52 protein-coding genes, 4 tRNA genes and 1 riboswitch (1 of these 57 running past the window's edge) are annotated in these 56,753 nt (G+C 54.0%); of the genes, 25 read left to right on the top strand and 31 right to left on the bottom strand.

Annotation, left to right across the window (positions count from 1 at the left end; translation table 11 throughout):
• The 3 genes from ON072_RS08725 to ON072_RS08735 form a co-directional block, all read left to right on the top strand.
• A partial coding sequence (locus tag ON072_RS08725; protein ID WP_274626025.1) for a hypothetical protein occupies positions 1–574 on the top strand: 574 nt, incomplete at its 5' end.
• Between the two features lie 225 nt (positions 575–799).
• Positions 800–2,074, top strand: coding sequence for a serine hydrolase domain-containing protein (locus ON072_RS08730; protein ID WP_082052669.1), 1,275 nt, complete (start codon positions 800–802; stop codon positions 2,072–2,074).
• A gap of 225 nt (positions 2,075–2,299) precedes the next feature.
• Positions 2,300–2,755: a hypothetical protein gene (locus tag ON072_RS08735; protein ID WP_208136073.1), complete on the top strand. Its 456-nt coding sequence runs from the start codon at positions 2,300–2,302 to the stop codon at positions 2,753–2,755.
• A gap of 129 nt (positions 2,756–2,884) precedes the next feature.
• Here ON072_RS08735 and ON072_RS08740 read toward each other — a convergent pair whose 3' ends face one another.
• A complete protein-coding gene (locus tag ON072_RS08740) occupies positions 2,885–3,283 on the bottom strand; it encodes a (R)-mandelonitrile lyase (protein ID WP_044735080.1) in 399 nt (132 codons plus the stop codon).
• Positions 3,284–3,385: 102 nt separating this feature from the next.
• Here ON072_RS08740 and ON072_RS08745 point away from each other — a divergent pair, with 102 nt between their 5' ends.
• Positions 3,386–4,282 carry a LysR family transcriptional regulator gene (locus ON072_RS08745; protein WP_144379906.1) on the top strand — a complete coding sequence of 299 codons (897 nt, stop codon included), beginning with the start codon at positions 3,386–3,388 and terminating at the stop codon, positions 4,280–4,282.
• A 66-nt stretch (positions 4,283–4,348) separates the two neighbouring features.
• On the opposite strand, the gene ON072_RS08750 is transcribed toward ON072_RS08745, so the two are convergent.
• The gene (locus ON072_RS08750) at positions 4,349–5,284 is read right to left on the bottom strand and encodes a LysR family transcriptional regulator (protein ID WP_025009025.1); all 936 of its coding nucleotides are present in this window, start codon (positions 5,282–5,284) and stop codon (positions 4,349–4,351) included.
• Positions 5,285–5,456: 172 nt separating this feature from the next.
• Here ON072_RS08750 and ON072_RS08755 point away from each other — a divergent pair, with 172 nt between their 5' ends.
• On the top strand, positions 5,457–6,746 hold the full coding sequence (locus tag ON072_RS08755) for a DUF2254 domain-containing protein (RefSeq protein WP_144379907.1): 1,290 nt from the start codon (positions 5,457–5,459) through the stop codon (positions 6,744–6,746).
• A 60-nt stretch (positions 6,747–6,806) separates the two neighbouring features.
• The gene (locus ON072_RS08760) at positions 6,807–7,382 is read left to right on the top strand and encodes a hypothetical protein (RefSeq protein ID WP_144215803.1); all 576 of its coding nucleotides are present in this window, start codon (positions 6,807–6,809) and stop codon (positions 7,380–7,382) included.
• Between the two features lie 83 nt (positions 7,383–7,465).
• Here the strand turns inward: ON072_RS08760 and ON072_RS08765 are convergent, their stop codons facing one another.
• Together ON072_RS08765 and azu are read right to left on the bottom strand one after the other, a co-directional pair.
• Positions 7,466–7,702 carry a YdcH family protein gene (locus ON072_RS08765; protein WP_025009029.1) on the bottom strand — a complete coding sequence of 79 codons (237 nt, stop codon included), beginning with the start codon at positions 7,700–7,702 and terminating at the stop codon, positions 7,466–7,468.
• Between the two features lie 1,056 nt (positions 7,703–8,758).
• Positions 8,759–9,226, bottom strand: coding sequence for an azurin (gene azu, locus ON072_RS08770; RefSeq protein WP_101059385.1), 468 nt, complete (start codon positions 9,224–9,226; stop codon positions 8,759–8,761).
• A 208-nt stretch (positions 9,227–9,434) separates the two neighbouring features.
• Between azu and ON072_RS08775 the strand changes: the two genes are divergently transcribed.
• Positions 9,435–9,956, top strand: coding sequence for a DUF2059 domain-containing protein (locus ON072_RS08775; protein ID WP_274626026.1), 522 nt, complete (start codon positions 9,435–9,437; stop codon positions 9,954–9,956).
• 67 nt (positions 9,957–10,023) lie between these two features.
• Here ON072_RS08775 and rbsK read toward each other — a convergent pair whose 3' ends face one another.
• Both rbsK and rihA read right to left on the bottom strand, forming a co-directional pair.
• Positions 10,024–10,929: a ribokinase gene (rbsK, locus tag ON072_RS08780; protein ID WP_093982167.1), complete on the bottom strand. Its 906-nt coding sequence runs from the start codon at positions 10,927–10,929 to the stop codon at positions 10,024–10,026.
• A gap of 3 nt (positions 10,930–10,932) precedes the next feature.
• The gene (rihA, locus tag ON072_RS08785) at positions 10,933–11,871 is read right to left on the bottom strand and encodes a pyrimidine-specific ribonucleoside hydrolase RihA (protein WP_274626027.1); all 939 of its coding nucleotides are present in this window, start codon (positions 11,869–11,871) and stop codon (positions 10,933–10,935) included.
• Positions 11,872–12,018: 147 nt separating this feature from the next.
• On the opposite strand from rihA, the gene ON072_RS08790 reads away from it, so the two are divergent.
• The 5 genes from ON072_RS08790 to ON072_RS08810 all read left to right on the top strand — a co-directional run bounded on the left by ON072_RS08790 (position 12,019) and on the right by ON072_RS08810 (position 17,856).
• On the top strand, positions 12,019–13,275 hold the full coding sequence (locus ON072_RS08790) for a DUF3592 domain-containing protein (protein ID WP_274626028.1): 1,257 nt from the start codon (positions 12,019–12,021) through the stop codon (positions 13,273–13,275).
• 273 nt (positions 13,276–13,548) lie between these two features.
• Positions 13,549–13,896 carry a DUF805 domain-containing protein gene (locus ON072_RS08795; protein WP_144132826.1) on the top strand — a complete coding sequence of 116 codons (348 nt, stop codon included), beginning with the start codon at positions 13,549–13,551 and terminating at the stop codon, positions 13,894–13,896.
• Positions 13,897–14,036: 140 nt separating this feature from the next.
• Positions 14,037–14,229: riboswitch (cobalamin riboswitch) on the top strand.
• Between the two features lie 92 nt (positions 14,230–14,321).
• Entirely contained in the window at positions 14,322–16,271 is a 1,950-nt protein-coding gene (locus ON072_RS08800) for a TonB-dependent receptor (protein ID WP_144227250.1), read from the top strand.
• A gap of 97 nt (positions 16,272–16,368) precedes the next feature.
• Positions 16,369–16,989, top strand: coding sequence for a GDSL-type esterase/lipase family protein (locus ON072_RS08805; protein ID WP_037475231.1), 621 nt, complete (start codon positions 16,369–16,371; stop codon positions 16,987–16,989).
• A gap of 144 nt (positions 16,990–17,133) precedes the next feature.
• Positions 17,134–17,856: an HDOD domain-containing protein gene (locus tag ON072_RS08810; protein WP_025009036.1), complete on the top strand. Its 723-nt coding sequence runs from the start codon at positions 17,134–17,136 to the stop codon at positions 17,854–17,856.
• Between the two features lie 48 nt (positions 17,857–17,904).
• On the opposite strand, the gene ON072_RS08815 is transcribed toward ON072_RS08810, so the two are convergent.
• A complete protein-coding gene (locus tag ON072_RS08815) occupies positions 17,905–18,807 on the bottom strand; it encodes a LysR family transcriptional regulator (RefSeq protein ID WP_025009037.1) in 903 nt (300 codons plus the stop codon).
• 165 nt (positions 18,808–18,972) lie between these two features.
• On the opposite strand from ON072_RS08815, the gene metE reads away from it, so the two are divergent.
• Positions 18,973–21,243 carry a 5-methyltetrahydropteroyltriglutamate--homocysteine S-methyltransferase gene (gene metE / locus ON072_RS08820; protein WP_274626029.1) on the top strand — a complete coding sequence of 757 codons (2,271 nt, stop codon included), beginning with the start codon at positions 18,973–18,975 and terminating at the stop codon, positions 21,241–21,243.
• A gap of 74 nt (positions 21,244–21,317) precedes the next feature.
• Here metE and ON072_RS08825 read toward each other — a convergent pair whose 3' ends face one another.
• Positions 21,318–21,644, bottom strand: coding sequence for a hypothetical protein (locus tag ON072_RS08825; protein WP_025009039.1), 327 nt, complete (start codon positions 21,642–21,644; stop codon positions 21,318–21,320).
• A gap of 138 nt (positions 21,645–21,782) precedes the next feature.
• Between ON072_RS08825 and ON072_RS08830 the strand changes: the two genes are divergently transcribed.
• Positions 21,783–21,986, top strand: coding sequence for a dodecin (locus ON072_RS08830; protein WP_025009040.1), 204 nt, complete (start codon positions 21,783–21,785; stop codon positions 21,984–21,986).
• Positions 21,987–21,994: 8 nt separating this feature from the next.
• Here the strand turns inward: ON072_RS08830 and queG are convergent, their stop codons facing one another.
• Entirely contained in the window at positions 21,995–23,176 is a 1,182-nt protein-coding gene (gene queG / locus ON072_RS08835) for a tRNA epoxyqueuosine(34) reductase QueG (protein WP_144380035.1), read from the bottom strand.
• A 125-nt stretch (positions 23,177–23,301) separates the two neighbouring features.
• On the opposite strand from queG, the gene ON072_RS08840 reads away from it, so the two are divergent.
• Positions 23,302–24,123: a substrate-binding periplasmic protein gene (locus ON072_RS08840; RefSeq protein ID WP_274626030.1), complete on the top strand. Its 822-nt coding sequence runs from the start codon at positions 23,302–23,304 to the stop codon at positions 24,121–24,123.
• Between the two features lie 23 nt (positions 24,124–24,146).
• Here the strand turns inward: ON072_RS08840 and ON072_RS08845 are convergent, their stop codons facing one another.
• A complete protein-coding gene (locus tag ON072_RS08845) occupies positions 24,147–26,018 on the bottom strand; it encodes a tetratricopeptide repeat-containing diguanylate cyclase (protein WP_144380037.1) in 1,872 nt (623 codons plus the stop codon).
• A gap of 250 nt (positions 26,019–26,268) precedes the next feature.
• Here ON072_RS08845 and ON072_RS08850 point away from each other — a divergent pair, with 250 nt between their 5' ends.
• Positions 26,269–26,706, top strand: coding sequence for a DUF3069 domain-containing protein (locus ON072_RS08850; protein ID WP_025009044.1), 438 nt, complete (start codon positions 26,269–26,271; stop codon positions 26,704–26,706).
• A gap of 56 nt (positions 26,707–26,762) precedes the next feature.
• Here the strand turns inward: ON072_RS08850 and ON072_RS08855 are convergent, their stop codons facing one another.
• The 5 genes from ON072_RS08855 to ON072_RS08875 form a co-directional block, all read right to left on the bottom strand.
• The gene (locus ON072_RS08855) at positions 26,763–28,451 is read right to left on the bottom strand and encodes an NAD-dependent malic enzyme (RefSeq protein WP_123116842.1); all 1,689 of its coding nucleotides are present in this window, start codon (positions 28,449–28,451) and stop codon (positions 26,763–26,765) included.
• 225 nt (positions 28,452–28,676) lie between these two features.
• Complete coding sequence (locus ON072_RS08860) at positions 28,677–29,141, bottom strand: DUF1456 family protein (RefSeq protein ID WP_025009045.1); 465 nt, start codon at positions 29,139–29,141, stop codon at positions 28,677–28,679.
• A 104-nt stretch (positions 29,142–29,245) separates the two neighbouring features.
• A complete protein-coding gene (locus ON072_RS08865; RefSeq protein WP_144380039.1) occupies positions 29,246–30,409 on the bottom strand; it encodes a serine hydrolase domain-containing protein in 1,164 nt (387 codons plus the stop codon).
• Positions 30,410–30,418: 9 nt separating this feature from the next.
• A complete protein-coding gene (locus ON072_RS08870) occupies positions 30,419–31,687 on the bottom strand; it encodes an Nramp family divalent metal transporter (RefSeq protein WP_144380046.1) in 1,269 nt (422 codons plus the stop codon).
• Positions 31,688–31,695: 8 nt separating this feature from the next.
• Positions 31,696–32,241, bottom strand: coding sequence for a PH domain-containing protein (locus ON072_RS08875; RefSeq protein WP_096140922.1), 546 nt, complete (start codon positions 32,239–32,241; stop codon positions 31,696–31,698).
• Positions 32,242–32,407: 166 nt separating this feature from the next.
• Between ON072_RS08875 and ON072_RS08880 the strand changes: the two genes are divergently transcribed.
• Positions 32,408–34,990, top strand: a complete 2,583-nt coding sequence (locus tag ON072_RS08880; RefSeq protein ID WP_144380040.1) for a TonB-dependent receptor — start codon at positions 32,408–32,410, stop codon at positions 34,988–34,990.
• Between the two features lie 229 nt (positions 34,991–35,219).
• Positions 35,220–35,846: a glutathione S-transferase family protein gene (locus tag ON072_RS08885; protein ID WP_144221132.1), complete on the top strand. Its 627-nt coding sequence runs from the start codon at positions 35,220–35,222 to the stop codon at positions 35,844–35,846.
• 46 nt (positions 35,847–35,892) lie between these two features.
• On the opposite strand, the gene ON072_RS08890 is transcribed toward ON072_RS08885, so the two are convergent.
• The 5 genes from ON072_RS08890 to ON072_RS08910 all read right to left on the bottom strand — a co-directional run bounded on the left by ON072_RS08890 (position 35,893) and on the right by ON072_RS08910 (position 40,663).
• Positions 35,893–36,396 (bottom strand): DUF4447 family protein, encoded by a 504-nt coding sequence (locus ON072_RS08890; RefSeq protein ID WP_025888809.1) that lies wholly within the window; start codon positions 36,394–36,396, stop codon positions 35,893–35,895.
• Positions 36,397–36,456: 60 nt separating this feature from the next.
• The gene (locus tag ON072_RS08895; RefSeq protein WP_025888807.1) at positions 36,457–36,861 is read right to left on the bottom strand and encodes an SMI1/KNR4 family protein; all 405 of its coding nucleotides are present in this window, start codon (positions 36,859–36,861) and stop codon (positions 36,457–36,459) included.
• 68 nt (positions 36,862–36,929) lie between these two features.
• Positions 36,930–37,712: a RelA/SpoT domain-containing protein gene (locus tag ON072_RS08900; protein WP_144380041.1), complete on the bottom strand. Its 783-nt coding sequence runs from the start codon at positions 37,710–37,712 to the stop codon at positions 36,930–36,932.
• Positions 37,713–37,854: 142 nt separating this feature from the next.
• The gene (locus ON072_RS08905; protein ID WP_044735061.1) at positions 37,855–39,954 is read right to left on the bottom strand and encodes a M13 family metallopeptidase; all 2,100 of its coding nucleotides are present in this window, start codon (positions 39,952–39,954) and stop codon (positions 37,855–37,857) included.
• A gap of 190 nt (positions 39,955–40,144) precedes the next feature.
• Positions 40,145–40,663: a sugar O-acetyltransferase gene (locus ON072_RS08910; protein WP_054744569.1), complete on the bottom strand. Its 519-nt coding sequence runs from the start codon at positions 40,661–40,663 to the stop codon at positions 40,145–40,147.
• A 236-nt stretch (positions 40,664–40,899) separates the two neighbouring features.
• On the opposite strand from ON072_RS08910, the gene rsuA reads away from it, so the two are divergent.
• A complete protein-coding gene (gene rsuA / locus ON072_RS08915; RefSeq protein WP_025009053.1) occupies positions 40,900–41,592 on the top strand; it encodes a 16S rRNA pseudouridine(516) synthase RsuA in 693 nt (230 codons plus the stop codon).
• A gap of 47 nt (positions 41,593–41,639) precedes the next feature.
• Here rsuA and ON072_RS08920 read toward each other — a convergent pair whose 3' ends face one another.
• The 4 genes from ON072_RS08920 to ON072_RS08935 all read right to left on the bottom strand — a co-directional run bounded on the left by ON072_RS08920 (position 41,640) and on the right by ON072_RS08935 (position 44,844).
• Positions 41,640–42,578: a DUF4097 family beta strand repeat-containing protein gene (locus ON072_RS08920; protein WP_144380043.1), complete on the bottom strand. Its 939-nt coding sequence runs from the start codon at positions 42,576–42,578 to the stop codon at positions 41,640–41,642.
• The gene (locus ON072_RS08925; RefSeq protein WP_025009055.1) at positions 42,575–43,096 is read right to left on the bottom strand and encodes a hypothetical protein; all 522 of its coding nucleotides are present in this window, start codon (positions 43,094–43,096) and stop codon (positions 42,575–42,577) included. The genes ON072_RS08920 and ON072_RS08925 overlap by 4 nt, the downstream gene beginning before the upstream one ends.
• On the bottom strand, positions 43,093–43,650 hold the full coding sequence (locus ON072_RS08930) for an RNA polymerase sigma factor (RefSeq protein WP_371873330.1): 558 nt from the start codon (positions 43,648–43,650) through the stop codon (positions 43,093–43,095). The genes ON072_RS08925 and ON072_RS08930 overlap by 4 nt, the downstream gene beginning before the upstream one ends.
• A gap of 237 nt (positions 43,651–43,887) precedes the next feature.
• Positions 43,888–44,844 carry an ornithine cyclodeaminase family protein gene (locus ON072_RS08935; protein WP_144380044.1) on the bottom strand — a complete coding sequence of 319 codons (957 nt, stop codon included), beginning with the start codon at positions 44,842–44,844 and terminating at the stop codon, positions 43,888–43,890.
• A gap of 293 nt (positions 44,845–45,137) precedes the next feature.
• On the opposite strand from ON072_RS08935, the gene ON072_RS08940 reads away from it, so the two are divergent.
• The gene (locus ON072_RS08940; protein WP_274626031.1) at positions 45,138–47,000 is read left to right on the top strand and encodes a methyl-accepting chemotaxis protein; all 1,863 of its coding nucleotides are present in this window, start codon (positions 45,138–45,140) and stop codon (positions 46,998–47,000) included.
• 211 nt (positions 47,001–47,211) lie between these two features.
• Here ON072_RS08940 and ON072_RS08945 read toward each other — a convergent pair whose 3' ends face one another.
• The 6 genes from ON072_RS08945 to ON072_RS08970 all read right to left on the bottom strand — a co-directional run bounded on the left by ON072_RS08945 (position 47,212) and on the right by ON072_RS08970 (position 50,487).
• A complete protein-coding gene (locus ON072_RS08945) occupies positions 47,212–48,834 on the bottom strand; it encodes a methyl-accepting chemotaxis protein (protein ID WP_096140915.1) in 1,623 nt (540 codons plus the stop codon).
• A 165-nt stretch (positions 48,835–48,999) separates the two neighbouring features.
• A tRNA-Leu gene (locus ON072_RS08950) sits at positions 49,000–49,086 on the bottom strand.
• Positions 49,087–49,118: 32 nt separating this feature from the next.
• A tRNA-Leu gene (locus tag ON072_RS08955) sits at positions 49,119–49,205 on the bottom strand.
• A 40-nt stretch (positions 49,206–49,245) separates the two neighbouring features.
• Positions 49,246–49,332: transfer RNA gene (locus tag ON072_RS08960), tRNA-Leu, on the bottom strand.
• Positions 49,333–49,384: 52 nt separating this feature from the next.
• Positions 49,385–49,460: transfer RNA gene (locus ON072_RS08965), tRNA-Phe, on the bottom strand.
• A gap of 265 nt (positions 49,461–49,725) precedes the next feature.
• Entirely contained in the window at positions 49,726–50,487 is a 762-nt protein-coding gene (locus ON072_RS08970; RefSeq protein ID WP_025012059.1) for an outer membrane protein assembly factor BamD, read from the bottom strand.
• Positions 50,488–50,609: 122 nt separating this feature from the next.
• Here ON072_RS08970 and rluD point away from each other — a divergent pair, with 122 nt between their 5' ends.
• The 3 genes from rluD (at position 50,610) to clpB (ending at position 54,969) form a co-directional block, all read left to right on the top strand.
• Complete coding sequence (gene rluD, locus ON072_RS08975; RefSeq protein WP_025012060.1) at positions 50,610–51,584, top strand: 23S rRNA pseudouridine(1911/1915/1917) synthase RluD; 975 nt, start codon at positions 50,610–50,612, stop codon at positions 51,582–51,584.
• 1 nt (position 51,585) lies between these two features.
• The gene (gene pgeF, locus ON072_RS08980) at positions 51,586–52,299 is read left to right on the top strand and encodes a peptidoglycan editing factor PgeF (RefSeq protein ID WP_101059401.1); all 714 of its coding nucleotides are present in this window, start codon (positions 51,586–51,588) and stop codon (positions 52,297–52,299) included.
• A 96-nt stretch (positions 52,300–52,395) separates the two neighbouring features.
• Positions 52,396–54,969, top strand: a complete 2,574-nt coding sequence (gene clpB / locus ON072_RS08985; RefSeq protein ID WP_096140912.1) for an ATP-dependent chaperone ClpB — start codon at positions 52,396–52,398, stop codon at positions 54,967–54,969.
• A 115-nt stretch (positions 54,970–55,084) separates the two neighbouring features.
• Here clpB and ispB read toward each other — a convergent pair whose 3' ends face one another.
• Complete coding sequence (gene ispB / locus ON072_RS08990) at positions 55,085–56,056, bottom strand: octaprenyl diphosphate synthase (protein WP_025890099.1); 972 nt, start codon at positions 56,054–56,056, stop codon at positions 55,085–55,087.
• Positions 56,057–56,329: 273 nt separating this feature from the next.
• Here ispB and rplU point away from each other — a divergent pair, with 273 nt between their 5' ends.
• Together rplU and rpmA are read left to right on the top strand one after the other, a co-directional pair.
• Positions 56,330–56,641: a 50S ribosomal protein L21 gene (gene rplU, locus ON072_RS08995; protein ID WP_025012063.1), complete on the top strand. Its 312-nt coding sequence runs from the start codon at positions 56,330–56,332 to the stop codon at positions 56,639–56,641.
• 14 nt (positions 56,642–56,655) lie between these two features.
• A protein-coding gene (gene rpmA, locus ON072_RS09000) for a 50S ribosomal protein L27 (RefSeq protein WP_011760936.1) crosses the window boundary here: on the top strand, positions 56,656–56,753 show its start. 157 nt of this gene lie beyond the right edge of the window; the window shows 98 of its 255 coding nt (coding positions 1–98); its start codon is at positions 56,656–56,658; its stop codon lies off the right edge, out of view.

The raw sequence follows: 56,753 nt of genomic DNA on the forward strand, positions 1-56,753 counted from the left end.
TTCCTGGATGGCACATCGCATTGCAGAACTGATAAAAGAGGCCGAGAAGTGCGCTGAAGATTCGGAAGTCGCTGAGGCTTGTTCAACTGCAATTTTAAGTTTGTGGGAGCATCGTTCAGCATTACCGGAACACCTTCGCCCATTAGGTGACCTCAAACCCGTAATAAGGACATTAGTGGCACTTGATGTTGAGGGTAATGAGCATCATTTCTACCGCCCTGCTCTTCGAGAAGCGGCAACTGCCGATGTTGAAAGCGATGTAAAGGAGTGGCTCGATTTGGCCATTGGGCTCGACTACTCAGCACGTTTACTCATCAGATACGCCTTGAAAAATGCAGCAGAAAAATCAGTACTGAAAGCTGAACCATGGGTTCAACTGGCTCTGGAGGCTGGTGCTACTGAAGGCGCAGAGGCCCTACTCGTTAGATTTGTTCTCGATGAAGATGAGAATAAAGAGTCGGAGATAAGGAAGGCTAAGTTGGAAGAAAGGCTGTCAAAGCTTGGAGGTTTTGTTGCATTAGCCTCGGAAATGATTGGGAGCTTAGAGGCCGAACTGGAAGCGCTGAAGTCATAGCTTTTCGCATTACGAATACATGCCGAAAGGAGATAAAATTAGTCAGCTACAGCTGAGTTTGTTAAACAGCCTGGCAGCGGGACCTTTTGCTCCCGGCAATACTCGCCATATTTCTCTCACAACAACTTGAACCCACTGCCAAAGCCCACTAGGTTAGTGTGGTGCAATGGAAGGCGGGATAGTCTAGCTCGCCGGTATGCGATAACAGATAGGGAGAGGCTGTTTATGTTCAATCGAGTGTTGAGTCGGGAGTGCTTGGGAGCCAGGCCCTTTGGCAATAAGGTGGTCGTCAGCGCCAAGAGGTTTTGGGCTTATCTGCCTATCCATGCGTCTATCTTGGTCTCTGTGAGTTTGCTGAGCGCCTGCAATTCGGATTCACAAGAAGTGGTGCTCAATCCTGTCGACACGGCCAAGATGCAGAAGACGGTGGAACAACTGGCCAAGGAGATGCTGGTGCCCGGCGCCGTGGTGATTCTGCGAACGCCTAGGGGCGACTTTAAAACCGCCTATGGGGTAACCCGTTATGGCGGCAGTGAAGCGACTGACTTTGATCAGCATGTCAGGGTGGGCTCCAATACCAAGACCTGGGTCGGTACCGTGATTTTGCAGATGGCGCAGCAAGGGCGACTGCAACTGAGTGACACTGTCTCCATGTATCTCGACAATGTGCCAAACGGTGAGTCGATCACCATAGAACATTTGCTTACTATGCGCAGCGGCCTGTTCAATTACAGCACCACGCTCGAGTTGAATCAGACACTTGATGAGCAGCCAACCAAGGTGTGGACTCAGACTGAGCTGCTGGCAATGAGTTTTGCCCATAAGCCAGGTTTTGCCCCCGGCAGCGCATTTGAATACTCCAATACCAATACCGTCTTGCTGGGACTGATCGCCGAGCAAATCGATGGCAAGCCGCTGGCGGCTGTGATGCAGCAGAGGTTGTTTGCCCCCTTGGGTCTTGAGCGGACTCTGTTTCCCGATATCCATTCGAATACTCTTCCCACGCCCTTGGCGCGGGGTTATATGTATGGCACCAATGTGTTGACTATGGATCCGCCTTATATGCTGCCCGAAAAGATGCAGCGAGAAGCCAGAGAGGGCATTCTGGCACCCATAGATCAAACCGAGGCCAATCCTTCCTGGGGCTGGGCGGCCGGCGCCGGGATCTCCAGTGCCAATGAGTTGGCAACCTGGGTAGAGGCTTTGGTTGCCGGAGAATTGCTGGATGCCGATTGGCAGCGAAGGCGTCTGGATAGTGTCAGGCCGATAGATCCCGATAATCCCAACACTGCCTATTATGGCCTGGGGATCGCCAAGTTTGGCAGCCTCTATGGTCATACTGGTGAGCTGCCCGGCTATAACTCCTTTATGGGACATGATCCCGTCAACAAGGTGACTCTGGTGGTTTGGACCAACCTGGCACCGGCGGTGGATGGCAAAGATCCGGCTACCACCATAGCCGCGGCCCTAATTAACATGCTCTATATTCCATCCAGTTAGCGTTAAACCCGCGCCGGGGAAGGAGAGCCTTCCCGGCAAACCTCCGGATTAGCCTCTTCCAATTTGCGCCATAAAGCTATCGCCTAGCATGATTTTATGCCTTGCAGTTTTCTTGTGCTCCCTTGAGTTGCGGTGCTGCGCATTTTGGTAATGATTTGTTCTTAATACAAAATATCTCTATCATTGCCGCTCGGCTGTTGGTTGGAAACGTTTAGAAGGGAATCCATGAAAGAACTTGTCAGGGAAAACAAACGGCCGGACTTCAGGCTGTTGCAAAGCTTTGTTGTTCGTACTTTGGTGGGCGCTATGTTCGCCTACTATCTGGTGTATCTCGCCAATGAGCCTTTTGAGCATCAGTTGGCCTATATCGCCGTGTGCGTCCTGTTGTCGCTGCTGATGGACTATTTAACAGCCAGAAGCAAAGGCGCATTGGAGGTCAAACTGGTTGAAGGTAAGTTAGTCTTGCTTGGGGTCACCATAGAGATAGCCCGGATAGAACAGGTACTTTACTGCCAGAGCAAGCGCTTTGAACACCAACTGAGGTTTCGTTTCAAGGATCACACCTATCAGGACTTTGAGCTATCCGAGCCGTCACTGATAGCCGATTTGCAACTTTACTATTTTTTGCTGGATAACCAATTGCCGGTGAAAATGCTGGACAATGCCGAGCGCCTCAACTGAAGCGCCGGCACCTGCCTTGGCTGCACCCTATATCAAGCCTATTACCCGTGTGAAGGGTATTATTCAGGTGAGCGCCATTATCCGGATATCGCTTCAACCGGGTCGAAAACCGCTCCGGGCTGATCGGCATCAAGCCTGATATTCATCATCAGTGACTTTTTCCATCCAGATGGCCGCCGGTGCTGTCTCCGATGCTTCGGCTACGGCCACATGGCTCATGGCCCTGTCTTGGCTGGCCCCGTGCCAGTGTTTTTCGTTGGCTGCAATCCATACGGTATCACCGGCTTCAATCAGCTGTTTCGGCTCACCGGCTTTTTGGATCCAACCCTTTCCTTCCGTGACATACAAGAGTTGCCCGGCGCCGTGGGCATGCCAGGCGGTGCGGGCACCGGGCTCGAAGGTGACCAGTGCGGCACCGATACGCGATGGGCTGCCGGGTTCAAAGTGATTATCGATTCTTACCCGACCGGAGAAGGTGGCTTCCGGGCCCTGAAGGGATTGGCTGGCAGCATTTTTGATAATTTTCATGATCTGTTCCTGTGTAGATGAGGACTTGCATTCGATCTTAGCCGCGCAGATTATGTAAATTAAATGATATGTCAGTATTGGCTTTATATTTGAGATTCATATATGAGACGGGAAGAGCTGGGGGATTTATGGGTGTTTCAGGCGGTAGTTGAAGAGGGCAGCTTTACTCGCGCCGCGGCCAGGTTGGGGACATCACAATCCTCTGTCAGCCATACCATAAGGCGCCTGGAGCAGCGCCTCAATGTACAACTGTTGAATCGAACCACCCGCAGCGTGGCTGCCACTGAGGCTGGGCAGCAGTTGCTGCAGACCCTAAGGCCTGCCTTTGGTCAGATAGCCGAGCAGTTGGAGCGACTCAACAGTTTCAGGCAAGAGATCAGCGGCCACATTCGGCTTACCGCCACCAAGTTTGCCGCCGAGTCGATATTGCTGCCGGTGGTTAATCGCTTACTGGCGCAGCATCCACAGCTGCAAATCGAGGTTTCTGTAGATCAACAGCTGCTTGATTTGGCCGCTCAAGGTTTTGATGCCGGGGTACGATTGGGCGAGCAGGTGGCCAAAGACATGGTTGCCGTGCGTATCAGCCCGGATCTGCGTATGCTGGTGGCGGGCTCGCCGGATTACTTTTGCCGCCATGCAAAGCCGACCATCCCCCAGGACTTGACCGGGCATAACTGCATTAATCTGCGTCTTCCCACTTCGGGCGGCTTGTATGTGTGGGAGTTTGCCAAAGAGGGCCGCGAGCTGAATGTGCGGGTAAGCGGCCAGCTTATCTGCAATGAACCGGTGTTGGTGACTAAGGCGGCAATAGCCGGTGCCGGGCTCTGTTTTCAACCTGAGGATGCGTTGGCGCCGGCGATAGCGGCCGGTGAACTGCTCCCGGTGTTGGAAGATTGGTGCCCGCGGTTTGCCGGTTATCACCTCTATTTTCCGAGTGGGCGTCAGCACTCGGCCGCTTTTAGATTACTGATTGATGCGCTCAAGTATTCAGGCGCTTAATTGAACCGTTACTGTATTGACCTGTAAACCAGAGCTTTGTTTTATAAGGCGAATTCTGGCGACGCCTCATTGCTGATTGGCCGGGATTACTGTGTCGGCAATCATCTGCCTCAGCCATTTGTGGGCAGGGTCTTGATTGAAGTGCTTGTGCCACAACAACACGTACGCACCGGGCACCAGATCTATCGGCACTTCCAGCGTCGCCAACTCAACATGTTGCAGCGCCTGGGCCGCATATTTGGCTGGCGCGCAGAGGATTAACTCGCTGTGGCGACATAACTCCAGCGCAGTGGGAAAGTCGGTGATATTGGCGCGGATCCGCCGGGTCTTGTGCTTCAGCGCCAACACATCGTCCAGCAACCAATGTTCGATACCGCCAAAGGCCACCTGCAGATGCTCGAAGCTGAGAAAACGCTCCAGGTTCCAGTCACCCTCAAGCGCAGGATGATTCGGCGGCAGCAGGCAGATGGGCTTGTCGCGGGTCAGCTCCAGATACTCGAGTTCATCCGGCAGGCTGTTGATATGCATCAGCGAGCGCGGATCCCACTCGCGGCAGCCTATGGCAAAGTCCAGCTCGCAGCGCAGCAGCTGCTCCATGGTGCCCGGGTACCAGGTCTTGCAGTTGATATCCAGCCCGGGAGCCTGGCGCAGCAAGGAAGGCATAAAATGCGGCAGAGTGAGGGAGTAGGCGGTTTCCACCAAGTGCATACGAAACTGACGTTCACTGGCGGCAGGGTCAAACTCGTCCGGTAGCGTCAGCCGCTCGGCCAACCTGAGCCATTGCTGCAGCTCTGGCCCCAGAGCCAGCGCTCTGGGAGTGGGTTTGAGGCCGAAGGCGCTGCGTTCAAACAGCGGGTCATTGAACAACTCCCGCAGGCGATTAAGCTGCTTGCTGACGGCCGATTGACTCAGGTGCAACCGCCTGGCCGCGCCGGTAACGCTTTGTTCTTCCAGCAGGACTTCCAATACCGGAAGCAGGTTGAGATCGACTTTCATTATTATCCTGGCCGCAGGGTAGAAGCTTAAGGGAAGGTGCTAATAGGTCCTGGTGACGCTCTGGCTTGCACTATAGGACTTGTTTGCACCTTCCCAAGTCTAACAGCTTGATCTGCCTGCCCAAAGAACAAAAGGCTGCTATTCTGGCCAGGGAGAGAGTCATCAAAGGAGTGGGATTATGCTGAGTAAATGGGGCTGGCGGCTGTTGCAATTGAGCCGAAAACTCTGGATGCGCACTGTGCTGTTTGCGATTCTGGCGGTGGTTACCGCATTGCTGGCGATAGTGGTGCAGGGGGTTATTCCCCCTTCGCTGTCGGGCATAATAGGTGCAGATGCGGTGGACAAGCTGCTCAATATCCTCGCCTCCAGCATGTTGGCCGTGACCACCTTTTCCCTTAGTGTGATGATTTCCGCCTATGGCGCAGCCACCAGCAATATTTCCCCCAGAGCCACCAAGCTGTTGATGGAAGACTCCACTGCCCAGCAGGCGCTGGCTACCTTTGTCGGCTCCTTTGTTTTCAGCATAGTGGGCATTATCGCCCTCAGTACAGGTGTCTATGGCGAAGAGGGGCGGGTGGTACTGTTTCTGGTGACTGTGGCCGTGGTGGTATTGATAGTGGCCACCATTCTGGTGTGGATCAATCATTTGTCCAAGCTAGGCCGGGTAGGGGAAACCACAGACAGGATTGAAAAGGCGGCCGGAGCGGCTATCCAGCGGCGCTGTGAGCATCCCTGGCTGGACGGGCGGCGCCTGGCATCAGAGGAGGATATTCCCAAAGGGGCTTTAGCTCTCTATCCGGCCGACACAGGCTATGTGCAGCATGTGGATCTCGGCAGCATCAATCAATGGGCCGAAGATTACGGTGCCGAAGCCTATATCACGTCATTGCCAGGTGCCTTTGTCCATCAGGGACGGCCATTGCTGTGGCTGAGTTTTCAGGCCGAGGATGGCGGTGTCGATGACGCTCAGTTACAGCCACTGCACAAGGCTTTTACCGTGGCCAATGAACGTTCTTTCGATCAAGACCCTCGCTTTGGGTTGTCGGTATTGGCCGAAGTGGCATCGAGGGCCTTGTCGGCGGCGGTGAATGATCCTGGCACAGCGATAGATGTGATTGGTCGCGGAGTCAGATTAATAGCCAAATGGCAGGTGACCGATGAGCAGAATCTGCCGGCGCCTGAGGCTATTCCCTATCCCAGAGTTTGGATGCTGCCGATACGTCTTGAAGAACTGTTCGATGACTTCTTTATGCCGATAGCCCGGGATGGTGCGGCGCTGGTGGAAATTCACATTCGGCTGCAAAAAGCCTTTCAAGCCTTGTCCAACCGGGCGGAGTTTAGCGAGGTGTGTCGCAAACACTCCGAGCTGGCGCTGGCCAGAGCCGAACAGGTACTGACGTTTGAGCCAGATGTTACACTGCTTCGGAAGCTTGCCGCCGAGCTACAGCAAGAGCCAAGTAACGGATAGCTGGCGTAGAACTCAGCTTGCGGCTATGCTATTCGCGGACTTTTTTATCAGGGAAAGATAATGAAACCTTCAAATCTATTACTTGTTGCCTCATTGGCATTGGCAGCGCCGCTGCAGGCTGCCGAAGATCCTGCCGTAGCCGAAGCCATTGAGGCCGGGTTACAACATTACCGCAAGGGTGAATTGAGCCAGGCCAGTTCACAACTGGATTATGCCTCAACCCTTATCCGGCAGCAGCGGGCCGGAGAAGTCGTAGGGGTATTTCCCGAGCCATTGCCGGGTTGGCAAGCCGATGATCCTTCAAGTGATACAGGTGGCATGATGTTGGGCGGGGGCATAAATGCCAGCCGCCACTACTACAAAGAAGACAGTGCGCAACTGGAGATAGAGCTGGTGCTCGACTCCCCCCTATTGCAGTCTGTTATGGCCATGCTGACCAATCCATCTATGATAGCCATGAGCGGCGGCAAGCTGGTCAAGGTTCAGGGGCATAACGCCATGCTCAGTAATGAATCCGGTGAGGCAGAGCTGACTGTGATAGTCAATGGCAATGCCATGTTCACTCTCTCGGGGGAAGGGGTTAAAGCCAGTGAATTGCAGGAGTTTGCCAACGCCCTGCATCTGGATAGGCTTTAAGATCCGGCTCGGAATCGAGCTAATCAGGATTTGATCATGGGCCCCTGCGGTTTAAGCTGCAAGGGCCTCTGTATTTGGGGTTATCAGCGCAGTAACTGCTGATAGAGCCAGGACTTGAGTTCGGCGCGGCGCAGTTTCAACTGGTTGAAACGTTCTTCTGCCGTGGGGACACAGTTTTCTTCCAATCCACGGATCTCATGGTCGAGGTCGTGATACTCGGCTGCCAGCTCGCGAAAGTGAGGATCGTTTTCCTTGAGTTGATGGATTTTCTGTTTGTGCTCCGGAAACTCCAGGATCAGCGCATGGTTTTCGCCCAACATAAGCTCTCTCCTTCAAATAGTGCCTGGCCGAAACAGGCTCAAGCCTTGATTCCTACTCTACCCAGCGGCGCTTTGTCTGTCATCCGCAGAAAGTCGACAAGTAACCATAATCCTGTTTAGTGGCAAGTGACCGCAATTTGCAACAACGCCAGCGGCGGCTCCAAAGGGAGGGGAATTGCTGCAATTCTGCAAGCATATCGTTGTTTGACATTGCTTCTATGTCCACAGAAATACGCCCATTTTCCGGGCACAGGCGGAACTGTGACCGTCGAAAACAAGGATGTTTTCGACCGCATTTGTTCCAGACAAATGTCGGCATACACTCCATCCATGGAGATAAGAGATGTACTCGCAGCGAGTCACAGAATCGCCTGTGCATAAGCCTGCGGCAGGCAATGGGAGGCCGTCCGTCGCTGGAAGCCCTGCCAATACTAATTAGTAACTTTTAGTTAGAAGCCATGATAGCCGCTGTGCCAGCGGCCTAAAGTCGTGGTGTTCCACACCACACCGGACAAGGGGCTTTGCTTGTCCAAAGCCCCTTGCATCCCCAAGGACACCCCGACGTAGCCGAAATCCCCGCTGGCTTATGAAGCAAATTGGCTACACTCAGGACTCGCATCCCTGCTCGACCTTCGAGCCTCGACATCCCTGTCTCGACTACGCCAATTTGCAACAACGCCAGCGGCGGCTCCGAAGGGGATTGGTGCAATTCTGCAATCATAGCTTTGCTAGAAATTGCTTATATACCTGCAGACATACGCCTCATTTTCAGGCACAGGCGGAACTGTGACCGTCGAAAACAAGGATGTTTTCGTCGAGGCTACAGGGACGTATTAACGCCGTGTCACAGGATCGCCTGTGCAAGAGCTCACCGCAGGTGATAGGCCATGGCTGGAAACCAAGCCGATATTGATAGGTGATTTCATCCATAAGGCCAAGACAGGCAAGTTGTCACCGGGTTCCCTGACTCATTTGGCGAAAAGGCGGCTATTGGGTCTTGCGAAGGGGAAAGGAGATGTTTCTTTGGGCCCTCATTCGGGCCCAAAGCGTGCAGGCTTAGCCTTTGATGCTGAAGCTGCCTTGCATCACGGCCCAGTGGCCGGGGAAGGAGCAGAAGAAGTTGTAGCTTTCTTCCGGTGTCATGCCTTCAGTGCTGAAGCTGATGCTGACAGATTCGCCACCACCAACCAGAGGAGTGTGGGCAATCACCCGCTCGTCACCGTCTTTGACATAGGCGGCATCGGCGCCGGCTGCCATACCATCAGTAGCAATGCCCTGCATGTCGGCGCTCTTGCTCAGAACCCAGTTATGGCCCATGGCTGTCACTGGCAGGGTGCCGGAATGAGTCAATGTCAGTTCTACCGTCTTGCAACTGGCGGGAACGCTTAATTCCTTGGTATCAAATTGCATCGCATCGTTGGCTGTGATGGTCAGGCTGCATTCGTCGGCGCTGGCAGTGCTGCTGATAACGGCGCCGGCTCCCAACAGGGCAATACCCGCGAGTCTCTTGGTTAACTTATTCATTTTCAATTCCTTTTCTGGTTTTAGGGTCGATATTTCTCTCGACAGCACGAGAGCCCCGCAGGCTCCCGCCTGGGTCAATCATAACGGCATTTCCCTTAAATGAGAATTAATCTCAGAATTTTAACTGTCAGCCGAGGTTGGAGCAGCTGACAGTCGCTTGGGCTGTGATAGACTGACAGCCGAATCAATACTTGCCACGGAGGCACTCATGAAAGGTCCTGGTTTTTTGTCATCTCTGATCCTGGGCGGCATATTGCTCAGCAGCCCTTTGGCGTTGGCCGATGACAGCGCTCGCCGGGCTCAGGTGGAGCAGTTACTGCTGGAAATGCAGATGGACTCCATGATGGACACGGCTTATACCCAGATGGAAATGATGATTTTGGGCATGCAACAACAGTTCAATATCAAGGAGAGTGAAAAGCCTTTATTTGAAGAGTTTGCCCGCAAGAGTACGCAGATCTTCAAGCAGGAGCTGGGTTGGGACAAGCTGAAGCAACCGTTGACCGATATTTATGTCAAGCATTACAGCGACAAGGAAATTGCCGATATGCTGGCGTTTTATGCCAGTGATACTGGGCGCTCCATGGTCGCCAAGATGCCAGCCGTGATGCAGGAATCCATGATGGTGACTCAATCACTTAGCCAGGGGCTGCTGCCTAAGATGGAGCAGCTGCAGCAGGAGTTTGCCACCAAGCTTCAGGCCCACAGAGATGCCAATCCAGGCGAATAATTTGACTGGCAGCCAGCATAAAAAACGGGAGTCTATGACTCCCGTTTTTGTGGCGGTAAAGGCGTGATTACAGCTCGCGGCGGTAGGGAATTCCGCGCTGGGCGCCATGACGGGTCACGGCTATGGAAGCGGCCTTATTGGCAAAATCCACCGCTTGTTCCATGGCCAGCCCTTCACTTAAAGCCACCATCAGGGCACCGTTGAAGGTGTCTCCTGCGGCCACAGTATCAAGTACCTTGACCGGGTAGCTAGGCACCAAGCCCTCAAACTCGGGATGACGCACATAGGCGCCGCGGCTGCCGAGGGTGATCACCGCGGCGCCAACCCCTTTGGCTTGCAGAGCGGCTGCGGCTTTGGCTGCGCCGGCTTCATCTTCCACCTTGATACCGGTAAGGGCTTCTGCCTCAGTTTCGTTGGGAGTGATGATATCCACCAAGGCCAGCACATCGTCAGCCAGCGTGCTGGCGGGGGCCGGGTTGAGAATTGTCACTGTGTCTTGTTGCTTGGCCAGTTGCAGCGCGGCTTTGACCGATTCCAACGGCGTTTCCAGCTGTGCCAGCAGGTAACTGGCGCCTTCGAACAGCTCTTGATGACAGTGAACATCGGCTGGCTCCAGGCTGGCGTTGGCGCCGGCGGCCACCCCAATACAGTTTTCACCGCCATCGCCGATGAAAATCATTGCGCTGCCGGTTGCCATTTCCGGCACTTTCTTCAAGCCCTGAGGATGAATGCCATCGTCCAACCAACTCTTGATCATGGTATCGGCGATGGCGTCGTCCCCAAGATGGCAGATAAAGTCCACTCGGGTGCCAGGCTGCACCAGTCTGGCTACAGCAACTGCCTGATTGGCGCCTTTGCCACCGTGTTCCAAACGGTAGCTGCGGCTCATCAGTGTTTGCCCTGGCTCGGGCAAGTGACTGAACTCCATCACATGATCGGCATTGGCACTGCCGATTATCACTAGTCTACTCATGTATTAATCCTGATAGGCGTAGAGGCTTTCAACCAGCAGATCCACAAAGCCTTCACGATCCAGATGCATCAGCACCTTGGCGTTGGCGGGCTTGCCGGTTAAGTGATAGCGGTCGACAACCGTCATCCCTACAGTCAGCTCGCTCTGGGTTTCGATGGCCACATGGCAGTCCAAGCCGATGAACAACTCAGGCTTGAGCAGCCAGGCTATGGTGCAGGGGTCATGCAGCGGCGCGCCATCAAAGCCCCACTTGGGATCCTTGTGGTAGATAACAAAGAATTCCAGCAGATCGGCAACACACTTGGCAACCTTGTTGGGAATCGCGCGGAAACGGGCTACATCCTCTTCCATGATCTGCGCCTCATGGGTCACGTCCAGACCGGCCATGACGGTGGGGATCCCTGACTTGAACACCATGTCGGCCGCTTCAGGATCAACAAAAATGTTGAATTCGGCGGCAGGGGTCCAGTTACCGACACCGGCGGCGCCACCCATCAGCACTATCTGCTCGATACGGGACTTGAGTTCGGGATAGGCGCTCAGGAAAATAGCGATATTGGTCAAGGGGCCCGTGGGCACCAGAGTCACCGGCTGGCTGCTTTGGCGGATTTTCTCTGCCATCAGTTCCCAGGCCATCATTGGCTGAGGCTCAAAGGCGGGATCCGGCAGTTCTGGGCCATCGAGCCCGGATTCACCGTGAACACTGTCGGCAATGATCAGCTCCCTTGCCAAAGGCTTGGGGGCGCCGCTGGCCACAGGAATATCGGTTCTGCCCAGCAGAGTAAGCACTCGCATGGCGTTGTTGAGTGTTTTTTCCTGGGTTTGGTTACCGGCGCTGGTGGTCACGGCCAGCAGGTCCAGCTCAGGGTTGGCCAGGGCCAGGATCAAGGCGATGGCATCATCATGGCCGGGATCGCAGTCGAGAATGATAGGGCGTTTCATGCTGTTACTCCTTTAGCAATTTGCCCGAGCATAGCATGACTCTTTGGCGCGCGCAGAACCGGATGGCAAACTGTGAAGTGTTCCTCAACTGATTGCTGAAATCTGCTACAATCCGCGCCTTTAAAGGATTGAATCAAAGGAGGCCCGGTGGGAAAGATACGGGCAATCTGGGAAGATCTGATAATTATCGGCCTTTTTGCGCTTGCCGGCGGGCTGTTCTCGGCTCTAGGGCTCTATTTTGTCAAAGAGAGTGTCCAATCCTGGTATGAAGTGAATATCCTGCTCGAGCGAGGCGCCGAGACCCAAGGCTATATTGCCCGGCGTGAGCAACACTATGTGTCCCCTGGGCGCTGGGGTTTTGGCCGTTATGAGTGGGATTGCCAGGTGCATTATCAGTTGCCAAACGGCAGCGAGTATCAGATCTGGGATCCCCCAGGCCTGCTTTGCGATTCGAGAAGCGTCGGTGAAGCCGTGATCCTTTGGCATTTGCCTGAGGAGCCCGGCATAGTGCGCACCGATATCCAGTACTATCGAGAACAGCAAAATACCTGGCTCGAGCTGTGGGGGATTCTAATCGCGCTATTGCCGCTGGCCATTGGCGGAAAGTTTGTGGGTAAAACGGTCCAGTGTTTGCGCTTTCTTCGGGCTCGGGAGCGGTTGTCGCCAATAGTTGAGCAGTTACTGGAGGCCGATAACCCCGCCGAGTTACTGGCACGGCTTGAAGCCAACCGGGCCAGTCCGGCCAGTAGCTATTTGGGACGGCAGGCCCTTGGCTATATCGCCGCCAGGCCTGAATGGCAGGTGCGTTTTCTTGCCTGGTTTGTCCCTGTGTGCCTCAAGTGGGAGCCGCCAAGTAAAGGCGAGGGCGTCTCTGGCCTCGAACTTTCACTGCAATTGGCGCTCGGCCGCCGCTACCCTGAGTTTACCCTGGCACTGCTCGATGGCATTCGTAGCCTGTTTTTAGAGCATGAACTGGCGAAGATGGTCTTCTCCCTGCACCTGACCAAGCTGCAACGCAAACCTTGGAGCACGGAAATTCAGGGGCAATTCCATGCCTTGTTATTGAGGCGGCAAATGCCTTTGGGTAACAAAGGATTTGCCCACACCGAATTGAGCCGCTTGGTATGTCTTGGCTGGCTTTTGAATAACCTGGAATCGCTGCCCGATGTTTGGCGCGGCGCTACTGCAACCTTGCTCAAGGCGCTCGCAGCGCAGCCGCCACTGAATCCTTTGAGCCGTAAACAGCGTAAAAAACAAGCGCTGCATTGGCGCTATATTCTTGGCAACCTGGCATCCAAGTTTAACTCAGGTGCAATCGGTCGAAAGCGTCAGACACAACTGGCACAGATTGAAACCGATATCCAGGTGCTGGCCGCCAGCCGTGGTTTTACGCTGAGCAGATAAGATGAAAAAGCGCCGGCTGGCTGTTCATGGCTATTTATGGCTATGAATATGGCGATATTTGTAAACCAATGACGACTGACAGGGTGAGATATCTCTGATTTTGTGGCGGATGGAAGGTAAATCTCTTTTCTGTCACTTTGCAGTTCATTCAGGTATGTTAAAATTGTTCGCTGTTTCAGGGAGTAAGAAACTCTGATGAAACTTTGGTTGCCTTAAGCCATTCAATAATTGGTGCGGCGTTATCGGATCTTGGATCTGTTATTGGGAGAAAACATGGAACATTTCATCGGAGCCATCAAAAAATACGCCGACTTTACCGGTCGGGCCCGTCGGACAGAATACTGGATGTTCACTCTGTTCTATATCATTTTCAGCCTGGTTGTCAGTGCTATTGACTATGCGCTGGGTACCACAGTGCTGGGGCTGATTTATTCTTTGGGCCTGTTGTTGCCCTCTATTGCGGTTGCCGCGCGTCGTCTGCACGACACTGACCGCAGTGGTTGGTGGCAGTTGTTGGCATTAATCCCTATCATAGGTTGGATAGTGTTGCTGGTCTTCTACTGCCAGGACAGCGAAGTGGGTGACAACCGCTTTGGCAGTAACCCCAAAGAGCTGGGTTAAGATAATGGAAAGGGAGCCTCGGCTCCCTTTTTGTTTTCAGGGTAAATCTGCGGCGGTCAGTCGTCGTCAAAATTAGACATTCATCCATATAGACGTCTATAATGCCCGCTCTCGGCCAGGCCGGGAATGACAGCACAGTATTTCAGTCAACCTCTCGTGGTGCCCCGGAATGAAAGACCGGGGATAATCGGGAAGCCGGTGAGAATCCGGCACTGCCCCCGCAACGGTAAATGGTGAGAGACAGGCGCGCCCAAGTGGTGTCATAAAAGCCGGGTCTTGCGCGGTCAACCGCATAGCCAAAGTCCGGAGACCGGCCCTGGAGGTATTTCGATGATTTCGGTGGGCAGATCTCGAAATGCGGCAGCCAAGGGGCTCTCCCTGCCGTGGCACTCTTGCCCCGTTTCCCTTTCAGGAGTCAAAGGAAAATGGGTTTCAAACTAAATCATCTCGCGCTGCTCTGCGGTGCATTTACATCAGTTCCCGTCATGGCGAGTGCTACAACCCAGGCCGTGGATGAACAGCTGGTGGTCATTGGCCGTCAGGATGACACGCCGCTCAATATTGCCGCCAATGTGGTGGTCATAGATGCCGCCGATATTCAGCAAAGCGGTGCCAGTAATCTGAGCGAGTTGCTGCGTGGCCGCAGTGGCATTCAAATATCGGACAATAACTCAGGGCCTGTGCTGGCGATGCGCGGTTTCTCTTCCAGCCAAGCGGTGAATAACACCCTGATACTGATAGATGGTCGCCGACTCAACAATATCGATATTGCCGCCCCCAGCCTGAGTGCCATTGCGGTCAATCAGATTGAAAGGGTAGAGATCCTTTCCGGCAGCGCCGGGGTGCTCTATGGTGATCAGGCAGTCGGCGGAGTGATCAATATTATCACCAAGGCGCCCAGTGCCAGCGGTGGCAACCTGACCCTCTCCGGTGGCAGTTTTGACACCTACGAAGGCCGTGGGGATCTGTCCGGCGCCATCAATGACAACTGGCGTTACTATTTGGCTGCTGCTTACAACGAGAGCGACAACTACCGTAGAAACAATGCCAACGAAACCGGTTCTGTGCTGGGGCGTCTGCAATATGATTCAGAGTTGACCAACTTCTTTGTCGAAGGCAGTTACTACGATAACAAGCGCCAGACTCCAGGCTCACTGACCCTGGCTCAGTTTGAAGCCGACCCACGCCAGGCGACATCGACGCCGGGTGATTACAACCATGAGATGACTTCTGCCTGGCGTGCTCATCTCCAGCGCCAGGTGCACGCCAACTGGGCCCTGGCTGCGGACCTCAACTACAGTGATACTCTGGTGTCCAGTGTCAGCTATGGCAGCCCAGGTCGTAACGAGCGCTCGCTGTTGGAATTCAATCCCAAGGCGCTGGGGCGTTATCAGACCCGCAACGGTGAGCTGAGCATAGTCATAGGCGCCGATATTCAACGGGGTGAAACCGAGTTCGATCTCAGTTATATGCAGCGCAGCAATACCCAAACCATGACCAGCACCTATCTACAGGCCAATGTGCCGCTGACCAACAGCCTGAGCTATGTGGTGGGCGGGCGCTATGCCAAGGTCAAGGATGAACTCAAGGACGGTCAGATTTACCCCAATGGCATAGATTTGGATGAAGACGCTCACGCGCTCGAGTTGGGGCTCAACTATCGGCCGCTGGAAGGCCACAGATTCTATCTTCGCGGTGATGAGAGTTTCCGTTTCGCCAAGGTCGATGAGCAAGCTTATACGCCGCCAACAGTCGTCGGCCTCAAGCCGCAGACCGGCCGTTCCATTGAAGCCGGCTGGGATTGGACCTTGAGCAACCAGAGCCTGCGTCTGAACCTGTACCGACTGTCGCTGGAAGATGAAATTGTCTTTGACCCCAGTGCTGATATGCCTATCGGCGGTGCTTTTCCCGGCGCCAACGTCAACGCCGATGCTTCCCGCCGTTATGGCGCCAGCCTCGACTGGGACTGGCAGCTCAATGAAATGCTGCAGTTGGGACTTGAGTACAACTATATCGATGCCGAATTTACTGAAGGCGCCAACAAAGGCAAATCTCTCTCCTGGGTGGCCGAGCATTCCGGGCGTGTCTACACCAGTGTGGACTTTGGTCAGCACTGGCAGCTGTTTGTCGAGGGGCAGTATCTGGGTGATAGATATATGGAGGGTGACAATGGCAATCAGCACGATAAACTGGACAGCTATTGGCTGGGGAATATCGCCCTCAACTACAGCCGAGATGCCTGGCTTGCCAGCCTGAGGGTCGACAACCTGTTTGACAAGCAATACGCCAGCTCAGGTTATTTCAGTACTTGGGGCGATGGTTATTACTCGGGTAGCGGCCGTGCGCTGAGATTCAGCGTCAGCTATCGCTTCTGATAGCATAGAAAGCCGGGGGTTCCCGGCTTTTTTCTGCCCGTATTTCTATCTGTTTTAGTTGGAAAGTACTCACCGACAAGGAGGCAAGAGTCGAAATATGAAAGCTGATTTTAGATATGGTTTGAGAGGCGTGGCCATAGCCCTGTTGTCGCTGCTTTTGCTGGCTTGCTCCGAGCCCAAGCTGGCATATATCGGCAGCAATGGCAAACTGCTGGCCTTCGGTGACAGCCTGACCCAAGGCGTTGGTGCCAAGGCCGGGCAGGATTATCCCAGCCGTCTGGCCGAGTTGTGCCGTTGTGAGGTGATCAACGCCGGGATTTCCGGTGAGCAATCTGCTGCCGGGCTTGAGCGTTTGCCGGCACTGCTGGATGAAACCAAGCCGGATCTGCTTATTTTGCTCGAAGGCGGTAACGATATTCTCCGCGGTCGTAGCCAGGTGCAATTGGCGCAAAACATTGAGGCCATGTTACTTGAGGCCAAAGCCCGGCAAATTCCGGTAGTGCTGCTGGCTGTGCCGCAAAAGAGCCTGCTGCTGTCCCCCCTGCCTTTGTATGCCGAACTGGCCGACAAGCACGGCGCCATCTTGCTGGAACAGACTCTGTCCGAGCTGCTGCGTTCAAACGAGCTCAAGTCCGATACTGTGCATCTCAATCAACAGGGGTATTCGCGTTTGGCACAAGTCATCTTTACCAGGCTGCAGGAGGCGGGCGCTTTTTGATGCTACTTTTTGATTCTATTTGGCAAAAACCGGGCTAATTATCGATTCAACTTGACCCTGGTGGGCGTTTTATGGGTAAATTCTCTGCCATAATAAATGGCAATAGTGCCTCCATAATAAATAACAACAGGTTTAAAGAATCACATGACAGATCTTGAGCAGCAGGTTTTTACTCAAGTGCGTGCCATTATTGCCAACGAAGAGCAGGTGATAGGGCGCCGCGGCATCCTGATCCCGCTTAAGAAGGCCATTATTGCTGATGGCGATATTCGCAATGTGATCGATATTGTCGCGACCGATCCCGCTCTGGCAGCTCATCTGCTGTGGCGCAGCAATAACGCGCTCTCTCCTTCCGTTCAGCCAAACCGCAGCCTCAAGGATGCATTGGTGCGTCTGGGACAGGTCAATATCTACCGTTATGCCTTTAGCTTTTATCTCAAAGAGCGGCTCGATGAATTGCCGCAGCCATACCGTAAACTGGTACTTGGCTATTGGCGCCTGACTGAGTCTGTGGCGACCGAGTCGGTGGACAGCTTGCATCAGATGCAAGGGGTACAGATAGACGCGGATGAAGTGCAGACTCTGGCACTGTTCAGCGTCTTTGGTCAGATTATTGCCCTGACGGCGTTTGCCTATCTCAACGCCGAAGCCGAGCAGTGCTTCCCGCTGGGCATTATCAAGACCCTGATAGAGACCCAGCAGCAGACGCTGACGGTGGAAGCTTTTGAATCTCTGGGGTTGGATGATGAGCTGCAAAGCGAGTTTATGGTCGCCCATAACCTGAGACAGACCCGGGATCCCAATTCACCCGGACTGGTACTGAGAAGGGTATTGTCCCAGCGCGGTCTGCTGCTGAATCCTCTCTAGATGCTTTGTGACTGCCGCCGACTTTCAGGCGCGGTGGCAGCCGCTCAGTCAGTGTCTGTCTTGACGCTGTAATCCCTCTTTGGCAATCAATTCCAGCAGCCTTTGCAGCTGCACTCTATTGCTGCTGTCGCGGCGGTAGGCACCGAACAGCGGCCGTTTCAGGCCTTCCTGCCCCAGTTTCACCGAGGTCAGGCTCAAGCCCTGGGCTTCGGTCAGTGACCAGTTGGGCAAGGCCGCAACCCCTTCTTTACAGGCGATGCGTTGCAGCAACACATTGGTGAGATCACAGCGTTTTTGTGGGCCGGGCACCACTCCGGCCGGCTCGAGGAAGTGACGGAAAATATCCAGCCTTTCCAGCGGTACCGGATAACTGATAATAGGTTCCCTGGCCAGTTGTTGCGGCAAAATATAGCTGTTGCCTGCCAGAGGGTGATCTTTGGCCATCACCAGTCTCACTTCAAAATCAAACAGATGCTGATAGGCAAGGGCATGGCCGGGCACAGGATCTGAGGTCAGCACTATATCCAGCTCACCGGTTTCCAGCGCATTGAGAGAGTCGAACAGATGGCGGCTGGAGAGATCCAGATTGGCATCCGGATAAGACTGATGAAAGGCTTCCATTACAGGCATCAGCCAGCGAAAACAGCTGTGACACTCAATACCCACCTTCAAGGGACCGCTGCTTCCAGATAGACCGCGTTTGAGCACAAATTCGGTTTCCTGTACCCGGGGCAGTATCTCTTCTGCCAGGGTCAGCAGGCGACTGCCCTCAAGCGTGAAGGTCAGAGGTTTGCTTTTGCGAACAAATACCTGGGAGTTAATCCGGGTCTCCAACTCTTTAATCTGGTGTGACAGCGCCGACTGGGTGACAAAACGTTTCTTCGCCGCGCCGGCCAGACTGCCACTTTCTTTCAGTGCTATCAGAGTACGAAGGTGTCTCAGTTCTATCATTTCCTCTCCACATGAATGCCGCTCATGTTGCCCTTGAATTCAATTCGGTTGCCTGTGCTGAGACTAGCACAATAAACTTCTAGACGTCCAGACGCCCGGTTTGATTTGTTGTGTTTCGGCGTCGCCAGTCACTTGCTGCACAGTTTATAGAGGATGGTATACATTATGCAATTAAATAGTCTTGGCTTTCCCCGTATCGGACGTCGACGTGAACTCAAGTTTGCTTTGGAGAAATATTGGCGCGGTGAGTCCAGCGTGGCCGAATTAGAGAGTGTTGCCAGGGAGCTTAGGCGTACCCACTGGCAGTGGCAGGCCGACGCCGGGGTGGCGCAGCTGCCGGTCGGTGACTTTGCTTACTATGATCAGGTGTTGACCCTGAGTGCGACTCTGGGGGTCATCCCCGAGCGTCACCGTGACGGCGGCGCTGTCAATCTCGATACCCTGTTCCGGATTGCCCGTGGCCGAGCGCCCAGCGGCAAGCATGCGCCGGCGTCTGAAATGACCAAGTACTTCAACACCAACTACCATTATCTGGTGCCTGAGCTCAGCGAAGATCAACGCTTCGATATCGCCTGGGAACAGTTGTTTGAAGAGGTGACCGAGGCTCAGACGCTGGGCCACACTGCCAAGCCGGTACTCTTGGGGCCGGTCACTTTCCTGTATCTGTCCAAGACAGTGGGCTCAGAGTTCGACCGTTTGACACTGCTGCCGGCGCTGGTGGAATGTTATCAAGCCATTCTGGCCCGATTTGCCGCCCAGGGTGTTGAATGGGTGCAATTGGATGAACCTGCGCTGGCACTTGAGCTGGATGACAACTGGCAACAGGCCTTCAATCAGGCCTACGGCGTACTCAAGTCGGCGCCGCTCAAGCTGTTGCTGGCAACCTATTACGGCACTGTAGCCCACCATCAAAGTCTGTTGTCGGCACTGCCGGTGGCGGGTATTCACCTGGATCTGGTCACCGCGCCCGAGCAGTTGCAGGCCTTTGTCGGTGCATTGGCGCCCGAACAGGTGTTGTCGGTTGGGGTGATCAACGGCCGTAACGTCTGGGCCGCCGATCTGGATCTTGTGGCCGAGCAGTTGGCGCCACTGGCGCGGGATCTGGGAGACAGGCTCTGGCTCGCCACTTCCTGCTCCCTGTTGCATACCCCGGTGGATCTCGAGGTGGAGACTGCGCTGGCGCCCGAGCTTAAAAGCCTGCTGGCTTTCGCCAGGCAAAAACTTACCGAGTTGCAGGAGCTCAAGGCGCTTTTGGAGGCGCCTGAGACTGAAAATGCCAAAGCCGTGGTCGCCCGTTGCCGGGATCGGCGCGCGGCCAGGGCGCAGGGGCGTAATCAACAGCTCAGTGCCAGAATCGATGCCCTGAGCGCAACCGATTACGACCGAAACCATGAGTTTGAGGTGCGCAGACAAGCCCAGCAGGCCAGGTTCAAGCTGCCTTTGTTGCCGACGACTACCATAGGTTCATTCCCGCAGACGGCAGCCATTCGTAACCTGCGTAGCCGCTGGCGCAAGGGTGAGTTGGACGATGCTGTGTACACAGAGCAGCTGCAACAGGTGACCCGGGATACCATAGAACGTCAGCTCAAGCTGGGCATAGATGTGTTGGTACACGGTGAAGCCGAGCGCAACGACATGGTGGAATACTTTGGTGAACAGCTCGATGGCGTAGGTTTTACCAAACATGGCTGGGTGCAGAGCTATGGTTCCCGCTGCGTCAAGCCGCCGCTGATCTACGCCGATGTGACCCGTCCCAAGGCGATGACAGTCGACTGGGCCGAATATGCCCAGAGTCTCACCGACAGACCAGTGAAAGGCATGCTGACCGGGCCCGTGACCATATTGCATTGGTCCTTTGCCCGCGAGGATATCAGCCGCGAGCAGATAGCGACTCAGTTGGCCCTGGCGATACGTGATGAAGTGGTGGCATTGGAGCGGGCGGGCATAGGTATTATTCAGATTGATGAGCCGGCTTTTCGGGAAGGCTTGCCGCTCAAATGCAGCGATTGGGCCCATTATCTCGATTGGGCGGTGGCCGCCTTCAAGCTCAGCGCCGCCGGTGTCAGAGACGAGACCCAAATTCATACCCATATGTGCTACAGCGAATTCAACAACACTATTGCCGCCATTGCTGCCATGGATGCCGATGTGATCACCATAGAAACATCGCGCTCGCGGATGGAGTTGTTGAATGCCTTTGAGGACTTTGATTATCCCAATGAAATCGGCCCCGGGGTTTATGATATTCACTCCCCCAATATTCCAACAGTGGAGGCCATGGTGAGCCTGATTGAAAAGGCGGCGCAGAAAATTCCTGTGCACCAGCTCTGGGTCAACCCGGATTGCGGCTTGAAGACCCGTAACTGGGAGGAAGTCGAGCCGGCTTTGAAGAACATGGTCGATGCGACCAGGGAGTTGCGACGTCGACTCGGGTGATAAAATTCTGTGGTTAATAACAGTCAGGGGCGCACTGCGCCCCTGATGTTGATTGACTTTAACGCGGGAAAGATTCAGCCCATGCTCATGCCCAGCGCTATCAGGCCAACCGTACCCAGAATGATCAAGCCTGAAAAAGTGGTGCCCAAAATGGCGAAGATTTTCTGGCGGTCTTTTTGTACCAGGCCGCCAATGCCCAATCCCAAAGACACCAGGCAGACCAGCATCATAAAGATGATCATCAGGCCCACAAGAATGGCTTCCATCGAATTTTCATCCAGGCCGCCCGGTGTTGTTGCCTCCAGGGCTCCTGCAACAATAAAAGTGATAAACAGGGCTATCCCACTAAATATGCTGGTGGCAAACGAGGCGATCCCCAGACCTGAATGTTTTAATTGCATAGCAATCCCTTGATTTCTTCCTATGGTTATCCAACTGAGAAATATACAGAAACCAAGGGAAATATGCCATCGGCCATTTCTGTCTATACTCAGGTCACGAACCTGTGCTGGACACAGATAACTATCAGGAGAAGCCTTATGAGCCATGTGTACAAGATAATAGAACTGACAGGTTCATCCCCCATCAGCTCGGACGAAGCGGTCAAGAATGCCATCGCGGCGGCCAGTCAGTCGCTGCATAATTTGCGTTGGTTTGAAGTGATAGATACTCGCGGACATCTGGAGGCCGGTGTTATCGCTCATTGGCAGGTCACCATCAAGGTGGGTTTTACCCTGGATTAGGCTTGAATTCAGGCGTCTCTTGGCAAACCCTTTTCCACTATCCGGATCAGGCGCCCCGTCTTGCGGGCGGGAATAGGCGCTGTGTCGTTGGCGCTGAGTTTTTCTGCCTGCTGCGCCAGTGCCCACTCTATGTGTTCTGCGACCAGTTCTGAGGCATCTGTCAGTCGCTCCTGCAAGGCGGCAACTATGGTTTCACTGCCGGGCGCATTGCCCAGTGCCACCGCAATATTGCGCAGCCAGCGTTCATGGCCTATGCGACGAATGGCGCTGCCTTCGGTGTTTTTCAAAAACTCGGCCTCGCTCCAGGCAAACAGCTCCAGCAGTTTGGGTTGCTTCAGTTGTGGCCTTAGATGAAAGTCAGTCTCTGCGGTCAAAGGCGCGGCGCGGTTGATGGGGCATACCAGCTGGCAGTCATCACAGCCGTAGATGCGATTGCCGAGCAGTGGCCGAAACTCCAGTGGAATGCTGCCGGCCAGTTCTATGGTGAGGTAGGAGATACAGCGGCGCCCATCGACCACATAAGGCTCGACTATGGCGCCGGTTGGGCAACTTGTGATGCAGGCAACGCAGGTGTTGCAGCCTTCGGCTATGGCGACATCCATGGGCAGCGGCAGGTTCACCAGCAGCTCTCCGAGGAAAAACCAACTGCCGGCCTCATGGTTGAGGATCAGTGAGTGTTTACCTGTCCAGCCGATCCCGGCCTTTTCTGCCAGCGGCCGTTCCAGAATGGGAGCCGAGTCGACGAAGGGTCGAAAGCCACAGCCTTCAAGTTGCAGGGCTTTGAGCGCTTCATCTATGCGCTCGCCCAACTTTTTCAAGCGATTACGCATCAGCTTGTGATAGTCGCGGCCGCCGGCATAACGGGAGATATAGCCAAGGTTAGGGTCTTTGAGATTGAGGGCAAACCCGGCTTGTGGCGGTAAGTAGTCCATCCGTACTGAGATAACTCGCAAAGTGCCGGGATGCAACTCGGCCGGGCGGGCCCGCATCATACCGTGGCTGGCCATATAGCCCATCTCACCGTGATAGCCCTTATCGAGCCAGGCCTGTAGCCTGGGCTCTTCGCGGCTGAGATCTGTATCCGTTATTCCCACTTGAGCAAAACCCAGCTCTTTGCCCCAGGCTTTTATGTTGCGGGCAAGCTTGCCAAGCATACCGGGATCAAATTGTGGTGGTTGAGAAGCTGACATGAACAGAGGCTGACCGGGGAAAAGCCATGATTATATCAGTAAAGCAGAATTGCTCACAGTTGCCGTAAACGGCGATTTCGACTGTTGTCGGTGCTATGCTTGAAGAAATTGAGGGGGGAGAGTATATGCCGGGAATCGAAACCTTGCTCAGGGGCTGCGTGATAGTGTTCTGTTGTAGCTTTGCCAACTTGGCTTTGGCCGGTAACGAGCCTACTGAGGCCGAGTCGCCCGCACTCAGGCTGCTGACCGAAACCTGGCCTCCCATGAGCTATGAGCGCCATGGTCGTGTCGATGGTTATGCGGTGGCCCTGGTGAGGACCTTGCACCATCAGGTGGCTACCTCTGACAAAGAGCCTGTGATAGAAGTGTTGCCTTGGGCCAGGGCAATGAATATCGCAAACCAGGAGCCCAACGTCTTGCTGTTTGCCACTTCCATTAATGAACAGCGGCGGCAGGAATTTGATTTTGTTGGCCCGATTGCCGAAACCCGCATTCAGCTCTATGCCCGCATGGATGATGATTTTACCCCGGCAGACCTGTCACAGGCGGTAGCGGCGGGTAATATTGCCCTATACCGCAACTCCCCGGCGCAGATCTTGTTGAAGTCCGTTCCGGATGAGCAGTTACTGATCTCAGGTTTTCCTCAGTATTCGGCCAGGCAGTTGTTGCATAAGCGGGTGCGTTATTGGTGTCAGGCGGATATCGCGGTTCAGGGCGTCTTGCGGCAATTGGGCCAAACACAGGCGGCGGTGCGCCCCGTATTGGAACTAGCGCACTTGCGCCTCTATTTGGCGTTCTCCGGCGGTACGGCTCCTGAACGGGTCGAAGCCTGGCACAAGGCGCTATTGGCATTGCAGAAAACGGGCGAATTTGACGCGCTCTATCAGAAGTGGTTTGGTGCCGAGCCCTCTTTACGTCAGGCGGAAGTGCTCTGGCGCGTTCAGTGATTTGCAATAACCACTGTGCTCATTCAGGCGGTTTCGACCCGGTTGCGACCTCGATTCTTGGCGCAATAGAGGGCGTCATCGGCCTGTTTCAACAGCTCGGAGAACTGCAGTTCCTCACCCAGAGTCGCTACCCCGGCACTTATCGTCACTCTGGGCTCACCGACTAGCCCTTCCGGGCGTGATTCGGCTATGGTTTGGCGCAGACGCTCGGCGATTTTCAGGCACTCTTCATGGGCTGTTTCCGGCAACAACAACAGAAACTCTTCACCGCCAATCCGCCCCAGCAGATCTTGTTCGCGGATAAGGGTTTGGCTCAGGCTTGCCAGATGTTGTAAGACCTTATCGCCACCATCGTGACCAAACTGATCATTGATATCCTTGAAGTTATCGGCATCAAATAACACAAGGGAAAAAGGCGTGCCGCTATCTCGCGCCTGATTGAACATAGCTTCACCCTTGTGATAGGTATAACGCCGGTTCGCCAATTGGGTGAGGTGATCCGTATGGGCTATCTTCTGGAATTTGCGTGATTTACTGGTCTGCTTAAAGGCCATCACCGCAGTGATTATGATAATGATGCTGGCCAGAACCAGCACAGCCAACTGCAACAGACGGTTTTGCTGCAGTATTTGCACCTCTTGCTCTTTCAGGCGTTCGCTTTCCAGCAGGCGTTGGTTTTCTTTTGCCATGCGATCGGCATTGAAGCGAGTACGCATCTCTGTGGTGCGGTAAGATTGCAGTTTGTTATCCAGTTCGTGGTGCAGGGCGATATACAGCCTGAGCACTTTGAGCGATTCCTGCCATAGCCCCTGGGCGGCAAATACTTCGCTCTTGAGCAGGTAGAGTTCGGCCAAGCCGCGATCATTGTTGATATTCCTGAAACTTTTTTCGGCCTTGATCAAGGGCGCCATTGCCTGTTCAGGCTGGCCTTGGCGCAACAGCACATCGGCGCTGTAGAGTTGCATAAAGCTGTAGAAGCCACCCATCTGCTCAGTCACAAATGGCCTGGCGCGCTCCAGTGCCTGTTTGGCGTCTTCGACTCTGCTCAGCTTCAACAGGGAGCCGGCCATATTGACCGAAACTCCTGCGGCTTCCACCGTGACTCCTTGCTGCTTGAGATAGTCGTATGACTGTTGGAACTTGGCCACGGCGCCTTCAAAATCACCCAGTTCTTCGAGGGCGATGGCCATTTCGCCATTGATAATATAGGCCTGCTCTTCGTGACCACTTTGGCGATAGGCCTGCTCCAGTTGGCGGTAATAGTTGAGTGCACTTTGTGGATCGCCGAAACGGCGGAAACTGGTGGCGAGGTCGGCCAGGTTATACAGACCCCAATAATCCAGCTTGAGCTTTTCATAAAGTTGTTGAGCGGTCAGCAGATCTTCCAGCGCCATGGCAAAGTTGCCCTGAAAGGAATACATGGCTCCGCGCAGACTGCGGGCATCGGCGATCAGGCGATGATCTTCGAGTTGATAGGCCTGCTGCAGGGCTTGGTCATAGTCGGCTTTGGCCTGTTCCATATTGCCTTTGAGTTGAGAGTACCAGCCATGGCAAAGGCGAAAGTCGGTTAGGGCTTCTGGGTAGGCTTGGTTTTCCGCCGTTTGTGCCTGATTGACGGCATACTCTATGGCTGCATCTATGTTGGCGTTGTCGTTGGCATCAAAGCTCCAGCAGCGGGCGCGCCTGAGCCTGGCCTGCCTGTCCAGATCGTCCTTTGCCAGCAATTGGGCTATCTGATCCAGAGTTTGTTCTACTTCGGCAACATTGTTGACCTGCCCATCTTCCAGCTGTTTGAACAGCTGATCAGCCTTGGGATTATCCAGTGCCAAGGCGTGGGGAACCATGCTGGCCAGAAGCAGCACTGTGATGGCTGATTTCAGAAAGTATGACTTCACGCTGACCGATAGACAGATGTTTAGATAATGTTATTAAGCATACGCACCAGGGCTCAGGCTGACCAGTAATAAATCGTTAAATTTGCAGGTAAGTAGAGCTGCATCAATCGCTTGCCGGTAAGGGATGAATTCGGTTACCGACTTGTTTTCGCCGTATTTGCTCCTCGGTTCCTTGATACCAACTTCAGATGGATTGCCCTTTATTGCCGGTGCTATACTCGCCGCCAATCGCTTTTAGACGGAAAAAAACATGACTCAAGTTGATGCTCAATACCGGCAGCAGGCGCGAAGCGCCGCCATCAATATCTGCTCTCAGGTACTGCCTATGGATAAGTTGCCCACGGCGCTGAAAGAAGCCTATGACAATCTGTTTGAAGAATTGCTGGATGATAAGCAGTCCGAGTTCAAACAGGCTTGGGACAAGTTGCCGCCAAGTGCCGCCAAGTTGCTGCCGAGAGCCGATTTTCACGGCTTTTTTATCGCGTCGGCCTGGTTGCAACTGAGTTTGATGGCCCAGGATATCGCCCAGTTGGCGGATACCGACGAGGCCATTGCCGAGAAGGAATACGGTGGCATGTTTGAGCGTATTTCACAGTCGGCGCTTAAGGAGAGTGTACGCAAGTTGAAAAAGGCCCGTACTGACAGGCGCTTGCTCAACAGTATCCGAGATGTGATAGCCAATGGCTGAATAAAAAACCGGCATTATCTTCTTAATATGCCGGTTTTTTATGGGGGCGGACGTTCTTAGAAGGAAGTACGCTTGTAGCGGCGATACTCAGGCTGCCAGAAATTGCTTTCTATGGCCTGCAACAGCAGCTCATCGGAAGTCGGCAATGCATGACCCTGTTCGATGGCGACCTTGCCGACGGCAAAGGCGATGTGCTTGCTGACCTTCTGGATCTCTTCCAGCTTAGGCAGCAGAGAACCACTGCCGTTGAGTGCCAGCGGCGAGCATTCCGCCAGAGCGCGGCTGGAGGCCATCAGCATCTCATCGGAGACCCGGTTGGCACCACTGGCCAATACTCCAAGGCCTATGCCGGGGAAGATATAGCTGTTGTTGCACTGGGCGATTTCATAGGTCTGATTGTCTATGACCACAGGCTCAAAGGGACTGCCGGTGGCAACCAGTGCCTGGCCATTGGTCCAATGCAAAATATCCTTGGGCGTGGCTTCAACCCGGCTGGTGGGGTTGGACAGCGGGAACACTATCGGTCTTGGGCAGTGGCTGTGCATGGCGCGGATGATCTCCTCGCTGAACAGCCCTGGGGCGCCGGAAACCCCGATAAGCACAGTCGGCTTGCCGTTGTTGACCACATCCAGCAATGAGATGTTGTCACCGAAATTGCTCCATTGCTGCAGCTCTTCGCTCTTTTGCGCCAGTTTCTGTTGGAATGGCAACAGGTTGGGCATATTGTCCTGCAACAGTCCCCAGCGATCGACCATAAACACCTGGCGCCTGGCCTGCTCATCACTGATCCCTTCGGAAACCATCTGCGCAATAATCGCTTCGGCGATGCCACAGCCTGCGCTGCCGGCGCCGAGGAAGGCAACTCTTTGCTGGCTCAACTGAGTGCCGGCGGCCTTACAGGCGGCGAGCAGTGAGCCAACTGTGATGGCGGCGGTTCCCTGAATGTCATCATTGAAACAGCAGTATTTATCCTTGTAACGCTCCAGCAGCGGCATGGCGTTTTTCTGGGCGAAGTCTTCAAACTGGATCAAGGCCTCGGGCCAGCGGCGATGAACCGCCTGCATAAAGGCTTCAATAAATTCCAGATATTCTTCACCGCCTATGCGCTGGTGGCGCCAACCCATATACATGGGATCTTCCAGCAGATGCGGGTTATCTGTTCCCACATCCAGGGTAATGGGCAGAGTGTAAGCCGGGCTGATGCCGCCGCAACTGGTGTAGAGCGACAGCTTTCCAATCGGGATCCCCATGCCGCCGATCCCCTGATCGCCAAGCCCCAATATACGCTCACCGTCGGTAACCACTATCACCTTCACCTTGTGACGGGTGGAGTTGTTGAGGATGTCGTCGATGCGATCTTTGTTCGGATAGGAGATAAACAGGCCGCGGTTACGGCGGTAGTCTTTGGAGAAACGTTCACAGGCCAACCCGACGGTTGGGGTGTAGATGATAGGCATCATCTCTGTGATGTGGTTCTGAACCAGACGATAGAAGAGGGTCTCGTTGGTGTCCTGGATGTTGCGCAGATAGATATGCTTGTCCAGATCATTGCTGAAGTTCTTGAACTGATCGTAGGCACGTGAGGCCTGCTCTTCGATCGTTTCAATCACGTAGGGCACCAGGCCTTCGAGGTTGAAGAAAATACGCTCTTCCTCGGTAAATGCACTACCTTTGTTGATCAACGGCGCTTCGAGAATAGCCGGACCGGCAAAAGGCAGATATAAGGGGCGTTTATTATCGTCCATGGCTAACCTTTTATGTTCTTTGCTTGTGGATGACGGGCTGTGATCTAAATCCGCATAGGTTACCACGAAATGTGATCTTTGTTGCCTGTAGGCGAGGGCTTGAGCAAAAATTTTGTTTAAAACGCGGCAAACCGGGGTGGTCTGAGCCTAAAGGGGGCACAACACAAAACAAAGAACCAGGCGGATGCCTGGTTCCAAAGGAGATATCAGCTGTTGCTTGTTGGCTTACTTACCGCGGTATTTAAGTGACAAGCCCTTGATAAAGTTACGCATCAACTGATCACCACAGTAGCGGTAATGCTTGTGCTCAGGATTGCGGAACAGAGCGCTCAGCTCAGCCTTGCCGATGCGGAAGTTGGCCAGTTCAAGAATGGCAATAATATCTTCTTCTTTCAGTTCCAAGGCGATTCTGAGTTTCTTGAAGATGATGTTGTTGTTCAGGCTGGGTAGCGGCTGCGGAATGCCACTGCCGGGACGCAAGCCGCGTTTGTCGATGATCACGGCATCGAGAAATTGGCACAGGGTGCGATCGTCACAGGGACGGAACCCTTCTTCATCTTCTTTCTTGAGCAGGCCAGCCAGCTCAGCTTCACTCATTTCACGCTTCATTTTAGCGTAGAGACGCAATACCTTGGAGTCGTTGAAATTAAAGACAAAGCGCAAGCGGCGCAGAATATCGTTGTTGGTCATGAATGTCCCTGGGCCGGTTTGACTCCCGGCTTAGTTTTAACACTGTCTGGCGATTGACTTAGGTGCGTTAGGCGCGGAGGCTCCGCAATATTGCGGCATTATACCTAAAAGCCAGGCAGATTTGCCGCTTTTTCCAGTGGACAGTTCGCGGCCGTTTCACGCACCGCTTGTCGCAGTTTGTCGTGAAGGGCGAACACCCGGCCTATATCTTTGAGTGACCAAGAGGTGTTTTCCAGCACCACCAGATTGAAGCCCGAGTCCGGATAATAAATCGCAGTGCTGATATAACCCGCTATGTAACCACTGTGGCTGAACTCCAGGGGTAACTCAGGGCTCAGTTGTATTCCGGCGGCATAATTCAGCTCGCCCCAACGATGGGGGCGTTTGCCTCTCGGCGCCAGCAACTGCAAATAGCCGCCACGGCTAAGCAGTTGCCCCTGATGCAGGGCCTGCTGAAAATCGGCAAAGGCAGAGGCGGAGCCAATAAGGGCGCCGCTGGCCAGCAGCTTATCTGTGAGGGTCAACTGCTCGGCCACACTTTCAAAGCCGCTGTCAGTCTCGGTTCTTCCTATCGCCAGATTGGGTAACTGTTCCTGAATACTTTCAATACTGCCGGTGCGGGCCTTGAGCTCAAGCCCCTCGGCATCAAAGAAGCGCTGCAGCAATTGGGTACTGCTGCTGCCTTCACGCTTGAGGATCTCGGCCAGCAGCCAATAATTGTCATTGCTGTATTTAAAATCGCTGCCAGGGGTGAACAGCAAGGCTTGTCCTTGGATGCCTATGCCGGATGTGTGGCTCAGCAACATGGCAACTGTGATGGCCGGATCCAGTTCGGCCTCTTTGCCAAGCAGGGCAGCGGCGCTGTTATTGAGCTTGAAATCGCCTCTTTCTATCGCCCGCATCACCAAGACGGCAAACACTTGCTTTGACAGTGAACCCAGCACAAATTGGCTATCAGAGGTGATGGGTTTGCCCTGGCTTTCTCCGGCCGCATGGCTCAGCAGTGTCTTTTTACCTTGCCTCAACTCGATTACGCCGCTGAAGGGCAGGGGGTTTTGCTTGATTATCAGCTGCAGCTGTCGTGTCAGCTCTTGGCTGTGGCAGGCAGATGGCGCCGAACCCTTGCCCGGTGCCGGCTCTTGTTTGGGCCCTGGCGCAGCGCTCAGGCTAAGAGTGAATCCCAGCAGGCAGGCCATGGTCATGCCTTTGACTGTTGATGAGAGTTTTAGCCCTAAAAAGCGCGGCTGCGCCAGCGGTGAGGAGTTCATGCAACTTCCTTATTTGATGTAGAAATACCAATAGATAAACAGCAACGCAAAGCCAAACAGGTAACCGAGTCCCAGCCAGCCCCAGAGTTGCATGCCCCTGCCGTAACGAGCCTCAGTCGGCAGGGTTTTGGAACTCATCAGCCGTAGATTCAACCAGGCAAAAATGCAGGTGGTCATAAAGGCCTGGATCATCACCAATTCCAACAGTGATAACAAGGCGCCCTTGAAGAACAGGATCAGCAGCAAGGCCAGCAGCGACATAACCAGCATGATCCCCGCCAGGCGTTTACCGCTGGGGCGGCGCTCAAGCAGCAGGCGCCAACCGGCATCCAGGGTGCGGCTGTAACCATCGAGCACAGTGACAGTGGTGGAGAAAATACACAGCAGCGCCACCAAGGCGATAAGCATACGGCTCCACTCCCCGAGCACGCTGGCGTAGAGGGAGATCAACTGCCCGGCAAACTGGGCTCCCGAGTCGGCAAAGGAGGCTCCCGAGCCATGCATGACACCGGCACCCAGGCTGAGAAACACCAGTGCCAGCAAGGCGGTGAGCCAATAGCCGATATCGAAATCCAACCTGGCCTGGGCAGCGCTCAGAGCGGCTTGCTGTTGATTGATGCGCTGTTTCTCCAGCAGCCACAGTGAGTTCCAGGCGCTGACTTCAATCGGTGCCGGCATCCAGCCCATCATGGCGATCAAAAAACCAAGATAGGCCCATTGCCAGGGAGAGGGGGAGACGAAGTCTTTATCCAGCACAGACTCCACCCCCAGCATCATGGCAGCGGCTGTCAGAGTGCCCAGGGTCAACAGCGCCATCACAACTTTGGTCATGCGATCAAGCAGGCTATAGCGCCCAAGCAACAACAGCAGCAAACTGGTGCAGAGCACGATAAAAGACAGAATATCTATGCCGAGCGGCACAAACTGAGTCAGCATGGCGGCACTCAGCATGCTGACCCCGGCGGTGCTGGCAATGGCAGCAACAAGATTGAGCAGACTGAACAGCCACAGATAGCCTTTTCCTTGCCTGAGATAGCCCTCAAGCAGACTCTCGCCGGTCGCCGCCGTGTATCTGGCTCCGGCGGCAAAGAAGGGATATTTGAGCAGATTGACCAGCACCACCAGCCAGGCCAACTGCCAGCCAAATTCGGCGCCGGCACGGGTTGAAGCCACCAGATGCGAGGCGCCTATGGCCGCAGCGGCCACCAGAACGCCCGGGCCCATGGCGGCCATTAAGTGCCTAAGGAGAGTGAAAGAAAAACCTTTTCGATTCAGCATGGTGTCATTCATGGCGCGCTCTTTTCCCGGGCCAGTAAGGATTCGATATTGACCAGTGAGGAGCGGATCTCCCTGAGTAACATCAGCTGCTCATGGTTGCTGTCATGTCCATTTGAGCTTGGCTCCTTGTGATCCAAATGCTCTTTTTGTGCCAGCACAGCGGCGCGAAATCCGTCGGCATCGACTATGCCAACCAGGCTTATCAGGGCGTCATTGCCGGATTGTCCGGCGGTTTCCACCTTGAGTTTCTTCAGACCGAACAGGCGCATCAATGGTCCCTGAATAAGCGCCATGTCGGTGATTTTATCCAAGGGCACAGTATTTTCGGTGCGGGTCAGCAGGCCGCGGCGCACTACTAGCTTACGTTCGGTCAGCTCGGCGCTCATGTTGGCGATATAGCGGCGTGTGCCCCACAAGCCAATGGGCAGCCATAGCAGCAACAAGGGAATGCCGACAATACTGAGGCAGAGAGTGAACACACCAGACATCAACCAATAGAGTCCGAGATTATCGGCAAAGCGGGCCTGAAGCAGTGGCGCGGCGGCTGTGGACATGGCGACTTCCTATATAAGTAAAATCAAATTTACCTCAGTTAGAGGCATTGACTTTAGATATTAAAGAGTTAAGTTGAATTGGTAAATGTTATAAAAATATGACAACACGGAAGTTTGTAGTCGTGGTTGTTTTTCCAAAAAACAACTGAAGAAATTAGGGATGATTATGAACAGACCTCACCTCACCCTGAGTGCCTGCGCCGTGGCACTTGCCTTGACCTCTGCCGGTGAATCCTTCGCGGCCGAGGAGTCTGTGGAGCGCATCGAAGTCACAGGCTCGCGGATCAAACGTACCGATATGGAAGGCCCATCGCCCATTCAATCCATAGGAAAAGAAGATATTGCCAACATGGGCTATGACAACCTGCAACAGTTACTGGAAAGGATGCCGGCGGCCGGGGCCGGCACTTTCTCCACCCGCGGCAACAGCCAGGACTCTACCGCCAACGGTGCCGCCGCCATTAGCCTGCGTGGTATGGGGCCGGATGCGACCCTGGTGCTGATCAATGGTCGCCGGGTTTCCATCAGTGCCTTTGCCGAAGGGGTCAGCAATTCTTTTGTCGATATCAACAGCATTCCCGTATCGGCCATTGAGCGGATAGATATACTCAAGGACGGTGCCTCGGCCATCTATGGCTCGGATGCCATCGCCGGGGTGGTCAACATAGTGCTGAGGAAAAACATCGAAGGCATTGAAGTTAATCTCGGCTATGGCGCCACAGATGGCCCCAATTACAATGAAAAGACCGCCAGTCTGGTGTGGGGCACCATGAGTGACAAGGGCAGCGCGTCTGTGATCCTGGATTATTTCAGCAACTCGACCCTGAGTGCCGATGAGATGGGGCAGTTTGGTACCGCCAATCAGTCGCCCTGGGGCGGGGAGGATTTCCGTTCTTCCCGGGGTTTTCCGGGGTATTTCTATGTCAATGGCGTCAAGACCATAGATCCTGCTTGTCCGGCCGATTCCGCCACATCGAGCGGCAGCTGCCTGTTCGATTATGGCCCCTATAACTTGGTGATCCCCGAGGCCGAGCGCATAGGCGCCATAGGTCAGTTTGAGTATCACCTGAGTGACTCCCTGACCGCCTTTTTGGAGCTGGCGGCTCAGCACAATACCTCCAAGGCCGGTGGTGCCGCCACACCGCTGGATGAAACCGCCGGTTTGACGGTTCCCGGTTCACATCCCAACAATCCTTTTGGTCAGGACATCGACATAGGCCGCTTCCGCACAGTAGATGCCGGTCCCCGCCGCTGGGATATCGAGTCCGACAGCTTGAGATTGGTGGCCGGTCTGCGCGGCAGCTTCAAGGCGTGGGACTGGGAAGTCTCGGCCCAAAAGGGGCGCAGTGAGTCGACCCAGACAGGGGATCGCAGCCAGGGCTGGGTGCGAGTGGACTATCTGCAGGAGCAAATCAATCTCGGCAACTACAACCCCTTTGGCGGCACCATCAACTCACCCGAGGTGATAGATGCCATTACCACCAGTCTGGTGCGTCAGGGCAAGTCACATATTACCGCCTATGATGCCAGCATTTCGGGGCATGCCTTTACCCTAGCAGACAGGGATATCATGCTGGCCGCCGGGATGGAATATCGTGAAGAGGATGTTAGCGATGTGCCCGATGAGCAGTTCCAGCGCGGGCTTATCTTCGGGACTGAAGCGGTTTCTGCCGCGGCCGAGCGTGATCAGTATGCCGCCTACCTGGAGTTTTCCATTCCGGTGACCGACAGCTTCGAGCTGCAACTGGCGGGGCGCTACGATCATTACAGCGATTTTGGCTCCACCACCAATCCCAAGGTGGCGTTCCATTGGGGCATGACAGAAGACTTGAGCATGCGTGCCTCCTGGGCCCAGGGGTTCCGGGCACCATCGCTGGCCCAGATAGGCCTGGGCCCTTCGGAAAAGAGTAACTTCTTTAAAGATACCTATGCCTGCGCCGCTCAGGGTATCTCAGAGGCCGACTGTGAGGTGCTGGATTACAACACGGTATTTGCCGGTAACCCGGATCTGGACGCCGAGGAGTCGGAAACCTGGAACATAGGCATGATCTGGGCGCCGAGCCAGAAGTTCGATATCGGCTTCGATATCTGGAACATCACCCAGGACAACAAGATAGACGAGCAGCCTCTGGGCGATATCTATGCCGCCAACTGTAATGATCAAAACAGTGCTATCTGTGTGCGTCTGCCCCCCGCCGGTGGCGAGCCGCTCGGGGTGCTTGATGTGATTCACTCAAGCTTTGTTAACTTAAGCTCCCAGGAGGCACAGGGCCTGGATATCTCGGCTCACTACGGCCTGGAACTGGACAGCTATGGCGATCTTAAGTTTGGTCTTGAGTGGAGCTATCTGGACAAGTTTGAAAAGGACGGCCTGGATTATACCGGCGAGTATGAGTATCCCCAGTATCGCTGGCTGGCCAGCACTAACTGGACCATGGGTGATTTTGCCGCCAACCTCAATGTCAGCTACATAGGCGAATTTGAAGATACGCCGGACATCAACTTCGACGGCGCCCTCGACTTTACCGAGAACAAGTCACGTATGGTGGATGCCCAGTTCCTGGTGGACTTGCAGGCTTCCTACCGTTTCAACGAGATGTTCAAGTGGACGCTCGGGGTCAACAACCTGTTGGATGAAGAGCCGCCGTTTGCCATAGGCGATGGCGATGCGGATCTCTATGGCTATGTGATGTCTGTGCATAACCCCAGAGGCCGTTTCATCTACACCAAGGTCAGTCTTAACTTCTGAGGCAGGCACCCGGCCCTTGATGGCAAACTGGCAAGGGTCGGATGCTGGAGAGTTGAGATAAGAGGTGAGACGTAAGAGCCGAGAAATAAGGACAGAGTGACAAGCTTGAGGCAGTGGGAGTATCTTGTTGTTGTTGACCTTATCATCATGGCGCCTGCGGGCGCCTTTTCTGCCACCATACCTGCGTTAGCCATTGCTTATGGCGACAGGGCAATTTAAGGAAAGTAATATGATTCGACTCTATGGCACGCCGCGAAGCCGGGCGCTGCGGGTTTCCTGGTTGTTGGAAGAGCTGGAACTGCCCTGGGAGTTTCACTTTGTTGATATGGCCAAGCAGCAGAACCGCACTCCTGAGTTCCTGGCGCTTAATCCCTGCGGCAAAATCCCTGTGCTCGAGGATGACGGTCTGGTATTGACCGAATCGGCGGCCATTATGCTCTATCTGGCCGAGCGTTATGGTGAGGGGCGTCTGTTGCCCAAGCCAGGCACGGCAGCCTCCGGGCATCATCATCAATGGTTGAGCTTTGTGATAACCGAGTTGGAGCAGCCGTTATGGACCATGGGCAAGCACAGGTTTGCCTTGCCGGAGCAGCAGCGGGTGGCGGCGATTCAAGCCACTGCCGTATGGGAGTTCAACAAGGCCGCGGCCATTGCCGAGCAGTGGCTGCCTGATAGCCCATTTTTGCTCGGTGATGAATTGACTGTGGCCGATATACTGCTGGCCCATACCCTGAACTGGGCCACCATTTTTGAGCAGCAGATCCCGCCCAAACTGGCGGCTTACCGAGACAGGCTTAACCTGCGTCCGGCAATGAAAAAGGCGCTGGACAAAGCCAGCGCCAATTTAACTGATTAATTCAAACTCTGGTTTCAAAGCCGCGGTATTTCAGGGCCGTGATATTTCAGAGCTGCGCGGCCGCCCACTTGGCGCGGCTTTCGCGGCTCTCACCCAACCCGCCTTGCTGCTCTCTGAAGGCCTTGTAGGATTCCACATCCAATGGCACTAGGCTGATATCCACTTCCAGCACCAGTTTGCACTCTTTCTTGATCCGCCAGGCAGCGGTGTTGTACAGCTCAGTGAGTGGCAACGAGCTTAAAAACTCAGGGTTGTACTGGGTGTAAATCGCCTGGGTGGGATAAACCACAAAGGCCAAACGGCGCTTGGGTTCTTTCTTGAACATGGCCTCGATACCATCACAGGTGTTCAGCACCTGCATCTCGATAATATCATCGATTTCCAGCAGTTTTTTCTGGGCAAGTTCGCTTACCTGCGCCTCGCCCGTTTCCCAGGAGAGCAACTCGGCTTCATCGACTTTCAGCAACTCGGCGGCCTGGGCGGTACCCAAGCCAAGAGATTGGCGCAGGCACTGAAACTCGATGGCGTTGAGCGGATATTGTTTGGACATAATGCTTCCTGTTTTTTCTATGTGTCTGATGGCGAGGCGCCCTGGGCGTGCCTGCTTGTGTCAGCTTTGCAGCCAGACGTCTTCGACCCATTGCCAGAATGACTCCCAGCAATCTTCTTCATCCAGGCCGTCCTGGTTCCAGAAGTAGACCACACCTTCCTGATCTATGCAGTAAAAGTCATCACCGGTTTGGCAAATGGCAATCAGATCTCTGGGCATTCCCAGCGACCAGGCATAGGAGGTCACTTCCGGCAGATAGGTGTGGGAGTGGGGATCGGCAGCGGTCACCGGCTCCAGGCTGCCATAGATAACATCACTGGCATGCAGCAGATACTCTTTCAGCTCTGAAGGCAGAGGGATGAGTATTTGCTCTTCGATATCCACCAGATCGTCAAAGCCGGGCAGATCCAGCGGTACGGGAACCTGCTCTGACAGTTCCTGCAGTTGCTCTATGATTTCATGCATGATTTTACGCTTTGGCCGAGGGTCAATGCGCTGGAGTATAGCGGCTTGTTGGCCGCTGACAAGCTTTGTCAGGCGACTATGGTATTTTCTATACCAAGAGTCTGAGTTTGTTGGCGTTTATAACCCAACCAAGCCTTGTGGTACAGCTTGTGTGATTCCTGGCGCAGCTTCTGGATCCTTGCCAGTTCCAGCTCGCTTAAAGGCCTTTGCTCGCGGGCAGCCTTATGTTCCATCGCTTGCACCTCTTCATAGACTTGGTGCTCGGCGCCGTTTTTGATGGCGGCAATCTCCCTTAAGTGCAACTGGACTTCGGCAATCAGGCCACTTTTTGGCAGCTGTAGCAGCAGATTGATATCCCGATAACCGGAGGCCTTGGGCTGGGCAAACCTGTCTTTGACCTGCAGCACATTGCCCTGTTGATTCAGGTTGTCAAAGGCCAGCTGCAGGTCATCAAGGTTGTCGGCTATCAGGGTGGCTCGCACCAGATCTGTCAGGGCGGCGGGGTTGTTATTCAGCTTGTGTGCCACCTTGGCTTCGGCCCGTTGACGCTCTTTCACCTTGGCCAGTTGCAGCTCGGTCTCGCTCTGATTGGCTATCTGTGACAGGAGACTGTGCAGTTCATTTTGTGCCAAAGGTGCCTGCTGATAGAGGGCATTGAGGCTGGAGACGGGCTGTCTTGGGGCGCTGAAGCTTTGCTTCTTGAGGGCATTGAATGGGATGGCCGAGTTTTGGCGCAGGCTGTAACTGCTGTCTTCTCTCAGTTCAGCTTCATATTCTGAAGGCTGAGCGTAGGCGGTGCGCGCCGAAAGCAATAACAGGAAAACCAGGAAAGTGCGGAATAATCGGGTCATGGGGCCTCGCATCCAGAATGACTTCTAAGTGGCTTTGACTCCAATGTAGCACTTGGCTCTGAACCCTTGCTGAACCTCAAATGAAACTTTATTCATCTAAAAAGAAAGGCGCCTTGAGGCGCCTTTCTGAGCAAGCGTAAAATTACCAGATTTTCACGCGCTGGGCCGGTTCAATATACATGCCGTCACCTGGCTTCACATCAAATGTGCTGTAGAACTGCGGCATATTGGACAGTGAACCTATGGCGCGGAACTTGGCCGGTGAATGAGGATCTGTGGCCACTCGGTTGCGCATGGCTTCCTCTTTGATCTTGGCGCGCCAGATTTGGGCGAAGCCGAGGAAGAAGCGTTCATCACCGCTCAGACCGTCGATTACCGGAGCCTCTTTGCCCGCCAAGGATTTTTTGTAGGCCTTGTAGGCTATTGTGACACCTGAGAGATCGCCGATGTTTTCACCCAGGGTCAGACTGCCGTTAACGTGCAGGTCGTCAAACACATAGTAGCCGTCGTACTGGGCGATTAGCGCCTTGCCGCGGGCGGCAAACTCTTTCAGATCCTGCTCGGTCCACCAGTCGCGCATATTGCCTTCGCCGTCGAACTTGGCACCCTGATCGTCAAAGCCGTGACCCATCTCATGGCCGATAACCGCACCTATACCACCATAGTTGACGGCATCGTCGGCAGCCATATTAAAGAAAGGTGGCTGCAAGATGGCGGCCGGGAACACGATTTCGTTCATGGTCGGGTTGTAGTAAGCGTTGACGGTTTGTGGCGTCATGTGCCATTCGCCCTTGTCTATGGGGCTGCCCAACTTGGCCAGTTGCTTCTGATGTTCCACTTCACCGGCGCGGATCTCGTTACCGACCAGGTCGTCAGCCTTGATAGTCAGCTTGCTGTAGTCTTCCCACTTGTCGGGATAGCCGATTTTCGGGTTGAACTTGGCCAGTTTTTCCTTGGCGGCGACTTTGGTGTCTGCGCCCATCCACTCAAGTTCATCTATGCTGTCGGCGTAAGCACCGCGCAGGTTTTCCACCAGATGCTCCATCCGCTCCTTGGCTTCAGGGGCGAAGTGGCGCTTGACGTATACTTTACCCACGACTTCACCCAGCAGGCTGTTGACCTTGGCTACACCGCGCTTCCAACGAGGTTCCTGTTCTTGCTGACCGTTGAGTGTCTTGGCGAAGAACTCGAAGTTTTCTTTATCCAGCGGTTCGCTCAAATCTGAGGCGAAGTGGGTCAACAGCTGCCAACGCATATATGTCTTCCAGGTCGCCAGATCTGTGTCTTTGACTATCTGGTTCAGGCCTTCGATAAAGCTGGGCTGATTGATGATGATATCGGCTTGCTTGTCGGCGCCAAGCGCTGTCAGGTAGGCGTTCCAGTCGATGTCCGGTGCCAATGTTGGCAGTTCTTTGACCTCAAATTTGTTGTAGGTCTTGGTGCTGTCACGGCTTTCAACCACATCCCAATGCTTGGCAGCAATAGCGGTTTCCAGCTTCATGATGGCTTCGGCGCTTTGTTGTGGCTCGGCAAAACCGGCAAGGGTGAACATCTTGGCGATATGCTCAACAAAGGCCTTGCGGATGTTGACGAAACGCTCACCTTCGTTGAAGTAATAGTCTTTCTCCGGCAGGCTCAGGCCGTATTGCCAGATATGGGTGGCATAGCGGCTGGAGTCCTTGGCATCGACATCGATATAGAAGGCCATGGGCGTGCCGCCACCGAGAATTTGGCTCTTGCCGAAGTAGGCCGCCAGTGCTTGCTTGTCTTTGATGGCATCTATGATTGCCAGCTCGCTCTCCAGTGGCTTGATCCCCAGCTGGTTGAGCGTATCGCTGTCCATAAAGGAGCGGTAAAGATCGGCCACTTTTTGCTCGTCGCTGCCGGGCTTGAGATCTTTGCTCTGCGCCACTTCTTCAATAATGGCTTTGACATCGTCACGGGATTTTTCCCTGAGGTCATAGAATGCGCCTGTGCTGGTGCGATCTGCCGGGATCTCTGTGTTCTTGATCCAGCCGCCGTTGACATAGGTATAGAAGTCATCCTGAGGACGAACAGACTTGTCAAAGTTGGCAAATTCAATCCCCGAGCCCAGGGCTTGGCTGACGGCGGCGGCAGTTGCGGTTTTGGCGACTTCCGGCTGTTTGGCCGTTTCAGCCTGGGTCTCAGCCGTTTTGTCATTACAGGCAGATAGGCCTGCGATGAGTGAGGCACACAATCCCCCAATGAGTACTTTTCTCATGCTGTTTCCTTTTCTTTGTTCTTTGGTGTCCCGCGAGGGGACATTTTTATCAGATTGGCTGCACACCCGTTTGTTCGGGAAAAACCGCAGTGATGCCTATGTTAAGGCCTGTGCGGGAATGTAAACAAGTCCCGCAGCGATGACAGCGAGCCTCGGCGCCGCGGGAGTTGTAAGCAAAGGTTACAGGCGCTTATTTGAGTGAGCGTTTGACCCGCGCTGGATTTCCGGCCACCAGGGTGCCGGCGGGTACATCCTTGGTGACCACGCTGCCGGCTGCGACGACAGCCTCGTCACCTATGTGCACGCCTGGCAATATGATGGCGCCACCCCCGATCCAGACCCGCTCACCTATATGTATGGCGCGGGCGGTTTCCAGCCCGGCAATGCGGGGAGCAGCCTCCAGCGGGTGGGTTGCCGTATAGCACTGCACATTGGGGCCCAGCATGCTGTTGGCGCCGATTGTGATGGGGGCATTGTCCTGCAAAGTGGCGTTGGTATTGATAAATACTCCGGATGCCAGTTGCAGATTGATGCCATAACTGACAAAGAATGGCGTGCAGATCATGGCACTCGGTGCCAGATTGGGCAGTAGTCCTGGAGGAATATGGCCATCGGGATCCAGATTGGCTTTGCGGTTGAGCCCTTGTTGTTTGGCACGAAAACGCAGCAGTTCAGGATCCACACAGCAATATTCCTCGCCGCTGATCATCCTTTGATAAATTTTCGCCAAGGCCGGGTTGTCGGTTTCAGCCAAGGAGTTATTGGCGGCTTGAGAGTCTTGGATATCGGTCTGCATATTGGGCTAGATAGCCTTATCGTGAGGCGGATATCCCGAGTCTGCCGCCGGTGTAGCTGGTACGCAAGCAAGTCTTTGCCCTTTAGTCCGTCAGGCTCCATAATGGCGCGCAATTGACACGGCATAAACTCAAGAGGTTGGATAGCCAAGTGCGTTTAGATAAATTTATCTGTGAGTCTACAGAGCTGACCCGTTCCATGGCCAAGAAGGCGCTGCACCGCGGTGAAATCAGTGTCGATGGTGAAATCGTCAAGGACTCCAGCTTCAAGGTGCGTGATGGCATGAGAGTGTGTTTCGATGGTGAACCTATCAGCTTGATAGGCAACAGATATCTGATGTTGCATAAGCCAGTCGATACCATCTGCTCAACCGTGGATGAGGTCTATCCTTCGGTCATCAGTCTACTGGAGATCGAAAAGCCCGAGAATCTGCACATTGCCGGGCGCCTGGATGCTGATACCACAGGTCTGGTGTTGATTACCGATGATGGCCAGTGGTCGCACAAGCTAACCTCTCCCAAGAAGGAATGCGGCAAACGCTACCGGGTGTGGCTGGCCAGCCCAGTTACTGAAGACTTGATCCCACAATTTGCCGCCGGCCTGGCGCTGCACCGGGAAGAGGGGCTGACCCGGCCAGCACAGCTGCAGCTGATTAGCCCAACCGAAGTCTTGTTAACCATTACCGAAGGTAAATATCATCAGGTGAAACGTATGTTTGCCGCTGTGGGCAATAAAGTGGAAGCCTTGCATCGTGAGTCAATCGGCGCCATAGAGCTGGATAGTGAACTGGAACCTGGTGAGTGGCGTTATCTGACCGAAGCCGAGATAGCCTCGGTAGGCTGAAGAAAAGGCACCAAGGCCAGCCGGAGGCCTTGGTGCGATACAGCTGATTATTGCTGCAGTTTAATCCGGCCACTGATGGTGTTGATACTGACATCGGCTTGGCCGGAACCGCTTTGGAATTGCAGCGATTCAGCCTTGGTGTACTTGGCTTTTTTCGGTGAGTCCTGAGTCAGTTGGTTGTCAATCTTGCCGCCTGGGCCACCGCTGATATCAAAGGCGGCATTCGGCAGTTTGGCAAACTTGAGTTCAATATCGCCACTGACGCTATCGACATTGGCATTGCCGGCCAGGCTCTGCATGGCAATACTCAAGTCGCCACTGACGGTTCTGGCCTTGAGTGACTCGGGAGCCTTCAGGGTCAACTGACTCTTGCCCGAGACCTGATCCAGCTCCACTTCAATGGCATCACTCTCGGCGTTCAGTTTGCCGCTCACCAGGCGATAACTCACCTTGCCCAGACTCTGTTTATCCTCAATGTCGCCGGAAACAGTTTCCAGATACAGTTCACCCTGGTTGCTCTGGGTGTGGATACTGCCGGAAACCGTTGTCAGTTGCAGATTGCCTTTGAGATCTTGGCCCTTGATATCGCCACTGACATTGGCCGAGCTGATCTCACCCTCCAATCCTTGCAGGTCATAATCGGCGGAAACGCCTTTAAGCTTCATATTGACTGTGGCGGGCAGAAAGATCTCCAGCTTTGAGCCGTCTTTCTCCCGGCTGTTATAGCTCTTGGGCAGCTTGTCTTCGATAACAAAGCTGCCGCCCTGCTGACCAAACACCAAGCCTTCACTGAGCTCATCCAGCTTGCCCTTGATGGCGACTTCAGCCTTGTCCCAACTGCGGATCTTCACCTCTCCCCGTTGGATCTTGATATTCAATTTAGCTCCGGACTCCAGCGCCGCACTTTGATCGACCTTCTCGGCCGCATGCAATACCGGGCTCAGCAGCAGCGCTGAGGAGAGTAGGGTTAGTGATATCTTGTTCATATGCTGATTCCTTGTTGGTCGAGTTGAGTGGGCAGTTGTTCACCCCGGGTGAGCAGCTCTATCTCCCTTTGCTGTACCCAAAGCCAGAGTTGCCAAAGTTGTTGATCGGTCGGGTCTTGTTTTAGTGCCTGGAATATCTGCGTTGCGGCTTCCCTGAGTTCATCTATGCCGCGACTGAGCGGCGTGGTCATGCTGACCTTTTGCCATTGGCCGAAATTGACACTGGCTTCCAGTTGTTTCACCTGTTGTTGGTGTTGATACTGCAACTGCTCCAGCATGGCCAGCATCTGTGGGTCGACACGGCTTTGGGTTTGCTGCAATCCCTGATAGCCGAGCAGGGACACCAACAGCAGGCTGCAGGCGATAGCCAGATTACGCCAGCCGTTGCTGGATTTTGCGGCCTTGGGTGGCTGAGATTGTTCCAGCCTGGCGGCGATTTCAGGCCAGAGGTCGCGCTCGGGTGTTTTTTCCCGTGGCAGTTGTTCTATCAGTTGTTCCAATGTTGGCTGCTTGTTCATGACAACATCTCCTGAAGCAAGTTTCTTGCCCTGTGGTACTGCGCCTTGCTGGTGCCGGTACTTGTGCCCATCATGGCGGCTATCTCTTCATGGCTGTAGCCCTCAATGGCAAACAGCACAAACACGACTCTGGCCCGCTCGGGTAACTTGAGGATCTTGCGCTCCAACACAGAGGTTTCCTCCGTGTGGGTTGTGGTCGACTCTTCTGTGTCTGCCTCTGTGGTCACAGGCAGAAATCTGGCCCAGAAGCTGCGCTGCTTTTTCAAACTGCTCAATGCCTGATTGACGCTCAGGCTGTGCAGCCAGGTACTGAATTTGCTTTCACCGCGGAATTGGTCCAGCTTCTCCCAGGCACGGATAAAGCAGTCCTGGGTCATCTCTTCTGCCAGTGGCACCTGGCCGGCCAGGTGCAAACACAACGCATAGACTCTGCCATGGTGCAGACGGTAGAGCTCGGCGAAGGCAAGCTTGTCCCCCAAACGGGCACGCTGCACCAGCGGGAAGTCCACTTCTTGCTGGTATCTGGTTTCTGTCAGCTGCGGGCTGGCATTCACTGGGCTGTCCTTAATGGTTTGGGCGAGTCATGGTAATTGGATAGTTTGACCCGCTTAAAAGGTTTAAAAAAGAATTAAAAAAATCCTCCAGTATTTTGCTTACTGAAGGATTCTATTTAAAAGTCATTGTTAATCAATCTATTAGATTTTATTGTTAACTGTCAATTATAGGCTGTTTTCTACGCTTTATTTTGTTGCAGTTATTTGGCCGAGTCCAATGACCGGGAGCGGGCAGATTCAAGTGTTATCGCCTGGATACAGGGTGCGATACACCAGATTGGCGGCCGATAAATCTCCCAAGGCGCTGCCAACACTCTTGAACAGGGTGATTTCCTCGCGGTTTTGTCTGCCGCTGTGTTCTACGCGGCAAAGCTCGGCCAGCTCGGCGCTAACCTGCTCCAGTTGGAATACGCCTTCGGCCTTGGGGAGCAGCAGTTCTCCGGCCTCGGCAAACACATTGCTGCGGTTATCGACAAAGACCTGAGATCTGAGCATCAGCTCGGTATCGCACTCCCGCGCATCCTGATGATGATTGCCTACCAGATCGACATGGGTGCCGGGTGTTACCCAGTTGCCATCAAACAGAGGCACGGGGCTGCCGGTGGCGCAGCTGATGATATCGGCGTTGGCAACATCCCGCTCTATCTCCTCGCAAAAACTGAGTCGGATATCCGGGCGTTTAGCGCCTATCTGTTCCATTACCTTGGCAGCCTTATCCCGGCTGCGGCCCCTGATAGCGATTTCGGTTATCGGTCTGACGGCGGCATGAGCCAGTGCCATATAGCTTGCCAGATTACCAGTGCCGAACAGCAGCAGGTGATTGGCATCTTCCCGTGCCAGTGAAGCAGCGGCCAAGGCCGAGACGGCCGCTGTACGCCAGTAGGTAATGCTGGTGCCATCAAGTAAAGCCAAGGGTTCCCCTGTTTCCCGGCTGAATAACAGTATCTGCGAGTAGAGGCTCTTGAGCTCGGCATTGCGACTGGGGTTTTCCGGAAAGTAACTGAATGCCTTGACGGCAATTGCCGAATCATCCCAAGCCGGTAGTACGGCGAAGGCATCCTTGCTGCTCTTGTCCAGCGGGTAAAGGTTTCGCTTGGGAAGATCGGGGGCGTTGGCAAAGCTATGTTTGAGGGCGGTTATCAGGGATGGGAAATCCAACACCTGCTGGATTTGCTCTGCTGGAATGATTTTCATGGTGTTGCGCTTCCTTGTGTGCATTTTAAAGTTTTGAATACTGTATGCAATTGTTGTTTGAAAGGCAAAAACCCTCATGAAAGACAGATGCTTGGCGCTTTCGGTTTTTTTGACTCAGTTAATAGAATTTTTTTAAGTTTTTTTTGCACTGTGACAAGGCTAGTGACTGTTTTTCAATAGGTTAATCATTGACAATATAAGGTGACATTTTTGTTACCGGATTAACTCAGCTAACACGGCAACAGAATTGCGACTATTTTTTTAGAGTGACTGTTTTTTATTGAGGTAACACCATGCTTATTCGCCACAAGTTGTTACTGAGTGCCGCTGTTTCGATAGGCGCCTTGGTATTGATGTTTGCACTGCAGCAATATTCCAGCTCGGTGCAGACTGAACTGTCCATCGCCATCCAGAAAGTGGTTGAGCTGGACAAAGAAGTATTAAGCATGCGCAAGAATGAAAAGGATTTTTTTGGCCGCCAGGATCTCAAGTATGTCGAGATACATCAGCAGGAAGCACAGGCCACGGCGCAGTTGATGCAAGAGTTGGCGGTCATCTTCAAGGAGTATGATCTCCCCGAGGCACCGATAAACAGCTTTAACCGTGATTTGGCCAACTACCGACAGTTGTTTGCCGGTGTGGTGAAATTGCAACAGGAGATAGGCCTGGATCCCAAGAGTGGCCTCTACGGTGAGTTACGCTCTGCTGTGCACAATGTCGAAAGCTTGGTGGCAGAACATAACGTGCCAGAGCTTATGGTGTTGATGCTGCAACTGAGGCGTAACGAGAAAGACTTTATGTTGCGGCGGGATCTCAGCTACCTCAATAAGTTTGATAGCAATATTGAACGCTTCAATGAAGCCTTGAGCGCCAGTTTGCTGGACTACAGTGTTCGTAGCAATATTGAGCAACTGATGAGCAAGTACCAGCAAAGCTTCAAGAGTTTGGTGGCCAAGGAACAGCAGCTGGGACTCGACGAGTCCAAGGGCATGATGGGGCAGCTGCGAGAGGCGATCTTTGCCACGGAAACCTCATCCACCAAGCTGAGAGAGTTGGCGATAGCCAAGGTGGAAAACGAGCAGCAGAACAGCTTCATGCTGGGGTTGGCGCTGTTTGGCCTGATCGCCTTGGTGCTGGTGATTAGCACTGTGGTGATTATCCGCAGCATCATGGGGCCGGTCGAGCGTATCACAGGCGTTATTTCCCGCATCGAGCAGCAAAAAGATCTGTCACTACGCTGCGATGTGGGCTCCAACGATGAACTGGGCATGATAGGACGTCATTTCAACAGCATGGTGGAGAGTTTCCAGAAGCTGATCGAGCAGGTTATCGAATCTGTTGATGCCATGCGCCAGTCCTGTGAAGAGCTGTCCCGCAATGCCATCAGCGCCTCGGAAGGTGTGTCCAAGCAGCTGAATGAAACCGATATGGTTGCCACAGCGATCACCGAGATGGGCGCCACCATAGACGAGATTGCCAAGAATACCGAACTGGCCGCCGGTAAGGCGGAGCAGACCCACCACAACGCCCAGGAAGGCCAGATTGGCGTTGAGGATACCATCAGCAAGATCCAGTCTTTGGCACAGCAGTTGGATGACTCGGCCAATGTGGTGGCCGAGCTTGAAAAAGACAGTCAGACCATAGGCAGCGTACTGGATGTGATCCGCGGTATCGCCGAACAAACCAATCTGTTGGCACTGAACGCTGCCATTGAGGCGGCCAGGGCCGGAGAGCAGGGCAGAGGCTTTGCTGTGGTGGCCGATGAGGTGCGCAGTCTGGCGATGCGAACTCAGGAGTCGACCGAAGAGATTGCCAGCATCATTCAAACCCTGCAGAGCCGTACCCATTCGATTGTGGATATCATGGAGCAGAGTCAGAAGCAGGGCGGTGAGAGTGCCCAACAGGCGGCCAGTGCCGGCACCTTGCTTGCGCAGATCAATGCCGATGTCACCAATATCATGGACATGAGCACTCAGATAGCCGCCGCCATTGAAGAGCAGAGTATGGTGGCCGCCGAGGTGAACAAGAACGTGGTGGTGATCCGCGATATTGCCGAGGAATCGGCTCAGGCGGCAGAAGAGAATGCCACTGCATCCGATGAGGTTCGCCACCGCGCCGATTACCTGCATCAGGCGGTGAGCCAATTCAAAATCTAGCTTTCCAGGCACAGGCGAAAACCGCGGCATGTCCGCGGTTTTGTTTTAGTTGCAGTCGTAGTCTTTAGCGGTTGTGGCACTTTTTTTGCTCTGCTGTGCAGACGGCTTTTTTCGAGGAATCTGTCAGGAATGGCGGCAAAAGGTTTTTGGTTCACAAAAGGCTTGGAACTGGCAGGAAATAAAAAATAGGCCCCGAAGGGCCCTCAGAGAGTTAGAGACGGAAGCGGGCCACTTCGGCGCGCATGTTTTCCGCCAGATGGCTTAAGTTGCTGACCGACTCGGTCAACTCGTTGGCTGCCTGGGCCGATTGTTGGGTGATGTCGCTTATTGCCATAATGCTGCGATTGATATCCTCCGCCACACTGCTTTGTTCTTCGGCTGCGGTGGCGATATGAGTATTGAGCTGGGCGATGGAGTCGACCGACACCACTATCTCTTTCAAGGCCTCACCGGCCATATTGGCCTTGCTGTTGGCCTGCTCGACCTGAGTGATGCCTTGCTCCATAGCTGTCACCGCCTCCTGCACACCTGTTTGCAGAGTGGCTATCATGGACTCAATCTCTTGGGTTGAGCTGTGGGTGCGACTGGCAAGGGTTCTTACCTCATCGGCCACCACGGCAAAACCCCGGCCCTGCTCGCCGGCCCTGGCCGCTTCAATGGCGGCGTTCAGTGCCAGCAGATTGGTCTGCTCGGCAATTCCCTTAATCACATCCAGTACCCTGCCTATGTTTTGGCTTTCATTGGCCAGATGGGTGATCACCTGTGCCGTACCCTGAATTTGCGCTGAGAGTGCCACCATGCTGGCAATCGACTCCTGCACTATTGAATCGCCATTGGCGGCACTGGCATCGGCGCTGTGGGCCGAGTCGGCAGCGGCCGTGGTGCTTTGGGCTACTTCGGAGACTGTGGCGGTCATTTCATTCATGGCGGTAGCCGTCTGCTCTGTCTCGGCCTGTTGCCTGTGCATGCGCTCGTTGGTTTGTTGGGTGAAGCTTGAGAGCTCGGTCGCCGAGTCGCTGACCGTATTGGCGGCATTGGCAATGTTGTTGAGTATCCCCCTGAGGTGAGATATCACATCTCTTAAGTTATCGGATATCTGCCCCAGTTCGTCGGCGTTGAAGGTTTTGAACTGCACCGTCAAGTCTGAGTCACTGCGAATTTTCTTCAGCTGGGTGAGAATATCGCCTATGGGTAACATGACGCTGCGGTTGACCCAAATACTGAGTAGCAAGCTGGCGATAATTGCCACACTGACCAGAGAGATAAACAGCACAACGGAAGAGGAGTAAAGGTTCTGAGCCTGATCTCTTTCCTGCCTGGCGACATCCAATTGCAGGGTTACCAAATCGGCAATCTTGCCACTGATGGGGTCTATCACCTGATAGAGAGGAATAATTTCCTGGCTGAGCTGGCCCTGAATATTACCGCTCATGGTGGCCAATTTATTTTGCAGACGTTTTATTTGCTCATCGGCGGGAATAAACAGCCGCTTGGCCTCATTGACCAGTTGTGACTCTCTGGCGGTTAACTGAGTGGCTGTGTAGTCCTGCCATCTCTGTTTGATGCTCTTGTCTGCTTCATCCAGTGCGGTTCTGGCTTGTTCGGCACTGAAATCTCCGGCATTGGCCTTATTGATGGCATCTATGACAAAGACGGCATAATCATCGCCAATGCTTTTGAGATCTTTGAGTGGTACAACCCGGTCGCTGTAGATATTTTCTACCCCTGAGTCGATTTTGTTCATGATATTGATGGCGATACCACAGAGTAGCAGCATCAAGAGAAGAGGCACGGCCATACCGAGCAACATCTTGTGTTTCAGCTGTAACTTCATGCTTGAGAACCTTAGTCCAGAGGGTAATACATCCTTGGATCAGGCTCTGTCATTCCAATTTGTTGAGCCATACAAAAGGTATAGCAAAAAAGTATGAAGCGCGTGAGACGAGAGAGAGGCAAATTTTGGATACAAAAAAACCTCGCATTGCGAGGTTTAAATGATTGGTACAGGTGAGAAGACTTGAACTTCCACGCCCGTGAGGGCACCAGCACCTGAAGCTGGCGTGTCTACCAATTCCACCACACCTGCACTGTTTTCATTTCGACTCTTTATGTGTTAATTGGTACAGGTGAGAAGACTTGAACTTCCACGCCCGTGAGGGCACCAGCACCTGAAGCTGGCGTGTCTACCAATTCCACCACACCTGCACACTTAGAGTCTAACGTACAGCTAACTATTATTGCAAAGTGGTACAGGTGAGAAGACTTGAACTTCCACGCCCGTGAGGGCACCAGCACCTGAAGCTGGCGTGTCTACCAATTCCACCACACCTGCACTGTACTGCCTTGCAATTTCCTCAGTCGCCTGAGCACCTTAAAGTTGAAGGTGGTGCCCGAACCCGGAATCGAACCAGGGACACGCGGATTTTCAATCCGCTGCTCTACCAACTGAGCTATTCGGGCGACGGCGTGCATTAAAAGACTTTTACGGTTTTGAGTCAACTCTTTTCTGAGAAATATTTCAAAATATCGCGTGTTTGAGCAAGTTTTACTCGAAAAGGCGCATATTGCTTAGCTTTTGAGCGAAAGCCGCGCCATTACTGGGCTAGGGGTGAATTAGCCAAATCGAAAACTCGACCTGTAAAGCCGGATCCTGAGGCTTAAGGGGGCTGGGCTTGGTCTTGCCCTGAAAACAAAACGCCCCACGTTAAAGTGGGGCGTTAAGGGATTAATCCTTGAGGAGGTCATTCCCCGGATAGTTGGCACGCATGACAGTGAGTACGTGCTGCTTTAACTGCTCCTGACCCAGTTCATCGTAAGCGGTGGCCATGATCTCAAGGGCGCGCTCTATCGATGGGGTGCCTGGATAGGTTTCCATTACAGACTGGGCTCTGATGGCGGCTGCGCTCCAGGCATTCATTTTCAGGTAGTATTCGGCCACTTTAACCGAATACAGCGCCAGACGATTCTTCAGGTGCTGCATTCTCTTCTGGGCGTCGGCCGCATACTTGCTGTTGGGATAAGTCTTGATCAGGCGCTCGAAGTCCTTGAAGGCATCGAGGGCAAACTGAGGATCCCTGTCGCTTCTGTCTATATTGAGCATGTCATGGAACAGATAGTTGTCGGCCTGCATATTCACCAGTCCACGCATATAGTAGACATAGTCTATATCCGGGTGGGTGGGGTTGAGGCGGATAAATCTGTCGATGTTGGCGACTGCCGACGGGGTATCATCCAACTTATAGTAGGCATAAATCAGATCCAGCTGAACCTGAGTCTTGTGTGGGCCAAAGGGGAAGCGGGAATCCAATGCCTCCAGTGAACGCACAGCCTTGGTATAGTTACCCAGCTCCATAGAGGTGCGGGCCTGGGAGTAGAGAACGTCCGGAGACAGCTTGCTGGTAATTAAGTCGTCTTCCGGTTTGCTGCTACAGGCCACAATGGCCAGCGAAAAAAAGGCTATGGCAGCGCCTTTGGCAATATTATGCATACTTGAATTCGATTCTTGAGTAAGTTGTAGTTAAGAATTTTTCCATTTCACGATAAAATGGCCGATTCCGAGTGTACCAGAAAGTACACAGTTTTTGACCCCATTAACTGGGGACGGTTCCTATGACGCAAGAGATTAATCTAAAAAGCGAGATATCAGCAACCCAAACCGGTCTGAGATTGGATCAGGCTTTGGCCGAGTTGTTCCCCGATTACTCCCGTACCAGGATCAAGGAATGGATCCTCGATGGCAAAGTATCCGTTGATGGTACTGTGGTAAACAAGCCCAGAGAGAAGGTGTTGGAATCTCAGGAGATAGAGGTTCAAGCCACTCTGGAAGAAGAGGTGCACGCCGAGGCTCAGGCTATCGATCTGAATATCGTCTATGAAGATGACCATATATTGGTGATCAACAAGCAGGCGGGTTTAGTGGTGCATCCCGGTGCCGGTAACAGTGATGGCACCTTGATGAACGCCCTGCTGCATCATTGCCCTGAGATAGAACATGTGCCCAGAGCCGGTATTGTCCATCGTCTCGATAAGGACACCACAGGCCTGATGGTGGTAGCCAAGACTGTTGAGGCCCAGACTCATCTGGTGGCGGCGCTGCAGGCGCGCGACATTACCCGTGAGTATGAAGCCATAGTGCTGGGCACCATGACAGCCGGTGGTACAGTGGATGAGCCTATCGGGCGTCACCCCACCAAGCGTACTCATATGGCGGTGCACCACAGCGGTAAGCCGGCTGTGACTCACTATCGTGTGGCGGAAAAATTCCGCGCCCATACCCGCTTGCGCTTGAGGCTGGAAAGTGGCCGGACTCACCAGATCCGGGTGCATATGGCTTATATAGGTCATGTGTTGGTGGGCGATCCCGTCTATGGTGGTCGTCCAAAACCCCCCAAGGCCGCCAGTGAAGCCTTTTTCGAAGTGCTGAAAAACTTCAAGCGCCAGGCGCTGCATGCGGTGCGACTGGAGTTGGTGCACCCCATTACCTGTGAGCTGATGAGCTGGCAGGCACCTATCCCCGAGGATATGGTCGAGCTGACCAAGGCGCTGCGTAAAGACACCGAAGAGCATCCGCCGGAGTATCTGTAACATGTACGGCTGCCACTGGCCGCTGCCGGCCAATGTCAGAATCGCCATGACCCAGCGTCATGGCGGTGTCAGCCAGCCGCCGTTTGACAGCCTGAATCTGGGGCTGCATGTGGGTGATGATCCCGCATCTGTGCAGGCCAACCGTGCTCTATTGGCAAAGCGGCTGGCTCTGCCCTGCGAGCCGGCATGGCTGGAGCAGGTACATGGCACAGAGGTGGTCGACCTGGCGCGTGACCCCCTAAGGATTGCCGATGGCAGCTATAGCGACAGCAAGGCGCATGTGGCCGTGGTGATGACCGCCGATTGCCTGCCCGTACTTCTGTGTGACAGTGCAGGCACCCAGGTGGCGGCGCTGCACGCCGGCTGGCGCGGCCTGTGTGATGGCGTCATCGAAGCGGGAATAGCCCGTTTTCGTCCCGGCTCCGAGCTTATCGCCTGCCTCGGACCGGCCATAGGCAAAACTGCCTTCGAAGTCGGCGGAGAAGTGCGTGCCGCTTTTTGCGATAAAGACCCCAGGGCCGACGACTGCTTTGTGGCCAAGGGGGACAAGTTTCTCGGCGATCTGCAGGGGCTTGCCAGGCTCAGATTGCAGCAGGCGGGTGTTCGGCAGGTATATGCCTTGGATGTCTGCACCTATAACAACAAAGACTATTTTTCCTACCGCCGAGACGGTCGTACCGGCCGTATGGCCTCGCTTATTTGGCTCACTGATTGAGTGGTTATTTCATTCGTCTGACTTGAAATTAGTTAAAGCATCCCCATCTTTAAGCTAACAAAGTAATACCTTATTTTGAGAGTTTCAGGAGGCTGTATGCGACTCGATCGTATGACCAATAAATTTCAGCTTGCTATCTCGGATGCCCAATCTCTGGCTCTTGGCCGTGACCATCAGTTCATAGAACCTGTCCATTTGATGATGGCTTTGTTGAATCAGGATGGCGGTTCAATTCATCCGCTGTTGACCCAAGCCGGTATCCAGGTCAGCACTCTGCGTTCACTGGTAAGTCAGGAACTGGAGCGCTTGCCACAGGTGGAAGGCACAGGCGGTGATGTTCAGTTATCCCAGGCGCTGATACGTTTGCTGAATCTGTGCGACAAGCTGGCACAGAAGCGTAAAGACAAATATATCTCCAGTGAGCTGTTTATTCTGGCTGCACTGGAAGGTAACGACACCCTGGCACAGTGCCTCAAGCAGGCCGGTGCCACCAAAGAGCTGATGGAGAAAACCATCGAAGCCGTACGTGGCGGCCATAAGGTGGACGATCCCAATGCTGAGGATCAGCGCCAGGCGCTAAAAAAATACACCATAGATCTGACCGAGCGTGCCGAGCAGGGCAAGCTGGATCCTGTTATTGGCCGTGACGATGAAATTCGCCGCACAGTGCAGGTATTGCAGCGTCGCAGCAAGAACAACCCTGTGCTTATCGGTGAGCCCGGTGTGGGTAAGACCGCCATTGTTGAAGGGCTGGCGCAGCGTATCGTCAACGGCGAGGTGCCCGAAGGCATCAAGAACAAACGGGTATTGTCGCTGGATCTCGGTGCTTTGGTGGCCGGTGCCAAATACCGTGGTGAGTTTGAAGAAAGACTCAAGGCTGTGCTCAACGAGCTGGCTCAGGAAGAGGGCCAGGTGATCCTCTTTATTGACGAGCTGCATACTATGGTGGGCGCGGGTAAATCCGATGGCGCCATGGATGCGGGTAATATGCTCAAGCCGGCACTGGCCCGCGGTGAGCTGCACTGTGTCGGTGCCACGACTCTGGATGAATATCGTCAGTATATTGAGAAGGATGCGGCGCTGGAGCGGCGCTTCCAGAAAGTTCTGGTGGATGAGCCCAGTGTCGAGGATACCATCGCTATTCTGCGTGGTCTGAAAGAGCGCTACGAGCTGCATCACCATGTGGAGATCACCGACCCGGCGATTGTGGCGGCGGCGACCATGTCCCACCGTTATGTGTCAGATCGTAAACTGCCGGACAAGGCCATCGACCTTATCGACGAAGCCGCTTCCAGCATCCGAATGCAGATAGACTCCAAGCCGGAGCCGCTGGATCGCCTCGAGCGCCGTATCATTCAGCTCAAGCTGGAAGAGCAGGCGTTGGCGAAGGAAAACGATGAGGCCAGTCGTAAGCGTCTCGAACACCTGCGCAGCGAGCTGGTGGAAGTGGAGCAGAAGGCGGCCGAACTCAACGAGATTTGGCACACAGAAAAAGCCGCACTGGCGGGCACTCAGCATATCAAGGCGGATCTGGAGCAAGCCAGACTGGATCTCGATGTGGCGCGCCGCGCCGGTGATTTGACCCGGATGTCCGAGCTGCAATACGGCCGCATCCCAGAGCTGGAGAAACAGCTGGATCTGGCGTCTCAGGCCGAGATGCAGGATATGACTTTGCTGCGTAACAAGGTCACGGATGTTGAAATTGCCGAGGTACTTTCCAAGGCGACCGGGATCCCGGTTTCCAAGATGCTCGAAGGCGAGCGGGAAAAACTGTTGCATATGGAAGAGGCGCTGCATGAGCGGGTGATAGGTCAGGATGAGGCGGTCGATGCCGTGGCCAACGCCATTCGTCGTAGCCGCGCGGGTCTGGCCGATCCTAACCGGCCCATAGGCTCCTTCCTGTTCCTCGGCCCCACCGGGGTAGGTAAGACTGAGCTGTGTAAGTCGCTGGCCAAGTTCCTGTTCGACACAGAGAGCGCCATGGTGCGGATAGATATGTCCGAGTTTATGGAGAAACACTCAGTCTCCAGGTTAGTCGGGGCGCCTCCGGGCTATGTGGGTTATGAGGAAGGGGGTTACCTCACCGAAGCGGTGCGCCGTCGTCCCTACTCAGTGATCCTGCTCGATGAGGTGGAAAAGGCACACCCGGATGTGTTCAACATACTGCTGCAGGTACTGGATGATGGCCGCCTGACCGATGGTCAGGGTCGTACGGTTGACTTCCGTAACGCCGTGGTGATTATGACCTCGAACCTGGGTTCCGACATTATCCAGGAGCAGTTCAGTCACCAAAGTTACGATGAGATGAAGGCTCAGGTGATGAATGTGGTGCAGCACCACTTCCGCCCCGAGTTCCTCAACCGGATCGACGAAACCGTGGTGTTCCACCCGCTGGAGAGCGAGCACATCAAGAGTATTGCCGCGATTCAGGTCGAGTCGCTGCGCCAACGTCTGGCAGAAAAAGAGTTCGAGCTGGAGATCACAGATGCGGCTCTGAGCTTTATCGCCAGAGCCGGGTTCGACCCTGTGTATGGTGCAAGGCCGCTGAAGCGGGCACTGCAGCAAGAGGTGGAAAACCCACTGGCGCAAAAGCTGCTTAGAGGCGAGTTACTGCCAGGGCAGCCGATCAAGGTGGACTATCGCGACGACAACTTGGTGTTTGAGCAGTAATCACACCATAAACCACACAGCAAAAAACAAAAAGGAGCGCTTTGAGCGCTCCTTTTTTTGCTTGGGTTAAACGACAAATTCAACTGATGGGTTTTAATCCGTCGTCTTTAGCCTATCAGTGACTGCGGGCTACGGCGATTTTGGCCAGGCTTATCAGCGCCTGCTTGTAGTCGGACTCAGGCAGCACCGAAAGGGCTTCTATGGCCTTGTCAGACTCTTCATAGGCCCTTTGTTGGGTATATTCCAATGCGCCACAGGTGTTGAGCGCATCTATTATCGCCTCGATATGCTCGGTGCCGTCACCTTGTTCAATCGCCTGGCGGATCATCTGCCGCTGTGGCTCTGTCCCGTGGGCGATGGCGTAGATGAGTGGCAGGGTGGGTTTACCTTCGGCTAGGTCATCACCTATGTTCTTGCCCAGCTCTTCGGCGTCGGCAGTATAGTCCAGCAGGTCATCGGTTAACTGGAAGGCGGTGCCCAGGTATTTGCCATAGTCGGCCAGCGCCGTTTCCATTTCGCTGTCGCAGCCGGCCAGCACACCGGCAAGACGGGTTGCTGCTTCAAACAACTTGGCAGTCTTGCAGTAAATAACCCGCATATAGCTGGCTTCTGTGGTATCCGGATCGTTGCAGTTCATTAACTGCAGCACTTCACCCTCGGCCAGCACGTTAGTGGTATTGGCCAGTACCTGCAGTACCTTCATCGACTCCAGCTCTGTCATCATCTGGAAAGAGCGGGTATAAAGGAAGTCGCCAACCAGCACGCTGGCACTGTTGCCAAACAGGGCGTTTGCGGTTTCCCGTCCACGGCGCAGAGTAGATTCATCCACCACATCGTCGTGAAGCAGAGAAGCCGTATGAATAAACTCTATAATAGCAGCCAGCTTCAGGTGTGCTTCACCACTATAGTCGAGTGATCTGGCCGCCAGAATCGACAGTAACGGCCGCATACGCTTGCCGCCACCGTTGATGATGTAGAACCCCAATTGATTGATCAGGGCAACATCAGATTCGAGTTGTTTGTAGATCAGTTGATTGACGGCTTGCATGTCGGCGTCAGCCAGCTGACGGATAGCAGTTAAATCCATAGTAGACTCTAGGTATGAAGGAACGCCGAATCGGCAGCTCCCGATAAGCTTAAATATTTTAATAGACCGAAGTTTACCTAAAATTAATGAACAAGACAGTAGCAGAGAGATCAATGTGCGAGTTAATCCGGTCTTTTTTTCTTCTTCGTCAATTAGGGCTTGCCAGTAAAGGATTCTTCGCGTAAACTCCGCGCCCATTGTCATTAAAGTTTTTGTAGCACCCAGCCTCATAGAGATGAGCCGGCGTGTTAAGAATTTCGGAGTAAAATAGCTATGTACGCTGTTTTTCAAAGTGGTGGTAAGCAACACCGTGTTGCTGAAGGCCATACTGTTCGTTTGGAAAAAATTGAAGTTGCCACTGGTGAGACTATCGAGTTCGATCAAGTTCTGCTGATCGCTGATGGTGAAAACGTCCAAGTGGGTACCCCTCTGGTAGCAGGCGGTAAAGTTGTGGCTACTGTTGTTAGCCATGGCCGTGGTGAAAAGGTAACTATCCAAAAGTTCAACCGTCGTAAGCACCACGAGAAGAAAATGGGCCACCGTCAGTGGTTCACTGAAGTTAAAATCACTGCTATCAACGCTTAATAGGAGTCTGACTCATGGCACACAAAAAAGCTGGCGGTTCTACTCGTAACGGCCGCGATTCAGAAAGCAAACGTCTTGGTGTAAAGCGCTTCGGCGGCGAATCAGTTCTGGC

The sequence above is a fragment of the Shewanella sp. K8 genome, from assembly GCF_028823715.1.
GTDB lineage: Bacteria > Pseudomonadota > Gammaproteobacteria > Enterobacterales > Shewanellaceae > Shewanella > Shewanella algae.

Bases quoted from the DNA above. Each gene is read 5' to 3' on its own strand.
- ON072_RS08730 (WP_082052669.1), top strand. From the start codon at position 800: ATGTTCAATCGAGTGTTGAGTCGGGAGTGCTTGGGAGCCAGGCCCTTT.
- ON072_RS08735 (WP_208136073.1), top strand. From the start codon at position 2,300: ATGAAAGAACTTGTCAGGGAAAACAAACGGCCGGACTTCAGGCTGTTG.
- ON072_RS08740 (WP_044735080.1), bottom strand. From the start codon at position 3,283: ATGAAAATTATCAAAAATGCTGCCAGCCAATCCCTTCAGGGCCCGGAA.
- ON072_RS08745 (WP_144379906.1), top strand. From the start codon at position 3,386: ATGAGACGGGAAGAGCTGGGGGATTTATGGGTGTTTCAGGCGGTAGTT.
- ON072_RS08755 (WP_144379907.1), top strand. From the start codon at position 5,457: ATGCTGAGTAAATGGGGCTGGCGGCTGTTGCAATTGAGCCGAAAACTC.
- ON072_RS08760 (WP_144215803.1), top strand. From the start codon at position 6,807: ATGAAACCTTCAAATCTATTACTTGTTGCCTCATTGGCATTGGCAGCG.
- ON072_RS08765 (WP_025009029.1), bottom strand. From the start codon at position 7,702: ATGTTGGGCGAAAACCATGCGCTGATCCTGGAGTTTCCGGAGCACAAA.
- azu (WP_101059385.1), bottom strand. From the start codon at position 9,226: ATGAATAAGTTAACCAAGAGACTCGCGGGTATTGCCCTGTTGGGAGCC.
- ON072_RS08775 (WP_274626026.1), top strand. From the start codon at position 9,435: ATGAAAGGTCCTGGTTTTTTGTCATCTCTGATCCTGGGCGGCATATTG.
- rbsK (WP_093982167.1), bottom strand. From the start codon at position 10,929: ATGAGTAGACTAGTGATAATCGGCAGTGCCAATGCCGATCATGTGATG.
- rihA (WP_274626027.1), bottom strand. From the start codon at position 11,871: ATGAAACGCCCTATCATTCTCGACTGCGATCCCGGCCATGATGATGCC.
- ON072_RS08795 (WP_144132826.1), top strand. From the start codon at position 13,549: ATGGAACATTTCATCGGAGCCATCAAAAAATACGCCGACTTTACCGGT.
- ON072_RS08800 (WP_144227250.1), top strand. From the start codon at position 14,322: ATGGGTTTCAAACTAAATCATCTCGCGCTGCTCTGCGGTGCATTTACA.
- ON072_RS08805 (WP_037475231.1), top strand. From the start codon at position 16,369: ATGAAAGCTGATTTTAGATATGGTTTGAGAGGCGTGGCCATAGCCCTG.
- ON072_RS08810 (WP_025009036.1), top strand. From the start codon at position 17,134: ATGACAGATCTTGAGCAGCAGGTTTTTACTCAAGTGCGTGCCATTATT.
- ON072_RS08815 (WP_025009037.1), bottom strand. From the start codon at position 18,807: ATGATAGAACTGAGACACCTTCGTACTCTGATAGCACTGAAAGAAAGT.
- metE (WP_274626029.1), top strand. From the start codon at position 18,973: ATGCAATTAAATAGTCTTGGCTTTCCCCGTATCGGACGTCGACGTGAA.
- ON072_RS08825 (WP_025009039.1), bottom strand. From the start codon at position 21,644: ATGCAATTAAAACATTCAGGTCTGGGGATCGCCTCGTTTGCCACCAGC.
- ON072_RS08830 (WP_025009040.1), top strand. From the start codon at position 21,783: ATGAGCCATGTGTACAAGATAATAGAACTGACAGGTTCATCCCCCATC.
- queG (WP_144380035.1), bottom strand. From the start codon at position 23,176: ATGTCAGCTTCTCAACCACCACAATTTGATCCCGGTATGCTTGGCAAG.
- ON072_RS08840 (WP_274626030.1), top strand. From the start codon at position 23,302: ATGCCGGGAATCGAAACCTTGCTCAGGGGCTGCGTGATAGTGTTCTGT.
- ON072_RS08850 (WP_025009044.1), top strand. From the start codon at position 26,269: ATGACTCAAGTTGATGCTCAATACCGGCAGCAGGCGCGAAGCGCCGCC.
- ON072_RS08855 (WP_123116842.1), bottom strand. From the start codon at position 28,451: ATGGACGATAATAAACGCCCCTTATATCTGCCTTTTGCCGGTCCGGCT.
- ON072_RS08860 (WP_025009045.1), bottom strand. From the start codon at position 29,141: ATGACCAACAACGATATTCTGCGCCGCTTGCGCTTTGTCTTTAATTTC.
- ON072_RS08865 (WP_144380039.1), bottom strand. From the start codon at position 30,409: ATGAACTCCTCACCGCTGGCGCAGCCGCGCTTTTTAGGGCTAAAACTC.
- ON072_RS08870 (WP_144380046.1), bottom strand. From the start codon at position 31,687: ATGCTGAATCGAAAAGGTTTTTCTTTCACTCTCCTTAGGCACTTAATG.
- ON072_RS08875 (WP_096140922.1), bottom strand. From the start codon at position 32,241: ATGTCCACAGCCGCCGCGCCACTGCTTCAGGCCCGCTTTGCCGATAAT.
- ON072_RS08880 (WP_144380040.1), top strand. From the start codon at position 32,408: ATGAACAGACCTCACCTCACCCTGAGTGCCTGCGCCGTGGCACTTGCC.
- ON072_RS08885 (WP_144221132.1), top strand. From the start codon at position 35,220: ATGATTCGACTCTATGGCACGCCGCGAAGCCGGGCGCTGCGGGTTTCC.
- ON072_RS08890 (WP_025888809.1), bottom strand. From the start codon at position 36,396: ATGTCCAAACAATATCCGCTCAACGCCATCGAGTTTCAGTGCCTGCGC.
- ON072_RS08895 (WP_025888807.1), bottom strand. From the start codon at position 36,861: ATGCATGAAATCATAGAGCAACTGCAGGAACTGTCAGAGCAGGTTCCC.
- ON072_RS08900 (WP_144380041.1), bottom strand. From the start codon at position 37,712: ATGACCCGATTATTCCGCACTTTCCTGGTTTTCCTGTTATTGCTTTCG.
- ON072_RS08905 (WP_044735061.1), bottom strand. From the start codon at position 39,954: ATGAGAAAAGTACTCATTGGGGGATTGTGTGCCTCACTCATCGCAGGC.
- ON072_RS08910 (WP_054744569.1), bottom strand. From the start codon at position 40,663: ATGATCAGCGGCGAGGAATATTGCTGTGTGGATCCTGAACTGCTGCGT.
- ON072_RS08920 (WP_144380043.1), bottom strand. From the start codon at position 42,578: ATGAACAAGATATCACTAACCCTACTCTCCTCAGCGCTGCTGCTGAGC.
- ON072_RS08925 (WP_025009055.1), bottom strand. From the start codon at position 43,096: ATGAACAAGCAGCCAACATTGGAACAACTGATAGAACAACTGCCACGG.
- ON072_RS08935 (WP_144380044.1), bottom strand. From the start codon at position 44,844: ATGAAAATCATTCCAGCAGAGCAAATCCAGCAGGTGTTGGATTTCCCA.
- ON072_RS08940 (WP_274626031.1), top strand. From the start codon at position 45,138: ATGCTTATTCGCCACAAGTTGTTACTGAGTGCCGCTGTTTCGATAGGC.
- ON072_RS08945 (WP_096140915.1), bottom strand. From the start codon at position 48,834: ATGAAGTTACAGCTGAAACACAAGATGTTGCTCGGTATGGCCGTGCCT.
- ON072_RS08970 (WP_025012059.1), bottom strand. From the start codon at position 50,487: ATGCATAATATTGCCAAAGGCGCTGCCATAGCCTTTTTTTCGCTGGCC.
- rluD (WP_025012060.1), top strand. From the start codon at position 50,610: ATGACGCAAGAGATTAATCTAAAAAGCGAGATATCAGCAACCCAAACC.
- pgeF (WP_101059401.1), top strand. From the start codon at position 51,586: ATGTACGGCTGCCACTGGCCGCTGCCGGCCAATGTCAGAATCGCCATG.
- clpB (WP_096140912.1), top strand. From the start codon at position 52,396: ATGCGACTCGATCGTATGACCAATAAATTTCAGCTTGCTATCTCGGAT.
- ispB (WP_025890099.1), bottom strand. From the start codon at position 56,056: ATGGATTTAACTGCTATCCGTCAGCTGGCTGACGCCGACATGCAAGCC.
- rplU (WP_025012063.1), top strand. From the start codon at position 56,330: ATGTACGCTGTTTTTCAAAGTGGTGGTAAGCAACACCGTGTTGCTGAA.